Here is a 57671-nt window from a genome sequence, read left to right on the forward strand (position 1 = left end):
GGAATGGCCCAATCGACATTGTCGTCCACGCGGATCTTGAAATGCACCATGGATTGCAGCGCCTGATGGTCTTCCGCACGGAAGGTCATTTCACCTTTGGGGGTGTCCCAGGACATGCCCTCCATTGCGGCGATCAGATCCTCGGTCTCATAGCTCTCTGCGGTTTTCAGTGTTTTCACGACCGCCAGCGCCGCCGCCATCCCACCCGCGGTGAAGAAATCCGGCGGGCCGTCGAAACGTTCCTGGTGGGTCTCGACCAGCCAGTTGTTGATCGGATTATCATACGCCTCGTAATAGTAATAAACCGCGCCTTCCATGCCGGGAAACCGTTTGTAGGTCGGCAGAACCGGCAGGATATGACCGCCCATCGAAATTTCGATACCATAGCGGCTGGGGTCCAGCGCCTGAATCTTGCCCGGTGCGTCACCGCCACCGGCCACATAAACCAGAATGACCTTGCGGCCTTCCTGATCTTTCAGCGCATTGAACATCCGTTCGGTGGCGGCGGTGAAATCGGCGGTGCCCTGCGGCACATATTCCTCGGTCACCACGGTCGCGCCGGAGCCTTCCAATGCGGCCTTGAACGCGGTGATGCCGTCGCGGCCAAAGGCGTAATCTTCGGCCAAAGTGGCAACAAACAGGTTTTCATCCGGGTTCAGCGCCAGCGCCTGGGCCTGCATATCCATCGACGAATTGCGCGAGGTCTTGAACACATAGCGGTTGCTGTCCGGCCCGGTCAGGCTGTCGGCGACGGCCGGTTCCACAATCAGAATCTTTTCATATTCCTCGGCGATGGGCAGCATGCCCTTGGTCACCCCCGACGATGTGGCCCCAACGGCCAACAGCACCTCGTCGTCGCCATAGGCCTCGGCCAGGACGGCGCGGGCAACATCGGGTTTGAATTGGGTGTCCTTGATGATCACCTCGATCGGGCGACCGTCAATTTCATTTGTGCCATCGGTGGCATATTCCAGCCCAAGCTCAAACCCGGTTTGTGCCTGTTTCGAAAAGGCTTCGAAGCTGGACCCGGACAGGCCATGCACCAGGGCGATCTTGATCGAATCCTGTGCCAGGGCCCCGCCGGCAAAAGTGGCTGACGTAGCAAGGGCGGCGGCGAACCGCGCGAATGTCTTCATGATATCCTCCCAGATCGACGGGGGCCGCTGTTGCGCGGCACCTGCCCGTCGTTTACGTGTGGTCACAGCATTCAGCACTGAACGCAGTGGGGCAAGAGCGTGGAAATACGTATCGACGACTGCTACGCCGAGGACCGCTTTGATGCATTGGCCTTTGCCTATGCGCCGGTGGGGCTGGTGGTGACGGAAAACCGGGTGATCCGGGATTGCAATATCGCCTTTGCCGAGATGTTCGGCCATGCCCGCCGCGCCCTGCGGGGGCAATCCTTTGCGATGCTCTATCCAACGGACGCGGAATTCGTGAATATCCGCGACCGCGGTGTCAAACAGCTGCGCGAAACCAACCGGTATTGGGATGAACGCATTATGGCGCGCAAGGATGGCACATTGTTCTGGTGCCGGGTGCGTGGCCATTCCTTTACGCCGGATGATCCTCTGGCGCGGGCGGTCTGGAGCTTTGCCGATCTTTCGGTAGAACGCCCCTATTCCCCACTGACGCGGCGGGAACGTGAAATCCTCAGCCATCTGTCCGACGGGCTGACCAGCAAGGAAATCGCGCTGCGATTGGACATCTCTTATCGCACGGTCGAGGTCTATCGCGCCAAGCTGTTGCGCAAATTCGGGGTCAACAACACCAGCGGGCTGTTCCATTCGCTGGGCGGCATTGACGGCGATCATGTGGTGTCTTCTTCCGGCAAATCCTGACCGCTGGGCCACCGCCGTGTGAGCAAAGTGCAGGGCAGTAAAAAAGTTCAATCTTTTTGCGACGGAAACCGCCGGGCCGTCCGTTTTACCCTTTGGATGATCGGACAGGGACCGGGTGATGGGTAAAATAGCGAGCCTTCTAGGGGCAATTGTGATTTTGGCGGCGGCCTATGCCGTCACCTTTGGCGTGCCAGCCCCATTGGCGGCGATGATTGGCCCGGAACCGGCCAACGAGGCCGAGGCCGCATCCGCCCCCCCGGCAAGAGCGGGCGGCGGACGTGGCCCGGGGGGCCGCAGGGGCGGCGCCACCACCGTGGCGGTGACCGAATTGGAATTTCAGCCTTATGAAAGCATTCTCAGCGCGATTGGCACCGCATCCGCCCTGCGCAGTGTTGATGTGCTTAGCGAAACATCCGGCACGGTGATCGCGGCCAACCTGGCGGCCAATCGTCTGGTGAATGCCGGCGATGTGCTGGTGCAATTTGATGCCCGCACCCAGACCCTGAATCTGGAAATCGCCGAGGCAGAGTTGCAGCAGGCCACCGAAACCGTCGCCCGCTATGAGCGGTTGCGGCAGAACGGCAATTCCACCATCACCGATGTCACCCTGTCCGAAGCGCGGGTCGCCCAACGTCTGGCCGAGGCCGCCGTCGGGTTGGCCGAAGTTGCGCTGGACAAACAGACGGTGCGGGCGCCGATTTCCGGCACATTGGGGCTGAGCGATATCGAAGTTGGCGACACCCTGAGCGTGAACGGATTTGTGGCCAGCATCGACCAGTCGGACAAGCTGGTGATTGAATTCGAAATGCCGGAGCGCGCAATTGGGCTTTTGGCCAAGGCCAAGCAGATCTCGGCCGGAACCTCGACCTTTGCGGGCAAGGTGTTTACCGGCGAAATCATGTCCTTCGACAGCCGGATTGATTCCGTGACCCGCAGTGTCACGGTCAAGGCGCAGATTGACAATTCCGACGGTCTGCTCTGGCCGGGCATGACCTTTGCCGTGCGATTGACCCAGCTCAGCGCACCACTTGCCAAAGTGCCGTCAACCGCGATCACCTGGTCGCGGGAGGGGTCGAGCATCTGGATCAACGCGGGCGGTGCTGCGCAACAGGTGCCGGTGACCATCCTGTTCCGCCAGGACGATCTGTCTGGGTCGATGCGGACCTGAGCGAGGGCGCCATGGTCGTGACCGAAGGCGCGCAGAAACTGCGCAACGGTGCCCAGATCGCCGTCGCAGGGGCGGCACCGGGCGCAGGACCGGGGGGCGCCCGCCCCGGTGAACGTGGCCGCCCGGCCAATGCAAACGGCGTTCCGGCGGTGCAATTGGACCGTGAACCGCAAACCGCGACCCAGGCCCCGTCATGAGCACACAATCAAAACCCAACCGCCGCGCCGGGATGACCGACCTTTTTGTCGCCCGTCCGATTTTCGGCATGGTGATCAACCTGTTGATCCTGATTGCCGGCCTAGCAGCGCTGAGCGCGGTGGATGTGCGCGAAATGCCGGACGTGGATCGCCCGGTCTTGTCCGTGCGAACAAGTTACGAAGGCGCGGTGCCGACCACGGTGGACCGCGAAGTGACCCAGGTTCTGGAAGACGCGCTCAGCGCGCTTGAGGGGCTGTCCTATATTGAATCGACGTCTTCGACCGGGTCCAGCCGGATCACCGTGGACCTGTCGGAAGGCACCGATGTGGATGTGGCCGCCAATGAGGCGCGCGAAATTGTGTCCAACACCTTGCGGCAATTGCCGGATGATATCGACGATGATCCAACCGTCACCAAAAGCGACAGCAATGCCGATGCGATCATCCGCCTCGCGCTGTTGGGCGATGCCAGCCTCGATGAACTGACGGAACTGGCCGAAGGTGCCGTCTATGACCGGTTGTCGGTGATCGACGGAATTGCCGAGGTCACAGTGCGCGGCAATCGGGCGAACGAGTTTCGCGTGACGCTCGACATGCCGGCGCTGCTGAGCCGGGGCATGACGATTTTCGACGTCTCGGATGCCCTGTCGGCGCTGCGCGATGACACGCCGCTGGGATCGCTGGAATCGAATTCACAGACCCTTGCGCTGCGGGTGGGCAATGCCAATGCCACCGTGGATCTGGTGAATCAGGTGCCGATTGATGCCAATACGCGGATATCGGATGTGGCCTTTGTCCGGCTGATCCCCGAAGACGGCGCGGTTCTGACGCGGGTCAATGGCCAAACCGCGGTCGGGCTGGACATTACCCGGCAATCGGTTGGCAACACGCTGTCGATCTCACGCGATGTGGCCGTCGCGGTGGAAGAGTTGAAAACCGCTTTGCCGGACGGGGTCGCGCTTGTCGTCACCTCGGATGATGGCACCTTCATCGAAGGCTCGATCAATGAGGTGGCGAATTCCATCGGGTTGGCAACGGTGATCGTGATCGCGGTGATTTTCGCCTTTCTGCGCTCGCCGCGCGCGACGCTTATCCCGGCGATCACCATCCCGGTGGCGTTGGTCGGCACCATCGCCGCGATCTGGATCACCGGCTTTTCCGTCAATACCATCAGCCTGTTGGCGCTGGTGCTTGCCACCGGCATGGTGGTCGATGATTCCATTGTGGTGATCGAAAACATCGTGCGCAAACGCCAACAGGGCATGGGCGCCTTTGCCGCCGCCGCCGCTGGCACAAACGAAGTGTTCTTTGCGGTCATTTCCACCACCGCCACCCTTGCGGCGGTGTTCATCCCGATTTCATTCCTGCCCGGTCAGGCGGGCGGCGTGTTCAGCGAATTCGGCTTTGTGCTGGCCTTTGCTGTCACCCTGTCGTCGATCACCGCATTGACGCTGGCACCGGTGCTGGCGGCCTTGTTCGATCCCGGCAAATTGCAAGCGGCGCAAACGGGTCCCGCCACGCCCGGATGGGCCATGCGGATTTTTGACACCGTGATGGACCGTGCCATTCGCATGCCCTTGATCGTCTTGGCGGTTGCAGGCGGATTCACCATCGTCGCGGCCGGTGCGGCCGGAACATTGTCGTCCAGCATCACCCCAAGCGAGGATCGCGGGTTCTTCCTCGTCCAGGCGCGGGGGGCGTCGGATACCACAATCGACTATCTCAACAGTCAGGTGGTCCTGATCGAGGAAATTCTGGAACCTTATCTGACCTCTGGCGAGGTTGACGCGGTACAAAGCATTGTCGGCGTCGGCGGGGGCACCAGCGCCTTTATCGTTGTGCGCCTGCCGGATTGGGCCGAACGGGACCGGTCGCAGGCCCAGATCGTCGCCGAAATCAGCACGCAATTGTCACGTGTCCCCGGTGTGCAGGCCAGCGCAAGGTCGACCAACTCGCTCAACATTCGCGGCGCCGGACGCGGGTTGCAATTTGCGGTCACTGGCAAGGATGTGGATGCGATGACCGAAGCGACAAGCGATCTGGTCGCGGCCATGGCCGAGGATGCGATGTTCTCTAACCCGCAATTGTCCAACGACAGCGTGCAAGCCCAATTCGAGGTCCGGGTCGATCGCGACATGGCCAGTGTCTTTGGCCTGACCGAAGCCGAGATCACCAGAACCCTGAGCGCCATGATCCAGGGCGACACGGCCGTAACCGTGTTCAGTGACAACGCCGAAACCGATGTGAATGTGGTGCCCGGTGGGCCACCGATCAATGACCCTTCGGACCTCGATTCCATTCAACTGCGCCTGCCCGGCGGATCATATGTACCGCTGTCGGCGGCGGCGACGCTGGTCCCGGTGGTCAGCCAGGCCAACCTGCAACGACAGGGCGGGACGCTGGCGGTGGCGGGCCAGTCGAACCTGGCCGAAGGCGTCAACCTTGGCACAGCGATGGATCGCTTGTCCGAAATCGCAGCCGAACAATTGCCCGACGATATGGGGCTGATCTTTACCGGCGAGGCCGCGACGCTGAACGACAGCCAGACTGAAATGTACCGGGTCTTTGCGGTGGCGTTTCTGGTGGTTTTCCTTGTGCTTGCCGCCCAGTTTGAAAGCATCGCAAGCGCCGTCGTGATCATGTTGACCGTGCCATTTGGCCTTGCAGCGGCGCTGTTGGCTATTTCGCTCAGCGGCGGGTCGCTGAATTACTATAGCCAGATCGGGTTGGTCATGTTGATCGGCGTCATGGCCAAGAACGGCATTCTGATTGTCGAATTCGCCAATCAATTGCGTGAGGCCGGTCAGGACATCGACAGCGCCATTCGTGACGCGCTGCGGCTGCGGATCAGACCGGTGATGATGACGATGGTCTCGACCGTCTTTGGTGGTCTGCCGCTTGTGCTGACCTCTGGTGCCGGGGCCGAGGCCCGCATCGCCGTCGGTTGGGTCATTGTCGGCGGGCTTGGGTTTGCCACCGTCTTCACGTTGTTCCTGACACCGGTGTTCTATCGCTGGATCGCGGTCTGGGGCGCGGAGCCTGGCGTCGCCTCGAAACGGCTGACACGGGAAAACGCCGCCCAATATCAGCTGCCCGCTGAATAATTCTGGGCCTGCAACGCGTTTGCAGGCCCAACATAGGCATAACCATTTCGCGGTCTTCAGGCAGGGCGCGGTGGTGTTGGAAGGTCCGGATTTAACATAATTCTGCTTATGGGCGGATCGGTTGTACCCGCAAAGTTAAAGTGTCCCACATCTGCAAAGTAGAAGTGTCACACTCTGCCCCGATGAGAACAGGCAGAGAGTGTGGGCATGGGATGGGTTTTGATGAGCGAGCGCGAGCTGAACCGGGTCGAGGTGTTGAGCCAGGTGAGCCAAGGTCGGATGACGGCGACGACTGCGGCGAACGTTTTGGGATTGAGCCGCAGACAGGTTCACCGGCTTCTCAGGAAGTTCCAATCTGACGGTCCGGCGTCAATCCGGCACAAAGCGCGTGGTCGGGTTTCGAACAATCGGATCGATCCGGCGGTTCGCGAGTTCGCGGTGACACTGGTGCGCGAGAACTACGTCGACTTCGGACCGACCTTTGCGGCTGAGAAGCTCGAGGAAGTTCACGGGCTGAAGGTGTCGCGCGAGACGCTGCGCAAGTGGATGCAGGACGCCGGGATTTGGCTTTCTCGCAAGCAACGCAGGACCTTTCACCAATCACGCCTGCGCCGGGAATGCTTTGGCGAGCTGATCCAGATCGACGGCTCGGACCATCACTGGTTTGAGGATCGCGGGCCGTCCTGCACCCTGCTTGTTTTCATCGACGATGCGACCAGTACGTTGATGCATCTGGAGTTCGTGAAGTCCGAGAGCACATTCAGCTACTTTGGCGCTCTGGAGGCCTACCTGCATGCACATGGACGACCTGTGGCGTTCTATTCGGACAAACACACGGTGTTCCGTGTTGCGAGCCAAGGTGCGGAGTCAGGTCACGGGATGACCCGGTTTGGCCGTGCTTTGAACGAGTTGAACATCGAGATTCTCTGCGCCAACAGCTCTCAGGCCAAGGGCCGCGTCGAACGCGCGAACCGGACGCTACAGGATCGACTGGTGAAGGAACTGCGCCTGGCGAGCATCTCGGACATGACAGCGGCCAATGCGTTCCTTCCGGCTTTCATGAACCGCTACAACACGAAGTTCGCCAAGACCCCACGCCGTCCGGATAACCTGCACCGGCCCCTCAATACCGAACCGGATCGGCTGGCGGATGTGCTGTGCTGGCGCGACGAGCGCTATGTCGGCAACCAATTGGCCTTCTCCTACGACCGGCAGCGCATCATCCTGCAAGAGAACGAGATCACGCGCGGCCTGCCCGGCAAGTATGTCGACAGCTATGAGTACCCTGACGGCCGCTTGGAGTTCCGCTGGAAGGGCGTCTCGCTCCCCTACTCCATTTTTGACAAGGAGCAGCGCGTCACCCACGCCGCGATCACCGAGAATAAGCATCTAAGCGCGGTCCTTGAGCACATCAAGGCCGAGCAGGACAAGGCCCCGCCAAAGAAACGCCGCGCAGGCAAACAGCGCTCTCGCTACAAACCGAATGGACGGCGCAACGATGGCTGGAATTCAAAGCTGGCAAGAGCCGCGAAAGAGAAACACAAAGCCAGCCAGGGCTGCGATATCTGAGGTCTCCGCCCTGTCAGGCTTTGCTACCGTCAGCGCACTTGGTGACATTTCTACTTTGCGGAGCGAGGGACATTTCTACTTGGTTGCAACAGCGGTGAAATCTGGAGCACATTCCTTCACCGCTTTGAACAAGGGGGCGTCGCGCGGGCCACCGCCTGGGCGGAACCCAATCCACCACAGGCGACAAAGCCCAGACACCCGTTTCACCCCGGTCGCAGGTCTGATCAGGTCAGCCCGCGATCTCACCGGTTCCAAAACGATCGCGAAGAATGTTCTTTTGCACCTTGCCCATCGTATTGCGCGGCAGCTCTGGACAGATCACCAGCTTGCGGGGGTGTTTGAACCGCGCGAGGCTTTGTTCACATGCGGTCTGGATTGCCGCCAGATCCGGCGTTTGCCCCGGTTCGGGCACGACAATGCCCACCACGCTTTCGCCAAAATCCGCATGTGGCACGCCGATCACTGCGCTTTCCAACACGCCGGGCTGGGCATCCAGCACCAATTCGATTTCCTTGGGATAGATATTGTAGCCGCAGGCGATAATCAGATCCTTGTTGCGCCCGACAATGGTGACATAGCCATCCTGATCGACAATGCCCAAATCGCCGGTGATGAAAAACCCTGTGTCGCGCAGCTCTGCGGCGGTTTTCTCGGGCATTTGCCAATAGCCCTTGAACACATTTGGCCCACGCACCTCTATCTGGCCAACCTCGCCCCGCGGCAGGGCAACGCCGGTTTCGGGATCGGTGACCCGCAATTCAACCCCGGGCAACGGCATGCCCACCGTGCCGGCCCGCCGGTCGCCGTCATAGGGGTTTGAGGTGTTCATATTTGTTTCGGTCATGCCGTACCGTTCCAGAATTCGGTGACCTGTGCGTGCCTCAAACCGTTGATGGGTTTCGGCCAGCAGGGGCGCGCTGCCGGAAATGAACAACCGCATATGCGCGCTGGCCGCCCCGGTGAAGCGCGGATCATCCAGCAACCGGGTATAGAAGGTCGGCACCCCCATCATCGTGGTGGCACGCGGCAATTCGGCCAGCATGACATCAAGATCGAATTTGGGCGCAAAAATCATCTGCCCCCCGGCCAGTGCGGTGATGTTCGACGCCACGAAAAGCCCATGGGTGTGGAAAATTGGCAGGGCATGCAGCAACACATCATCCGCCGTGAACCGCCAGGCCGCGACCAGGGTTTGCGCATTGGACAGCAGATTGCCCTGTGTCAGCATCGCGCCTTTGGACCGGCCGGTTGTGCCCGAAGTATAAAGCAGCCCGGCCAGATCATCTATATCACGGGCGATTGTGTCGAAATCACCGGGCTGGTCGGCGGCCGCGCTTGGCAGGCTGCCGCTGCCATCCCCATTCAGGGACAGGAATTGTGCGCCGGTTTTGGCCGCCAATGGGGCTAGCCCCGCTTCGGCGGCACCATCGCCCACCACCAGCCGCGCGCCGGAATTTTCGATGAAATATCCCAGTTCGCTTTCGGTATAGGCGGTGTTGAGCGGCAAAAACACGATCCCCGCCTGCACACAGGCGGCATAAAGCGCCAGCGCCTCCGGGCTTTTCTGGACCTGGGCCGCAAGCCGATCGCCCGGCACAAGCCCGGCCTTCACCAGAGCATGGGCAAACCGCGCAGCGGTGGTCAAAAAGCGGTCGTAGCTCCAACTCTCGCCGCCCGGCACCGTCAGAAATGGGGATGTCTTGCCTTTGTGGGCACCAAACAAGTGATCATATAGCGGGTTCAATGCAGAGCTTCCTTTTCAACTTTGGGCGTCGCCGCCGCTGCCAGAGTATGCACATCCGGCGTGGCGGCAATGGTGCGCGCGGTCGCAAAACTGTCGTGGTTCTGGGCCACACGCGTCAGATCGTAAAGATAATTGACCATCACCCCCGCCGATTGCCGCAGCCCCTTGTCCGAGGTATCCGCCGCCGCATGCAGCGCACAGATCTGCGCTCCATTGCCAAGATGGAACCGCGCGACCGGATCAATCGGCTGGCCGTCGGGACGCTTTTCCAGGATCAGGTAACGCGCCGCCAATTGCCGCATCTGGTGATCATCATCCGGGTCATGCGGGATGTCCTGCGCCGCAAGCCAGTTTTGAAAGCCGGGCAAGGGCGACAGGGTAACAAAGGTCGCAAGCGTCGGAACCTCCGCCGAAAGGTCGGCGGCCACCTGTTTGATCAGAAAGTTGCCAAAGGAAATCCCCGCCAAGCCGGCCTGACAATTGGAAATCGAATAAAACACCGCCGTGTCGGCCTTGTCAGCCGCCAGAGCTTCGCCCTGGTCCGCCAAAAGTGCCTGGATTAAATCGGGGGTGCCCTGGGTCAAGGCTACCTCGACAAAGATCAGCGGCTCATCCGGCATGGCCGGGTGGAAAAAGGCAAAACAGCGCCGGTCTGCCGGTTTCAATCGGCGGCGCAGGTCATCCCAACTGCCGATGGCGTGCACGGCCTCATAGGCAATGATTTTCTCCAGAACCGCCGCCGGGCTTTGCCAATTGATCGACCGCAGCACAAGGAACCCGCGGTTGAACCAACTGGCAAACAGATGGCGGAAATCCAGATCAAGCGCCATCAGGGCATCATCCCCGGCCCCAAGCCGCAACAGATCGGCCCGCATCTGCACCAAAACCCGCGTCGCCCCCGGCACCTGGTTCAAGCGGCGGATCAATTCCTGGCGTGGCGCTTCGGCCGAGGCAAGAAAACGCCGATATGACGCTTTCCCCGGCTCGGCAACATAGCTGTCCAGCGCGGCCCTGACCGTTTCGGGGTGGATGTCCATATTGGCGGCCAGATGGTGGAAAAAGGCGCGCTTTTCCGCATCTGTCCATCGGCCATAGCGATCCAGCAGGGTATGCGCCATAGCCTGGCCAGACACCTCTCCGGTCGCCCCGATCAGATCTTTGGTCAAATCCTGCATGCTGCGGCCATCCGGCTCTGGTGCACCCATGCGGTGGCGCCGTTCAAACAATGTGGAAAGCAGATCCACCAAAAGGGTCATGTCGCGCACTCCGTCCAGGGTTGGTCCGGGATTGGCCCCCTGCCGACCGCGCATCATTTGCGGAATCGGCGGCCCCACCGGGTTGGAATTGCCGGTAATCAAACATCAACGTTATTCAAAGTCAAACAGATTGTATGCAATTTGGTCGGGATTGCGTTCCACGCCGACATATGCGACTTACAATCCATGGACCGAACCCGCCCCGATGTGATTGCTGCGGCGATCGAACAACTGATATTTGACGGCACCTTTTGCGACGGTGACCGCATGGACGAGGTGCAATTGGCGGACCGGTTTCTGGTCTCGCGCACGCCGATCCGCGAGGCGTTGAACCGATTGGCGCATTCTGGATTGGTGGAACATGTGCCGCGCCGTGGGGTTTTCGTGCGCCAGCCGGGCCCGGTGGAACTGATGGAAATGTTCGAAGTCATGGCCGAGCTGGAGGCGATCTGCGCCCGCTATGCCGCAAGCCGAATGACCGACGCGGCGCTGGCGGATCTGCGCGAGGCCAATCAGCGCTGCACAAAGGCGGCCCAGGCCAATGATCCAGACGCCTATTACGGCCACAATGAAGCATTTCATCAGTTGATTTATGCAGCTTCGTGCAATGGTTTTCTGGAGGGCGAGGCGCGCAAGCTCCAGCGGCGCTTGCAGCCATTTCGGCGGCTGCAATTGTCACTGCGTGGCCGTATGGCGCAATCTTTGTCTGAACATGATGCGGTGCTTGACGCCCTCAGCCGGGGCGACGCGGCAGAGGCAGGCCGCGCATTGCACAGCCATGTCGCGATCCAGGGTGAAAAATTTCACCATCTCAAGGCCATTCTGAGCGACAAGCGCCCGCCGCGCTCCGGTACAGATCCACAGCGTGGCTAATCCCGGCGGATCTTAACCTCGGACAGCAAGTCCAGGGATCAAAAGATCCGCCGCTGGGTTATGTCCCATCCGGCGCACCATCCAGGGCCCGGTCCAGATGCGTGTAACCGCCATCGACAAACACCCATTGCCCGGTGGTGTGCCCCGCGCGGGGCGACAACAGGAACACAACCTGATCCGCCAATTCCGCCGGCAGGGTCATCCGATGGCCCAACGGAATCCGCCGGGTGATTTCCGCCAGCTGCGCCTGCGGCTCGTCAAAGGTTTTGATCCATCGCTCATATAGCGGCGTCATGCTTTCGGCCGGGATGACCGCGTTCACCCGAACGCCCTCTGCCGCCAGCGCCGCCGCCCATTCCCGCGTCAGGGCCAGCTGCGCGCCTTTGGCCGCTGCATAGGCCGAGGTATTGCCCTGCCCGGTGATCGCGGTCTTTGACGACACGTTGACAATCGCGCCCTGCGTTTTGCGCAGATGCGGCACACAGAGATGCGCCATGGTGTAGTAATGCGTCAGGTTGTTGTCGATAGAGGCGCGAAACGCCTCTGGGCCCGCGTCCAGACCGATACTGTCGTTGGCGCCGGCGTTATTGACCAGACCATCAATCCGGCCAAATTCGGCCAGCACCTGATCCACCGCCCGGCGGCATTGGGCATCCTCGGTCAATTCGGTCAGGATGATCATCGCCCTTGGGCTTTTGGCCCGGATCTCTTTGACAAAATCCGGGTCAGCGGCGCTGCGGCACAGGATGACGGGGATTGCCCCCTCCTGTGCCAGTGAGGACGAAATCGCTGCACCAATGCCCGATGCGCCGCCGGTGACCAAAACCACCCTGCCCTGCAATCCCAGATCCATTCAAACGTTCCCTTTGAACGTATATTCCGCCAGCGACGCCGCCTTCATTTCGATCGAAAAGCCCGGCATTTCCGGCGGCATATAGGCCGCGTTCTGAATTGTGCAGGGATCAAGGAAGTGTTCGTGCAGATGGTCGACAAATTCGATCACCCGGCCCTCACGCGTGCCGGAAATGCAGAGATAGTCGATCATCGACATATGCTGCACATATTCACAAAGCCCGACGCCCCCGGCATGGGGACAGACCTTCAGATCGTATTTCGCCGCCATCAACATGACCGCCAGAACCTCGTTCAGACCGCCCATGCGGCAGCTGTCGATCTGCACCACGTCAATGGCACCACGCATGATCAACTGTTTGAAAATAATGCGGTTCTGGCACATTTCGCCCGTGGCGACCTGTACCGGGGCGATGGCTTCGCGGATCTTGCGGTGGCCTTCGATATCATCCGGGCTGGTGGGTTCTTCGATGAACCACGGATTGACGAAAGACAATTTCCTGACCCAGTCAATGGCTTGATCGACTTCCCACACCTGATTGGCGTCGATCATCAGGTTGACGTCCGGCCCGCATTCATCACGCGCGATGGTCAGGCGGCGAATATCATCTTCCAGATCGCGACCGACCTTCATTTTCACATGTTTGAACCCGGCATCCACCGCCTCGCGGCAGAGACGGCGCAGCTTGGCATCGTCATAGCCCAGCCACCCGGCAGAGGTGGTATAACAGGGGTATCCCTCGGCTTTGAGCGTGGCGACGCGATCGGCCTTGGTCGCGGCCTGTTTTGTCAGGAACTCCAACGCCCATTCCGGGGTGATGCAATCGGTCAGATACCGGAAATCAATGCAGCGCACCAATTCCTCGGGCGTCATGTCCGCGACCAGTTGCCAAACCGGCTTGCCCGCCTCTTTGGCCCAGAGATCCCAGGCCGCGTTGACCACCGCGCCGGTGGCAAGATGGATCGCGCCCTTATCCGGGCCGATCCAGCGCAGCTGGCTGTCAGAGGTAACATGCCGCCAGAACCGCCCCATATCGGCGGCGATCCAATCGGTCTCCAACCCCACAACCAAGGGACGCAGCGCCGCAATCGCGGCGGTACAGATTTCGTTGCCGCGCCCAATGGTAAAGGTCAGCCCGTGACCTTCGTGGGCGCCGTCGGTTTCCAACACCACATAGGCGGCGGAATAATCCGGGTCGGGGTTCATCGCATCAGAACCATCCAGCGATTCTGACGTCGGAAACCGCACGTCAATCGTGCGCAGACCGGTGATCGTGCTCATGACATCGCCCCGCGCACATTCTGTCGTTGTGTGCCCAGCTTTTCGATGCCCAGCTCCATCACTTCGCCGCCCTTCAGATACACAGGCGGTGTTTGCCCCATGCCAACGCCGGGCGGTGTGCCGGTCGAAATCACATCACCGGGCTGCAACGACATGAAGCGCGAGCAATAGGAAATCAGGAACGGCACCTTGTAGACCATCGTCGCGGTGGTGCCGTTTTGATAGCGTTCGCCATCGACATCGCACCACATGGCCAGATTGTCGAAATCGCCAACCTCGTCCGGGGTCACCAACCATGGCCCGGTCGGCCCAAAGGTGTCACAGCCCTTGCCCTTGTCCCAGGTGCCTTCGCGTTCGATCTGAAATTCGCGTTCGGACACGTCATTGACGACACAGAACCCGGCCACATGGCTCAGCGCGTCAGCCTCGTCGATATAGCTGCCGGCCTTGCCGATCACGACGCCCAGTTCGACCTCCCAATCGGTCTTGACCGATCCGCGCGGGATTTGCACATCGTCGTCCGGGCCAACAACCGCCGAGGTCCATTTGTTGAAAATCACCGGCTCTTTTGGAATGGCCAATCCGGTTTCGGCGGCGTGGTCCGCGAAGTTCAGGCCAATGCAGATGAATTTTCCAATGCCCGCCACACAGGGCCCAAGCCGCAGATCCTGTTGCGGCACGCCGGTCACAACCGGCAAGGCCTGAATGTCCATCGCCGAAATCTCGGCCAGTTTTTCCGGCAACAGCGCCGCCCCGGCGAGATCGGGCAGAATGCCGCTCAGGTCGCGCACCGCACCGTCAGCGTCCAACAGGCCGGGTTTTTCTTGCCCTTTGGGGCCATAGCGTAAAAATTTCATCGGGCCTCGCGCTCCATCTGGGGGAAATCATAGAAAATGGGCGGCCACCGACCGGCCGCCGCCCTTGGTGTGTCTTGATCAATCGTAAAGGACGGCCGCGATTTCCGGGTCGTCGATATTGCTGGCGTCGTAGTAATAGAAACCAGTGTCGATGGTTGCCGGGACGGTTTCGCCCTTGGTCGCCATAAGCGCGGCCTTGACGGTTTCATACCCAATGCCCACCGGGTTCTGGGTGATCGCGCCCGCCATCAGACCAGAGCGGATCGCATCCTTTTGCGCCGCGCCGCTGTCGTAACCAATGATGGTGATGCCCTCGGCGCCGCTTTCGCGCACGCCATTGACCACGCCAATCGCCGAACCTTCGTTGGTGCCAAACATGCCTTTGAGATCGGGATTTGCGATCAGAATGGATTTGGCGATTTCGGTCGATTGAAGCTGATCCCCCGCGCCGTATTGAACGGTCACGATCTCGATGTCGGGATAGGCTTCTTCGATCCGGTTGACGAACCCATCGCGACGGTCGATGCCGGTGCGGCTGGTCTGGTCATGGGCGATGACGGCAACCTTGCCCGCGCCGCCGATGAATTCGGCCATTTTGTCCGCCGCAAGTCCGGCCGCCGCAATGTTGTCGGTGGTGGCTGTGGCCACCGGAATGTCGCTGTCGACACCGCTGTCAAAGGCAACAATCGGAATGCCGGCATTCTGGGCCTGACGCAACAGCGGGATTGCCGCCTGGCTGTCGAGCGCGGCAAAGCCGATGGCAGCCGGATTCTTGGCCAACGCGGCGGCCAGCATGTCGATCTGGCGATCAACCTGGGCTTCTGTATCCGGGCCTTCGAAGGTGACTTCGATGCCGAATTCCTCGGCTGCCTGATCGGCACCGGCCTTTACCGCCTGCCAGAATTGGTGCTGGAACCCTTTGGAAATCAGCGGGATATAGACCGTGTCCTGGGCCTGGGCCAGGCCCGTGGTCAGCACCAGCGCAGTGGCACTCAGCGTGCCCATCAATGTGCGTCTGTTCAGCATGTTGTTTCCTCCAATGAAATGTTGTCGTCTGTGTGATCGCGGGCGTTCATCGCCGTTCTTGTTTTTGATTAAGCGGATTTGTTGCGTCGGACCTGGTCGGCATAGACCGCCAGAATGATGATCGCGCCGGTCACCACGGTCTGCCATTCCTGTGCCACCGACAGGATGCGCAACCCGTTGGTCAACACCGCCATGATCAGCGCGCCGATCAGGGTGCCAAGGATGGTGCCGCGCCCGCCCGCCAGAGATGTGCCACCAATCACCACGGCGGCAATCGCCTCTAGCTCATAGCCAAGCCCCAGGGCAGGCTGCGCAGAATTCAACCGCGAGGCAATCAACAGGCCGCCAATGCCGACAATCGCGCCGGACAGGCTGTAGATCGCGATTTTCCACCAATCTGTGTTGACGCCCGAAAGCCGCACGGATTCCTCGTTGCTGCCAAGCGCAAAGCAATAACGCCCCAGAACCGTCCTGCTCAGGACATAGGCCGCCGCCCCTGCCACCACGAACAGGATCAGCACGCCGTTGGGAATGGGCAAGCCGGGAAACACCGCGCCAATCAATGACCCGCGCGAGATCAGATCAAACCCCGGTGTGTCGTTGAAATAGATTGGCCGCGTGCCGGAAATCACCAGGCTCAACCCCTTGAGGATCAGCATCATGCCAAGCGTGGCAATGAAGGGCGGGATTTTCATCTTGGCCACAAAGGTGCCCGAACAAAATCCACAGAAGGCCCCGGCGCCAATCGCCGTCACAACCCCAAGCGGCAGCGGCATTCCCAATTTGGTCAACACCACCCCGGTCATCACCGCGGTAAAGGTCATCAATGTGCCAACCGACAGATCAATGCCGCCGGTGATGATCACCAATGTCGCCGCCACCGCCAACACGCCGTTGACCGAAGTCGCCTGCAAAATCGCAATGATATTGGCGGTTTGCATGAAATTGGGTGAGGCCAGGCTGAACCCCAGAAGCAGGATCAGCAGGCTGGCAAAGGCCAGCAGTTTTTGATGCGCGCCGGATGCGGCAAGTTTGGCAAATGCGCCTTTTGGTGCGTCTGTATCGGTTGCGGTCATTGGACAGCCTCCCCTGTTGCGGATGGGTCTCGCATGGTTTGCGTCGCCAATTTCATGATGCTTTCCTGGGTCGCCTCGGACCGGTCGAGAATGCCGGTCAGCGTGCCTTCGCACATGACAGCAATCCGGTGGCTGAGGCGCAGAACCTCAGGTAGCTCGGATGAAATCACGATGATGGCGCGGCCCTGCGCCGCCAGATCCAGCAAAAGTTTGTAGATCTCCGCCTTGGCGCCGACATCAATGCCACGCGTCGGTTCGTCAAAGATCAACACATCGCAATCGCGCAGCAGCCATTTGGCAATCACCACCTTTTGCTGATTGCCCCCTGACAACAGCCGCACTTCCTGACGATCGGACGGCGTGCGAATGCCCAATTGGGCGATGTAATCATTGGCGGTCGTGCGCATCGCCGCTTCGTCCAGCACCCCAACACGCGAGGTAAAGCGATCCAGACTGGCCATGGCCACATTGGCGCGCACATCCATGCCGGTCGCCAGACCAAAATGTTTCCGGTCCTCGGACAGATAGCCAATGCCGGCGGCAACAGCGTCTGCCGGGCTTTTGATATCAACCCGATGGCCGTGCACCTTGATCGTGCCCGCGACCCGGGGATCAGCGCCAAAGATGACCCGCGCCACTTCCGTGCGGCCCGCGCCCATCAACCCGGCGAACCCCAGGATCTCGCCTTTGTGGACCTTGAACGACACATCCTTGACCACCCGGCCACGGGTCAGGCCGGTGACCTCCAGCGCGATGTCGTTTTGATCGACCTGCGGAAGGTCAAGCGCGCCATCGCCCAGCTCACGCCCCACCATCATCGAAATGATTTCGGAAATCGGGGTTGTGGCGGCCTCGACCGTGCCAACCGTTTCGCCGTCGCGCATCACCGTCACCCGGTCGGCAATCTGCTTCAGCTCGTCCATCTTGTGGCTGATATAGATGATGCCCACGCCTTCGCTGCGCAGCTTGCGGATGATGGTGAACAGATCGGCAATCTCGGCATCGTTCAACGCGGCGGTCGGTTCGTCCATCACCAGAATATGAGAGCGATAGCTCAGCGCCTTGGCGATCTCGACCATTTGCTGCATTGCAACGGTCATCTGATGGATCGGCGTGCGCGGATCGAGCGCGAGGTTCATTTGCGAAAAGATTTCAGCGGCTTGTGCGTTCAACGCCGCCTCGTCCAGCCGCCCGAACCGCAAACGCGGCTCGCGACCGATAAAGATGTTTTGCGCTGCAGTCAGGTCGTTCATCAGGCTCAGTTCCTGATGAATGATCCCGACGCCGGCGTCCTGTGCCGCCCGTGGCCCATCGAATTCCACCAGCTTGCCGTCAACCTCGACCGTGCCGCCGTTGCGGGAATAGACCCCGGACAGAATTTTCATCAGCGTTGATTTGCCGGCGCCGTTTTCGCCCATCAACGCATGCACCTCGCCCGCGCGCAGATCGAAACGCACGTTTTTCAAGGCATGCACGCCGGGAAAGCGTTTTTCGATGCCTTCCATGGCTACAAGAGTTTTCATTTTGCGTATCCCCTCCCCGGTGCGCGATCAGATCGTGACACCACCGTCGACAAGAAAGGCCTGCCCGGTGACAAACTTGCTGGCATCCGACAGCAGATAGGTGATCATCGGTGTCAGATCGTCGACAGTCGCCAAGCGGCCCATTGGCTGGCGGGCGATGAAATCTTTTTCCGCCTGCACCGGGTCTGCGGCACTGTCGATACGTCCCCGCAGCGACGGCGTGTCGACCGTACCGGGGCAAAGCGCATTACAGCGAATGCCCTGGGTGACGAAATCCGCGGCGATGGATTTGGTCAAACCGATCACAGCGGCCTTGGTCGCGCCGTAGGTGGCGCGATTGGGGAAGCCTTTGATCGACGATGCCATCGACGCCATGTTGAGGATAGATGTCGATCCGGTGACCTTCGCCCGCTCAATCAGACCCGGCAAAAACGCGCGGCTCATCCGCAGCGCCGATGTCACATTCACATCCAGACACAGCGCCCAGTCTTCGTCGGTCACATCCAGAATGGTCCCGTTCTGCACAATCCCGGCGCAATTGAACAAGCCGTCAATCGGGCCGACCCGCCCTGCCAGCTCCGCGATCGCCTGACCGTCACAGACATCCAGAACCTGGGTTTCGATTTCGGGATGGTGCTGGGCCAGATCGCGCAGGGCATCGGCATTGATGTCAGTGGCAATCACCTTGGCGCCAAGGGCCGAACAGGCAATCGCGCTGGCGCGCCCCATGCCCTGACCGGCGGCTGTCAGCAGAATGGTTTTGTCTTTCATCGTGGTTCCTCCCAAATCCTCGCATTCATATCTAAACCAGCTATTCATATTTGGTCAAACACAAATTGCGGCGCGTTGACTTTTGACCGGGATTGGCCCAATTCATTCGAAATCCAGGAAGATGAGGGCGCGGTGGCCGAAGACGCAAAAGACCAGAGATACAGGGCCCCTGCCCTTGATAAGGGTTTGGACATTCTTGAACTTCTGGCGTTGGAGCCGGGGGGAATGACGCGATCCGAGATCGTCAAGGCAATGGGCAAGAGCCCAAGCGAGATCTACCGCATGGTGGAACGGCTGGTGGCGCGGAACTATGTCACCCGCTCATTCGAAGGCGACCGATATGCGTTGAGCATCAAGCTGTTTCAGCTGGGGTCGGCCTATCCTCCGCTGCGGCGGATGGTGACGCATGTCCAACCATTGATGGATAATTTCTCTGCCCAATGCCTGCAATCGGTCCATTTGGCGGTGCCGGAAATGGGTCAGGCGCATGTGGTCGCTCAGGCCTCCAGCCGCTCGCCTTGGGAATTTCGGCTGCGGGTCGGGGCCGTTCTGGATCTTTTGACCACCAGTTCCGGTCTGACGTTGCTGGCGTTTCAGAACGCAGACGAAATGGCGCAGATGCTGACCACGGCCGAGGGTGACACCCCCGAAGTGACGCCACAAGTCGCCAAGGAGCTGGCAGAAATCCGCAACACCGGCTACCGCATCGGGCCCAGCCAACAGCTTGTCGGGGTGACCGATATTTCCGTGCCGATCCGCACGGCAAACCAGCGGGTCATCGCGGTTTTGACCTGTCCGTTCCTGCCACACGCCGAAGCGGGCGGCCGGGACAACATGGCGCAGAACCTTGAAACTGCGCGGGATCTTCTGGTCGAGGCGGCAGAACGCGCCTCGACCACCTAGGGCCATCAGACGGGAATTTAGCCCAGAATGTCGTCAATGGCCGCTTTGGTCACCGCAACCACCTGATCCGCCTCGTCGCGGCCCAGACAGAAGGGCGGCGCAAAGCCGATGATGTCACCCTGCGGCATGGCGCGGGCAATCACGCCTTTGTCCAGCATTTTGGCCACGATCTGCGGTGCAATCTTCTGCGACGCATCAAAGAACTGGTGATCGTCGCGGTCCTTGACCAGCTCCACCGCGCAGAGCATGCCCTCGCCGCGAATATCGCCGATGTTTTTATGGTCGCCCAAGGCCGCGGCCATGCTGGCATTCAGATATGCGCCCACTTCGCCCGCGTTTGACACCAGATCAAGACTGTCGAGCAATTTCAGGTTCGCCACACCGGCGGCGGCCCCGATGGGATGCGCGGAATAGGTCCAGCCGTGGCCGATCGGGCCGAATTCATCCGTGCCACGTTCCAGCACTTCCCACATCCGATCAGACACAATCGAACCGGACAGCGGCGCATAGGCCGATGTCAGACCCTTGGCGATGGTGATCAGATCGGGTTTCAACCCATAATGATCAGATCCCATCATCGTGCCCAGACGGCCAAACCCGGTCACAACCTCATCGGCGATCAGCAGGATATCGTGCTTTTTCAGAACCTTCTGGATCGCCTCCCAATAGCCGGCGGGGGGCGGCACGATACCGCCGGTGCCCAGAACCGGTTCGCCGATGAATGCGGCGATGGTGTCGGGGCCTTCGGCCTCGATCAGCGCCTCCAGCTTTGCGGCGCAATCGGCAGAGAACGCAGCCTCGGACATCGACCGGTCTTCGCGGCGGAAATAATACGGCGCTTCGGTATGGATCACCTGGCTCAGCGGCAGATCGAATTTCTTGTGAAACAGCTCCAGCCCGGTCAGCGATCCGGTCATCAACCCGGACCCATGATAGCCGCGCCAGCGCGAGATGATCTTTTTCTTTTGCGGCAGGCCCAACACGTTGTTGTAATACCAGACCAGTTTGATGTTGGTCTCATTCGCGTCAGAGCCGGACATGCCGTAATAAACGTGGTTCATGCCCTCCGGCGCGCGGTCCGCCACCATTTTGGACAGGGTGATCGACGCCTCGGTGCCATGCCCGACATAGGAATGGTAATAGGCCAGCTCCTTGGCCTGATCGGCAATCGCCTCGGCAATCTCGGGGCGGCCATATCCGACGTTGACGCAATACAACCCGGCAAAAGCATCCAGAGATTTGCGACCCTCGCGGTCGGTGATATGCACCCCGCTGGCGGTTTGGATGATGCGGTTTCCCATTTCCTGGCGGGCAAATTGGCCCAGGTGCGTGGACGGATGGAAAAAGTGATCGTGATCCCATTGCGTCAATTGATCATTGGTCAGTTGTTTGTTCATCACGTTCTCCTAGCGTTGCGCGCGGCTTGGGGCCAAGCGGGATCTATATATTTGATTTTGCTTGCGGTCTCCAGTGCTGGGCGGGATTGTTTCGCGCAGCGAACGGGTTTGGCATGCGGGCACTGGCCTTCTGGTCGACACCGATGCAACATGCAGCCCTGCGGCTATCAGGGGGTCATCACATGACGACGTTTGAAAAGAATTTCACCACCGAAGAATACCGGCGCCGCATCACCAAGACCCGGCACGCAATGTCCGCCGCCGGGATCGAGGTTCTGGTGATCTGCGATCCGTCGAACATGTCCTGGCTGACCGGATATGACGGGTGGTCGTTTTATGTCTATCAGGCCGCGATCCTGACGCTGGACGGCGATCCGGTCTGGTGGGGGCGGGCCATGGATGCCCAGGGCGCACAGCGCACGGTCTTCATGGAACAAGACGACCATATTCGCGGCTATGACGACACCTTTGTCCAGAACCCCGACAAACATCCGATGCAGGAGCTTGGCAAACTGCTGGCCGAACTGGGCCAAGACAGCGCGCATATCGGGGTCGAAATGGACAATTACTATTACTCCGCCCGCGCCCATGACCGCCTGACCACGGCGCTGCCAAATGCGACGTTCAAGGACGCCACCGGGCTGGTGAACTGGCAACGGGCGGTGAAATCGGAACGCGAGATCGAATATATGCGCCGCGCCGCGCGTATTGTCGAAGAAATGCACGCCCGCATTTACGAATTGGCCGAACCCGGCATGCGCAAGAATGACCTGATCGCCGAAATCTATGCCACCGGGATTCGCGGCGCAGATGGATTTTGGGGGGATTACCCGGCGATTGTGCCGATGGCCCCATCGGGGCTGGACGCGACCGCGCCACATCTGACATGGGATGACCGGCCAATGGCATTGGGGGAATGACGTTTTTCGAAATCGCCGGCGCGCACCGGCGGTATCAATGCCCACAATCGCGCACGCTGTTCCTTGGGGAGGTGCCGCAGAAGTTTCGCGATGCCGAGGCCGCCGTACTTGAGGCGACAGAAGCCGGATTGGCACAGGCGAAGCCCGGAAATCAGGCGCAGGATATTGCCAATGCATTCAACGCCACGCTGAACAAAGCCGGGTTCGAAAAGGACAGCCGCTGTGGCTATGCAATTGGCATCAGCTATCCGCCCGATTGGGGCGAGCGCACGATTTCGTTTCGCCGGGGGGATACAACCGTGCTGGAACCCGGCATGACCTTTCATTTCATGCCGGCGCTGTGGCTGGACGATGGCGGTCTTGAAATCACGGAACCGATCCTGATCACCGAAGACGGCTTTGAATGCCTGTGCTCCACTGCCCGCGAACTCTGGGTGAAAGAATGACCGAAAACCCGATTTCACCCACCATTCCGCTGGACGCCGACGGCGTGCACCATGGATTTCTGAAATTGCCGCACAGCCGCGATGACAGCGCATGGGGGTCGGTGATGATCCCGATCACGGTGATTGCCAATGCCGATGGGCCCACGGCGCTTTTGACCGGGGCCAATCATGGCGACGAATACGAAGGCCCCATTGCGCTACAGGATCTGGCCATGTCGCTGAAGCCGGACGACATCCGCGGGCGGGTGATCATCCTGCCGATGATGAACACGCCCGCCTTTGCCGCGGGGCGGCGCTGTTCGCCGGTGGATGGGCTGAACATGAACCGCAGCTTTCCGGGCAGGCCGATGGCACGGTGACGCAAAAGATCTGCCACTACATTGTCACCGAACTGGTGCCGCAATCCGATATTGTGCTGGACTTCCATTCCGGGGGCCGGACGTTGGATTTCCTGCCGTTTGCTGCCGCGCATATTCTGGACGCCAAGACCCAGGAATCCGCCTGTATGGCCGCAATGCAGGCCTTCAACGCGCCGTATTCGGTGCGGATGCTGGAAATCGACAATGTGGGCATGTTCGACACCGAGGTCGAGGCGCAGGGCAAGGTGTTTGTCACCACCGAACTGGGCGGGGCGGCACGGCCACGGCGCGCAGTGTCGCCATTGCCCGCAAGGGTATTCGCAACCTGTTGATCCATGCCAATATTCTATCGGGTGACATCGAAATTGACGAAACGGTTCAATTGGACATGCCCGATGAAACCTGTTTCGTCTTTGCCGAAAGGGCCGGTTTGATCGAATATCTGGTCGATCTGGGGGATGCGGTCACGCAGGGGCAAACCATTGCCCGTATTTGGCCCAGCGACCGCACCGGCGAAGCGCCCGCATCCTGCAAAGCGGCCCGCAACGGCATCTTCACCGCCCGCCATATTCCGGGTCTGGTCAAGGTCGGCGATTTCGTCGGCCTGGTGGCCGTTCCGGTTTAAAACCATGGGCGCGCCGCCGGGGGCGCGCCCAAATTCCATCACGCTGCGCGCGACAGCTCTGGTTTGCGTTCTTCGATCATCTCGCCATGCAGCGCCTTGATCGCCGGTTTCAGCGCATCACGGTCAACCACGAATTGCACATCGACATTGCGCGGCCCCTGACAAGCGCCAATCACATCCAGACCCTGATCGGACAGGGCACGCAACCCGCGCGCCAATACCGAAAGCCCGGACAGATCGCGACCAATCACAGACACCATGCCCAAAGTGCGGGTGGTGATCACCGCGCTTGGATATGCACGGGCCAAATCGTCCTCGACCCGGCGCATCGTCTTGAGCGAGGTATCAAGGTAATGGGTGATTGTGTTGGCGTTCGACACCTTGGACACGATCCAGACCTTGTGACGTTTCAGCACCTCAAGGATCGTGGCATCATAACCTTTGACCCCCACCATGTCCTGTTCGAAGACTTCCAGCGTAACCACATTCTGGCCGGTCACAATCTCGGCGGCTGGGGTATCGGCGGGGCGATCGTCGATCAGCGTGCCGGGATCACCGGGATCAAAGGCATTGGTCACCCGCAACGGCACATCCGCCTGACGCAGCATTTTCGCGGCCTTGGGGTGGATCGCCTCCATCCCCATGTTGGACAGCTGATCCGCCACATCGAAATTGGTACGGCCCAGTTTTCTGACCGCATCTTCACCCACCAGCTTTGGATCACAGGACGACAGATGGAATTCCTTGTGAATGATCGCTTCGCGCGCGCCGGTCAGCGCGGCCAGACGCGAAAATGTCACTTCGGAATATCCCCGGTCATATTCCCCCATCAGCCCCTCGGCGCATTGGGCATAACCGGTGATGATCGGCATTTCCGTGGCCGGATCAACGCCATCCAGCGCCTGAGTAATCCGTTCGTCCAGAGTGACATTACCTTCGTCACGCCAGCCGGAAAGATCGACAAAACGCGCATTCACCCCGGCGCGGCACAGCATCAATGTGGTGACAAAGGCGGAATGCGCCTCGCCCAGACCGGACAGCAATTCGCGCGTTTGCGACATGTGTTCATTCAGCCGGAAGTGGCCATAGGTACACAGCCGCTGCAAATCGACCAGACAATTGCGCGCGCCGTGCAGGCGTTCCTCGACAAAGGAATCTGCCTGTTGAATATCTGCCTGATGCTCCAGAACCTCAGCATGGGCGGCCTTCATCGCGATGGCAACACCGTCCAGCTTGTCATGCCAGCCATGATTGGTGTCATCATTGGAAAACAGGGCAAAAACCCCCGGCTCACCCGACTTTTTATGTTCGAGCAACAGGTTGGTGATGCCGCCAAAAGCCGACACCACAAAGAAGCGACCATAAAGATCCGCGCCGGTATTTTCGCCGATAAACAGCGTTTCGCGCAGCTCTTTGAGGCGGGACATGGATGTCCCACCGATTTTTTCCACAGTATGGCTCATCTCAGGCATCCTCGGTCACAAGCGCATATGACCCATCTTCGCGGTGCACCTCTGTGCCGGTCACCGGCGGGTTGAACACGCAGGCCATGACCAATTCTTCTTCGGCCCGCAGGATGTGGCGGTCATGTTCGTTCAAGGCATACATCACGCCGGGCACGATTTCATGGGTTTCCCCGGTCGCCAGATCGGTGATCGATCCTTTGCCCTTCATGCAATAGACGCTTTCGAAATGGTTCTTGTATTCAAACGTATGTTCCGACCCTTCCTCAAGAAAGGTGATATGGAACGAGAACCCCATGCCATCATCCGCCAGCAACATCCGCACCGAGGTCCAATTGGCATCGGCCACGACACGGTCGCGTTGGTCTTTGACGATCTTGTTGAAATCTCTGACAATCATATCGGTTACTCCGCCGCGAATTTTGTGGGTTGGTTGATCACGTCCCGCGCCGCATCCAAAAGGATGTCAAAGCCTTTGCGGAAGACGTCGACCGGCGTGGTCAGCGGGGCCAGAACCTTGACCACCTGATCCTCATTGCCGGAGGTTTCGATGATCAACCCGTTTTCATAGGCCCGTGCACAGATTGCCGAGGCCAATGCGCCGCTGCCGACGTCGACACCCTGCATCAATCCCCGGCCTTTCATGCGGGACCCGGGCACCATGGCCGCCAGATCGCTGAGGGCAATGTGCACCAATGTGGTTTTTTCAACCAGCTCGGCCTGAAACGCGTCATCCGCCCAGAATTTTTCAATCGCCACGCGCGCAGTGACAAAGGCATGGGTGTTGCCGCGGAAGGTGCCGTTGTGTTCCGCCGGGCCGAACACATCATATTCGGGACGCACCAGAAGCATCGCCATCGGCAGGCCGAAACCGGACAGCGATTTCGCCATGGTGATGATATCGGGGGTCACGCCCATGTCCTCGAACGAGAAGAACGTGCCGCAGCGGCCACAGCCCGCCTGAATGTCATCAATGATCAGCAAGGCGCCATGTTTCTTGGCAATCGCGGCGATGGATTTGACCCATTCCGGGCGGGCGGCGTTCAATCCCCCCTCGCCCTGCACAGTTTCCAGCATGATCGCGGCCTGCGCATCCACACCGCCGGATTTGTCCGACAGCATCTGGTCAAGCTGGGCGGTCGTATCGGTATCGGCACCGAAATAGCCGTCATAGGGCATCCGCGTCACGCCATTGGTCGCCATCCCGGCCCCACCGCGATGATAGCCATTGCCGGTCGCGGCCAGCGCGCCCATGGTCACCCCGTGAAAGCCATTGGTGAAGGCGATGATATTGGTGCGGCCTGTGACCTTGCGGGCGATCTTCATCGCGGCTTCGACCGCATTGGCGCCGGTCGGCCCGGTGAACATCACCCGGTGATCCATGTCGCGCGGCGTCAGGATATGGTCTTCGAAAGCCGACAAGAAGGCCGCCTTGGTCCCGGTGTGCAGGTCCAGACCATGGGCAATGCCATCCCCGGCAATATGGTCGATCAATGCCGATTTCATATCCGGGTCGTTATGACCATAGTTCAGCGACGAGCAGCCGGCCAGAAAGTCGATCCAGCTGCGCCCTTCGGCATCGGTCATCTCGGATCCGCTGGCGCGGTCAAACACCGCAGGCATGCCACGGCAATAGGACCGGGCGGCGCTTTCGCGGCGTTCAAAAATACGACGGGTTTCGTTCATGTCTTGTGTCATGAAACGTCCTTTCAGAATAAATTTTGGATTTGGATTTACGCAGCGCGCACCAGTGTTCTGGGCTCGGCCAACGCAATCGTCACCATGTGTTCCGTGTCATGGTGGCCATCGAAATGCGCATCCCGTTCGAAATGCGGCTTATCCGCCAAAGCACCGCCAATCGCGCGGGCAAAGCCGCGAAACAGCGCCCAGGAGGCGTCATTGTCTTTAGTAATCGTGGTTTTCAGCTTGGTGGCATCATCGCAAGCGTCACGCTCGATCAACTCAAGCAGCATCTTGCGGCCAAGACCCATGCCGCGTGCGGCGGGGCTGACCGCCACCTGCCAGACAAACAGCTCGTTCTTGCCGGGGACCATATGCCCGGAAATCCAGCCGACAATCGCCCCGTCCAATTCAGCCACCACACAGGTGTCGCGGAAATGATCCGCCTGAATCAGGTTGCAATACATCGAATTCTCGTCGAGCGGCTTGCAGCTTTTTACAAGCGCCCAGATGGCCGCCCCATCCGTCGCAGAAGGTTTGCGCAGACGGGGCAAAGGTTTTCGAGGGGTGTCGCTGTCTTTCGGCATGTGTTCCAACCTCATAGTTCATTTGATTAGCTAAGTAGTCGAATGATGCGAAAACTTCAACTACCAAAGCAAAATAAGCTAAAACCGCGTGATTTCGGCGATTTATCGCCTTATTTCACGGGGAATGGCGACATAATTAATTTGAATCACGAACCATTTGCCACAACTGCGCGGCAAATTTCACCGCTCAAATGCTTCATAGATTGAAACACCGGGCCATTTCGTGCAAAACTACGCCATGACAACACGCGCCAATGACCGTACCGATGACAGCCTGATTGCCCTGCGCCGCATCTTGCGCGCGACGGAATTGTTTGCGCGGGATCTTGCCCATGCGGTTGGTCTGACGCCAACGCAGCTGCGTGTTTTGCAAATTGTCGCGGAAAAAAGCAGCACCACCCCAAAGACGCTGGCCAATCAGATGGGGGTCAGCCAGGCGACCGTGACGGCGCTGGTCGACAAGCTGGTGCAAAGGGCGCTGGTGGAACGCATTCCATCAGAGCAGGATCGCCGCCAGATCAATGTCGTGGCGACGGCCCAGGGGCATGAACGTTTGGCCGATGCGCCCGACGCCCTGCAACAACGCTATGTTCAGGCGTTTTCCCGGCTTGCGGATTGGGAACAGGCGCAATTGGTGTCATCGCTGGAACGCGTGGCCGATATGCTGGACGCGCAGGATCTGGATGCGTCCCCGGTACTGACGGTGGGCGATATCAGCACCGGGAAAAGCCTGGCCAAAAAGTAGTTAACCGCCGAATCCGGCCCGACCGCCACCGGCCTTGCCAAAGCCACCGCGTGACGCGGCAGTGGCGCGGGTCATTGGCGGCTTACCGGCGGTCGCGGCGGGGCGGTTGAACTGTGACGTGTTCATTTTTGCCGAACCTTTGTTCGACGAAAAATTGCTGGTGCCGGCCGCATTGGTGAAACCGCCACCCTTTTTGTTATAGAGCGGCTGTGCGGCTGCGGTGCCGGACCGTCCCCCCAGCATATTGCCGATCAGGTAACCCGCCAGCAACGGCATGAAGATACTGCCGGACCCGCCCTGGGTTGCGGCCGCTTCGGAGCCACAGGCGCCTTCGCCGTGCTGTTCTTCGCAAACCGCCTGGCTATCATAGCGCGGTGCGGCTTCGACATGCAGCGTCTCTGCGGCGGCAAAAGAGGTTTCGCAATCTTCGGGGGTAAAGCTTGAATCCGTAAACGCTGCATCCTTGCAGCTTTGCAGATCGGGAAAGGCGTTGGCGTCCACCGTTTCCTCTTCGCAGCCCGCCAGCGTAAACGCGGCGGCCCCAAGGATCGCGATGGCAACTCGTTTTGAGCGTTTGGTCATGAGTGTCCTGCCTTTAGTCAAATCGGAACGTCCGGGTTTCGAATGTTATACGCTGATATAATGCGGTTTGAACCGTGACAAATCCTGGGTGATGCGGGATCGGTCCTCGCGGACACCAATGCCGACACAAGTGTCCCCCACCACCCAGGCACCGATCACGGGGCGGAAACCGTCGAACCGGGGCAGCGGAACATAGGCCTGAATGATGCGCGGGTGTTCGTCATAGTCGGTATTTTGGGCCGCTTCGATCACCTCGCCGGATTTGATGATCTCGACCGATGCCCCTTCTCGCGACAGGATCGGTTTGCGCACATGCCCCGCCGCCAGTTGCGCCGCGGCCCGGTCAAAGGCCTCTGCCACATCCGGCGCAGCCGCCCCCTGCCCTGCCAATGCGTCGCCGATGTCGGCCTCGAAAAATGCCGGCAAAAGATTGGGATGACCTTCGAACATTTGCCAGAGCACCGGCAAGAGCCCCTTGTTCGACAACAATGCCTTCCACGCGGGCTCCAGAAACAGGCACCCGGACCCGGCAATATGCGCGGCATAATCGTCGCGCAGCAGATCCTCCCATGGGTAGAGTTTGAACAACACCGCCATCACCCGGTCCTGATCGTCGAGGAATTGCCCCTCCTCGCTGATCGCTATCTTGTCGAGATCGCAATAATGCGCGCCAAGCCCGGCCTCGCGCGCGGCCCAGCCCATCGCTTCGACCGTGCCGTAATCTTCGGGATTGCCGCCGACGGCCGTAAAATGCAGGTCGCTGCCGCCCTCGAACACCGCGCCAAACCGCGCGACCAGCGCCTCGTGAATGCCATTGAACTGGTCACAGCCTTCGGCCAACACGCCGGCGGCCAGCTGATCCTCCAGCCATTGCCATTGAAACGCCGCGCTTTCATAGAGCGACGTCGGCGTATCGGCATTATATTCCAGCAGCTTCGCCGGGGTCTTGCCGTCATAGGCAAAATCAAACCGGCCATATATTTCCGGGTCCGCGCGCCGCCAGCTTTCTGCGACCAGATCACGATGCGCTTCTGGAATTGCCAAACGCTCCATCAGCGCCTCGCTGTCGATGATCCTGGCAACGGCCTCGCGGCACATGGCGTGCAATTCGGTTGCCGGATCTTCCAGATCATTTTCGATCTGTTCCAGCGTAAAGGCATAGGCCGAGGTTTCATCCCAATAGGGTTCGCCGTGCATGTCCGCAAAGGTAAAACCGACCTCCTCGGCATGGGCGCGCCAATTGGGCCGTTCCGGCAAAGTGACCTTCTGCATCTGACGCTCCCTGCTTGTCTGCGGCCAAAATCCAGTCAACTTGGCCGTCCAGTACCCTGCCCCGCCCATTTAGGCGCTATTGAACAGGCTTACCAGACGTGCCCGATCCAGCGGACAGAACACAAGCCGATTCCATTGGAATCATTTGGCAATTTCGCGGCCTGCTTTGTGGTTTTGGCGGGACAACGCGGAAAATCCCGCGCCCTGTGGATAAATCTTGTATAACCCAAGGTGCCGGGGTTTTGGGCAGTTCGGCATTCTAACCAGTTGAAATACATCAATTTAACAGCATGACGCCCGCCCATCACCCAAACCGGCCACCACCCGCATTCGTCCATCTCGTCAGCTTTTTGTAGACTTACGGGTGTTTGCTGATGTAGTCGTAAGAAAAACAATAACCGATGAGGACGGTGCAGATGAGAGAGCTTCTAGGCTCGGCGACGCTTGGCAACTTCAGCGAAGCGTTGGACGAAGCCCTGCGTCAGCAGGCCAGCAGGCTACATGCGCCCGATTCGCGCAAATCTGACAAGGGTTTGCGCCGATTCACCATCCGCGAAATGGCCGATATTGCCTTTCGTATGAACTATAATACCCTGCGCCATCATCTCAAGGCCATCGAAGGTTTGCCAGAGGGCGAAATGGAATCCGGCAATCGCCGGACCTTCTCGCTTGAAGAGATCCACGAAATCCAACAGCGGCTTTATGAAGCCGGCAAGATTTCCAATGACATGTACCCCGGTAAACACGAGGGCGACGAAACCACCAAGATCCTGTGTTACAACCTGAAAGGTGGGGTCTCCAAGACCACATGCTCGGCCAATCTGGCGCAATTTCTGGCCATGCGTGGCTTCAAGGTTCTGATTGTCGATCTCGACCCGCAGGCAAGCTGCTCTGACTTGTTTGATATTCAGGCCGACCTCGACAATATCGCGTCGATTTATGATGTGCTGCGCTATGAAGAGCAAAGCAGCGGTGACGCGCGTGTGCCAATCGCAGATGCGATTCAAGCCACCTATTTCCCCAATATCGACATCATTCCCGGTTCGATCTCTTTGACCGAATTCGAATATGAAACCGCCACCGCCGCCGCCCAGGGCATCCCGTTTTACTCGCGGATTTCCGATGCGCTGAGCGTCGTCGAAGACGCCTATGACGTGGTGATTTTTGACACGCCACCCCATATGTCGTTCTGCGTGATTGCCGCGCTTTATGCCTCAAACGCGATGCTGATCCCGCTTTCGGCCGGCATGCTGGATGTGGTCAGTCTGGTGAAATTTCTGGATCTTGCATCAAGCACCCTGGAAAGCATCGAAGGTGTCGACCCGGACAAACGGTTTGATTTTGTCCGGCTGTTGTTGACCCGGTATTCGCCCAATGATCCGGCGCAATTACAGCTCAGCTCGTTCCTGCGCAATACGCTGGGCAATTCGATGCTGAACACCGATTTCCTGAACTCGACCGCGATAGCCGACGCGGGCAATACGATGAATCCCTGCTCGAGGTCGATCCGTCAAGCTTCACCCGCAAGACTTATGACCGCATTCTGGAAAGCCTGCATGGCATTGCCATGGAGATTGAGCGGGAAATCATGATTGGCCGCAACCGGATCGACGAGAATGAGGAGACCGCATAATGGCCCGTTCCGTTTTTGAAACCGGCCCCGGCCCGGCAAAGCCAGATGAGGCCGCGCCGGACCGCCCGGCGCGGCCCAAACGCAAACCGATCATCAAGGGCGGCGCCGCCAGCGACAAATACATCCGTGCCGCCACCCAGGGCGGTGCCGACCGCACCTATCAGGAAATTGATGTCGACCAGATTCAGGACAGTCGCATTCGCGACCGGATCGACGTCAACGAAGATCTGGACAGCCTGGTCGAAAGCATCGAGGCCAATGGTCAACAGATCCCGATCCTTGTGCGCGTCGCCCAGGGCGGCGACAAAGCCTATGAGATTGTGGTTGGCCGTCGGCGGCTTGCCGCGACCCGGCGTCTGGGACGCACCCGGATCAAGGCCTTTGTCTCCAAGATGGATGACCGCGAGGCTTTTGTTGCGCAGGGGATCGAAAACTCTGCCCGGTTGGAAACCAGTTACATCGAACGCGCCCGCGCCGCGGCGCAGGGGATTGATGCCGGGTATGAGCAAAAAGACATTGCCGAATTCCTGAGCATTTCGCGCACGCTGATCAACTTCATGGTCAAAAGCTATCAGGCCATCGGCGAGGATCTGGTGCTGGCCATTGGCCCGGCGCGGGGCGTTGGACGACGCAATTGGGACAAGCTGATCAGCGAAATGAGCCGCGCCGGGATCTCTCGCAAGGCGGCGCTGAAACTGGTGGACCGATCGCTGGACGACAGCGTCGACCGGTTCCATGCGGTGCTGAAGGCGGTGCAATCCGGTGGCAAGCGCCCTGCCCCACCGCCCGCCGCAGCCCAGCATGATTTTCTAAATGGACGCGTGTCCATCAGTCAGAAATCGCGGCAATTGGTGATCAAGACCCGCAAAGACGCCCCACCAGAGATGTTGGAGCAAATCAGAGACCAAATCGAACAGGTCATCCGAAACTTTGAAGGTAAAGAGGAGGAGTAAAGCGTAAGCAACTGTAAAAAAACAACAAAACTGATTTACCCCGGTAAATCGCACAGGCATTAGCCAAATCAGGCAAGAACACAAAAAGGAGCAGGCACCCGCAAAAAAATAAAAGCCCCCCCGAAAACCAGTTCCGGGAGAGCTCATATAGGTCTTGTAGCAAAGCCTTCGTAGCTGTTTTCCCAACACTTTTCAACATCGGTTTTCGGTGAACGGGTAGATTTTGCCGTCTGACAACTGAATGAACACAATACTGCCCGCGGCATCGCCGCGTCGGCAAACGGTCGAGGTTTGCCAAAACTCCGGGTCCACTGCAAAATGCGTGGACCGCTGGGAACTGCTGTCACTTGTCACGGGCCTGCGCAAAGAGCTGGGCCTGGCGGACAGAGATGTGATGGTGTTGCGCGCCCATCTGTCGGTCATGCCGCATGGCCCGCTTGACCCGGCGGGTCTGAACATTTCCTTCATGAGCATCACCAACATCCTGGAACGCGCCTGCGGCATGGATGAACGGCGCTTTCGCCGCGGTGAAACCCGTTTGGAGCAAGCCGGATTGATCCGGCGTCAGCTGAGCGGCAATGGACGGCGTTTCCCGGAGCGCGACAAATCCGGGCGCGTTGTCAACGCCTATGGGATTGACCTTGCACCGCTGCTGGCCAGCTACGACGATCTGTTGGCGATGGCCGACTGGCGAGCGGAACAGGACCGCGTTGCACGCACCCGCAGAAACAGCATCAGCGCCCGCCTCAGTGCCGCTGTGCGCGCTGTCATCGCCAGCAACGGCGCCCTGCCCAATTGGGTTGACGCCCTGCGCGACCGCCTTCGCAAAGCTGTTCGCCGAAAATCAACCGTGGTTCAGGAATTTGACGCAATCGAGAATGAGATTGCGCGACTGGAGGCTCTCACATCCGTGAATGCGAAGGCACAAATTTACCCCGGCGAAAGGGAACCAAGCGAGGTCGTGCCGGACAAATGCCCCGGGGATGACGGTCAAACTGTCCGGCACATAGAGTTCGAAACCTAAAGATATAAAAAAAACCAACCCACATCGGTTTGATAAAAATCTATTGGCATCTCTCTGGGCGGACACAAAGACGCTGCAACAATTCTACCCCGAATGCCCGCGACAGGAGCAAACAATGATAAACGCGATAATCGACTTTTGTTCCTTCATGGCTTTGGAGCGGGATATCGTAATCCGAACGTTGTCTGTTCTCGGCTGGGAAAAGGCAATCGTCACCCTCGATTACCTTGCAGAGAAACTTCCATCGCTCAATCGACCGCATGGTTATTTGCTGTCAATGATTGAACGCTACGAAAAGGGCCAGGCCATCGCGGGTGGTCAGGTCACAGCAGACCAAAGGCCATTGATTTTTGCATAATGGTCCAATGCCGGTTTCACCAACGGACAAAGGAATGCAGGGTTTTGGAGCCTCTGGGGCAGGGCGGTTTACCCCGGTAAATCCTGCGCGGATCAAACCACCGGAAGGCTTAAACAGGTGCCTGAAGTTTACCGCGGTAAACCGGATGAATGGACCAAAGAAAAGGAGGTTCTCAACCAACAGTATGGCACCGCACATCAGGGAGAATGTTAGGTATTATCGGACGTACCAGCCCTCGAAAGGGCAGGGCGCTTATTGAATAAAAATCAAATGAAAAGCGCCGCCGCTGGAATGCTCACATTGTCATTCCCAAGGTCCAAGCCGCTCACAACAACCCTATCCGATCCGACACCAAAGGTCACCTGACCTTTTCGCAATCTCCCCAGAACTATGGGCATTTTCCCACATGTCGTGCAGCATTTTCCAGGGCACGGCCAATTCAGCTGACAATCACCTCGTAAACCAGCTTTAGCGACACCGCCGCAAGGGCCAGTTCGACAAGGATAAAGAAAACCTTTTGCGGCAGGACACGTGCGATCCTTGCACCGCTCCATGCGCCAAGAAGCGTGCAGGGCGCAAGCCACATGGCATCCGGCAGGCTTTCCCAGGTGATTTGCCCTGCGATGATATAGGGCGGAAGCTTCATCAGGTTGACGACGGCAAAGAATATCGTCGTTGTGCCCAGATACACCATTTTGTCCAGCTTCTGCGGCAGAACATAGGCTTGAAACGGCGGGCCGCCAGCGTGAGAAATATAGCTGGTGAAACCCGCCAACGTGCCCCAGAAAAGCCCCGGTCGCACACCGGCCTGTTTGGGCTGGCGTTCAACGCCAGACATGCGATTGCGCACTGAATTGATCAGGTAGTAAAATCCGATACCGGCCACCAGAAGCTTGATCGCATCGCCGGGCACAACCGAGACCGAGAAGAAGGCCACCAGAACGCCGACCACCGCACCGGGCAACATGATCTTCAAATTTTTGACCGAGAACGCCTTGCGGAAAAGATAGATCGCATAGGTATCCGCCAGGATATAAAGCGGCAACAGCAATCCCGCCGCCATTGTCGGCGCCATGAAGATCGACATGAAGGGCACCGAAAGCATGGCGAGCATCGGCACGCCGCCCTTGGAAAGACCCAACATAAAGGCCGCCAGCCCGGCAACGATCCAGAATTCCATAGGCCTATCCCTGCTGTGATCCAGCCCGAGACGCCGCTGGTTGCCCTGCCATATCAAGCTGGGGGCGAAACGAAAATAGCTGTCAGCCCCGGCAAGGCCAAGATGCGCCGCTGGTCGCCGCGCATCTCAATATTAGTAGCGTGCGGATAGGCTCATAGCCGCTCCAGGGCGATGGCAATACCCTGACCGACACCGATGCACATGGTAGACAGGCTCTTTTCGCCGGGTTTCAGATCGTGCAGAACCGTACCGGTGATGCGTGCGCCGGACATGCCCAGCGGATGGCCCAGCGCAATTGCGCCGCCATTGGGGTTCACCCGTGGGTCATCGTCGGCAATGCCAAGGTCGCGCAGGGTCGCGAGGCCCTGACTTGCAAAAGCCTCGTTCAATTCGATGACGGCAAAATCATCCACCGTCAGCCCATAACGCTGCATCAGCTTTCTGGACGCAGGCGCAGGGCCAAAGCCCATGATGCGCGGCGCGACACCCGCCGTGGCACCGCCCACGACCCGGGCCAGCGGCGTAAGACCATGTCGCTTCGCCGCCTCAGCTGAGGCAAGGACAAGCGCCGCCGCGCCGTCGTTCACCCCGGATGCATTGCCCGCCGTCACGCTGCCGCCGCTTCGAAACGGTGTGCGCAGAGCGGCGAGTTTGTCCAATGTCGTCGCGCGGGGATGTTCATCGGTGTCAACGACACGTGGATCGCCCTTGCGTTGGGGGATCGTGACCGGGGTGATTTCCCGCGATAGCCGCCCCGAGGATATCGCCGCCGCCGCCCTGGTCTGACTGCGCAGGGCAAAGGCATCCTGATCCTCGCGCGAGATACTGAAATCCTCAGCGACATTTTCGGCGGTTTCCGGCATCGAGTTCGACACCATATTGCGCCTCCATCAACGGATTGATGAACCGCCACCCGATTGTGGTGTCATGAATGGCATTGGCGCGGGAAAAGGCGGTTTCGGCCTTGGGCATGACAAACGGCGCGCGGCTCATGCTTTCGACGCCCCCGGCAATCGCAAGGTCGATTTCCCCGGCACGAATGGCGCGGGCGGCGGTGATCACCGCATCCATGCCCGACCCGCACAGACGGTTCAGCGTGGTGCCGGGAACGGAATCCGGCAGACCAGCCAAAAGCGCCGACATGCGCGCGACATTCCGGTTGTCTTCGCCAGGCCTGATTGGCGCAGCCGTAAAACACTTCGTCCACCGCCGCCCAATCCATGTCATTGCGCGCCATCAGGGCGCGGATCGGCACCGCGCCAAGATCGTCGGCGCGCACCGTGGCAAGGCTGCCGCCAAAGCGGCCGATCGGCGTGCGGATGTAGTCGCAGATATAAACCTCGGTCATGCCAGATCCTCCGGGCAGATCAGATCCTTGACCGGGCCGTCGTCGTGCAGCGGCGCGCCGGTCAGGGCCTGTAGGGTGTCGCGTGAAATCGCCGGGATCTTTTCGCGCAGGACAAAACGGCCTGCGTCGATGTCAATCACCGCAAGCGAGGTGTAGACCCGCGTGACACACTTGACCCCGGTCAGTGGCAGGCTGCATTTTTCGACCAGCTTCGGCGCGCCCTTTTTGGTGACATGATCTGTCAGAACCGCGATGCGCTTGGCGCTTTGCACCAGATCCATCGCCCCGCCAACCGCCGGAACACCGCCGCGCCCGGTGGACCAATTTGCCAGATCACCGTTCTGCGCCACTTCATAGGCACCCAGGATGGCCACATCCAGATGGCCGCCGCGCACCATGGCGAAACTGTCGGCGTGATGGAAAAATGCCGTTCCCGGTTTTAGCGTGATGGCCTTTTTGCCGGCATTGATCAGGTCCCAATCCTCTTGCCCTTTTTCAGGGGCCTCCCCAAAATTCAACACGCCGTTTTCAGTGTGAAAAATCGCCTGCCGCCCCTTGGGCTGGAAACCGGCAACCATTTCCGGAAAGCCGATGCCAAGGTTGACATAGGCCCCATCTTCGATGTCCTGCGCCGCGCGCCAAGCGATTTGGGCGTTCGACAGTTTGATTTCGGAAAGATCGGTCATGGGTATACAGCCTCCTGGCGGTTCAGGTCTTCTTCCTGGGCCGGGTTGGGCACATGGACGATGTGATTGACAAAAATGCCGGGGGTGATGACGTGATCCGGGTCGATCGCGCCCAAGGGCACGATATGTGATGTCTGAACCAATGTGGTTGTCGCGGCAGTTGCCATGATCGGGTTGAAATTGCGCGCCGCGCGCCGATAGGTCAGATTGCCGTGTGGATCGGCGCATTCCGCTTTGATCAGGGCAAAATCGGCTTTGAGCCATCGCTCGCGCACATAGTGGCGACCGTCGAATTCTTCGATCTGCTTGCCCTCGGCCAGAGTGGTGCCAAAACCCGTTGGCGTGTAAAACGCGGGAATGCCGGCGCCGCCTGCGCGAATGCGTTCGGCGAGCGTGCCCTGGGGCACGATGTCCAGCGTGATCCGGCCATCCAGATAGCGTTCCGTGAACACACGCGGGTCCGCCGAACGTGGGAAAGAACAGATCAGCCTGTCAACCTGACCCTGTTCGATCAGCGCGGCCAGCCCGACATGGCCATTTCCGGCATTGTTGTTGATCACCGTCAGATGTTTCGCGCCGTGATCGATCAATACGTGGATCAATTCGACCGGCGCACCCGATCCACCGAACCCGCCAATCATGATCGTGGCACCATCGGGAATCTTTGCGACCGCCTGATGAAGCGTGGCAATGGTCTTGTCCATATCTGTGCCCTCCAAAGAACTGGGGATCAGATAGACCGGGGCAGGGGACCGGGCCAGAGAATTTGTTCATAGCTTGACATTTGTTCACTCAATGCACAGCCTTGTGCGCATGACGAACAAATCCACAGATTTCATCGCCTCCTTTGCCAAGGGGCTTCGGGTGATTGAATGTTTTGGCGCGGAAACGCCCCGGCTTACCATTTCGGATGTGGCGGTGCGGACCGGGCTGGACCGGGCGACGGCGCGACGATGTCTGTTGACGCTGCACCAACTGGACTATGCGGATTATGACGGCAAATTCTTTACCGCCACGCCAAAAATCCTGCGGTTGGGCATGTCGGCACTGGCGGCTTTGCCGCTGCCACAATTGGTGCAGCCCTGGTTGGATCAATTGTCGGAACAGATCGGGCAATCGACATCGGTGTCGATTCTGGACGGGACCGAAATTGTCTATCTTGCCCGCGCGGTGCAGCGGCGGGTGATGTCGATTGGCCTGATGCCGGGGTCGCGTTTGCCTGCGCATTGCACGTCGATGGGGCGCGTTTTATTGGCCGCTTTGCCCGAAGAAGAGGTGCGCGCCATTTTGGATCACGCCGACCTTGTGCCGCGCACGGTCCACAGCCTGACCGAACCGGACGATATCATCGCGGAATTGGAAATGGTGCGCGCACGCGGCTATGCCATCATTGATCAAGAGGTCGAAATTGGCCTGCGGTCGATTGCCGTGCCTTTGCGCAACATCCGGGGCGATGTGGTGGCCGCGCTGAACACCGGCGTCGCCGCCAACCAAAGCGCCGCGACAGAGCTGGAAACGCTGTTCCTGCCGGATCTGATCAGAACGCAAACCGGATTGAAGCGGGTGCTGGGATCGTATTGATCACAGCCGCGCTTGGCGTGATGGTGGGGAACGCCGCCGCGTTGGCGGACACCCTGAAATGTCTTGTCGGACAAGATCGCCACATACCAAACCGGGCAGGGGGTTTACCTTGCCTCGGTCCCATCTTTGCCGCCCGCGGCAATCAGCAATTTTGCGGTCTTGTCATCGGTGACCAGCGTATCGACAAAGCCACGACGACAGGCGGCGCGGATGATATCAACCTTGTGTGGTCCGGCGGCTGCCATGATTTTTTCCGGCACGCCCAGCACCTGATCCAACGGCATGCCGACGGTGCGATTGTCGACCTCTTGTGACACCGAATGGCCGTTCCGGTCGAGAAACTGGCCAAGCACGTCGCCAATTGCGCCGTTCTGGATCAGGGATTGCGGGCTCATCCCATGTGGCAGACCGTTTTCGACAAGAAAGGATTTCTCTGACACGTTGGAGCAGGTCAGCAGGACCGCATCCAGCGACTGAAATTTGTCAAAATGCTCTTTGAGCGCGTATTGCGACAAGAACAGATCGCGGTCGATGCCTTCGGACAGATAGATTGGGGCGGTCAAAACCGAATATTGCGCCCCAAGCGCATTTGCGAACCCCGATGCAATGCCAAATGAATTCAGGGTCGACCCCTTGGCCGTCCCGCCCAGGATGGACACAACCTCCAGCTCCGGGTGCGATTGGCGCGACAGTTTCTTGATCGTCGCATCCAGTGTCAGCCCCCAGGACACCCCAAACGACCTCCAGTCGCCGGTTGCCAACCGTTCGGTCATCAACGCCGCCAGCGCCGCACCAACCGATTTGTGGTAGTCATATTGCGTTTCATTGGCCGGGCTGATGACGGCGCGCCGCAGTCCCAAAGATGTCTTGAGGGTCTCTTGCAGTTCGACCCGGGGCAAAAACGGCGATTCAATCTGAATTTTCACAAAGCCAAGTGATTTTGCCCGTTGGATTGCCTGATTGACCCGCAATCGCGTCACGTTGAGCTGACGGGCGATTTCCGCCTGCGTCATCTCGTTCACGTAATAATGCCAGCAAACTTCGGTGACGAAGGCGTGGCTGTCTTCAATCTGTTCCCGTGCCAAATCGTTTTCCTCCCTGACGTGCCGCCACGATTCAAAAATTAGGCACAATGCGCCCAAGATCGCACCGTTACAAATGCTTTGCAATCCATACATATGAAAATTTACAGTTGCATAGATACGATTACAAATGCATCATCTGGCCGAGAGGTGGCGCGAATCGCAGGAAGAAACCGGCGATGCCGCGCAAAAAGCCTCTGGGAAAATTGGGAGGAAAGCCGTGAAATCTGTATTCAAACTGGGCGCATCTGCGCTTGCTCTGACGGTCGCCGGGACATCGGCCTGGGCCGAAATTGATAACGCATGGTGGAAAGAAGCCGCCGCACCCTATCAGGGGGTGACCATTCGCGGCGTCACTGAATCCTCGCCGCCGTCGCTGTATATCCGCGAAGTGCTCGCGCCTGAATTCGAGGCTCTGACCGGCATTCGGGTCGATGTCGAAACCACATCCTGGGACCAGATGTTTGACAAGGCGATCAAGGATATGGAGGCCGGCACCGGCATCTATGACATGGCCTATATCGAGCAGGACATTATCTATTCCTACCTCGCGCGGGATTTTCTGACCGATCTGACCACATTTCTGGGCGACAATCCCGGTCTGAAGGCCGCGACCTATGACGAGGCGAATTTCACCACCTTCGCCGATTACTTCAAGGATGATGGCGGCCATCTTTATGGTGTGCCGATGGAGGCCTTTCTGAAGGTCTATCTCTACCGCACGGATCTGTTCAACGATCCCGAATTCAGGCCGCCTTCAAGGCAGAGACAGGCCGCGATCTGGCGCCCGCAACAACCCATGACGAATATGCGGAAATCGCCCGCTTCTTTACCGCTTATGGCGAAGAAAACGATATGGATCTCTGGGGAACCACGGCGCAGGCGCACACCGGGCATGTGGCATCCTGGTATGAATATTTTAAATCCGTGGCACCCACTTTTGGGGTCTACAACTGGGGGATCGACGCCGGGAACAATTACGCCGCTTCGGTTGCCAATGGCGGCGAAATGAACAGCCCGGATGCGGTCGAGGCATTGACCTGGTGGCTGAGCATGCGCGACATCGCCCCGCCTGAATCCCCGGCGTCGACATGGACCGAGGTTGGCACAACCTTTGGCGCGGGGCGCGCGGCACAGGGGCTGGTCTATGGCGAAAACGCGGCTGGATCGCGGCGGATGACACCAAATCCCTGGTGGTTGGCAACGTCGGTGTGGCCCTGCCACCGCTCAAGGCGGGTGTGTTGGACGAAGTCGAAGGCGGCACAGGCTATATCGGTTATTATGACGGTGGGGCTTTTGGCATGCCGCATTCGTCCAAAAACAAAGAGGCCACCGCCCTGTTCCTGCAATATATCGGCCAGAACGAAGTTCAACCGGATTGGGCCGTCGCCGCGCCACGTGTGACCAACACCGCCACCTATGACGACCCCAAGGTGCAGGATATGAACGACCGGCTCAGCGGGTATTATGACCTGATCAAGGACAAGGGCTATCTCTTTGCCGGTGCTCCGGCCTATCCGTTCCACGCCCAGGTGCGCGAAGCGACGGCGCCGATCTTCTATCAGATCCTGACAGGGGATCTGACGCCCCAGGATGGTCTCGACCAGATGGCGGCCACTGCGGAAACAACGCTGAGCGAGCTTGGCTACCGCAAGTAACCGGTACTCCCTGTCGGTTACAAACGGGCCGCCGCATCTGTCGGCGGCCCACTTCCGAAAAAAATCTTATCCCGAACATGACGCAGTTACAGTGCCCGGACACGGGTTCTGAACAATGGGGAGGTGCAAAATGCAATCCAAGAACTCGGCTGGTTCCTGCTGGCGCCGACGTTAACAATCCTGTTCTTTTTCGGTGTCTTACCGTTTTTCTACGTTGTCTATGTATCGTTTCACTCCTGGAACCCCTTTGCGGTTGATCCGAACATGGTGTTCAACGGTGCGGACAACTTCCGCAAGATTGTGTTCGACCCTGCCTTTCTGAATTCGGTGAGTGTGACGGTTCTGTTTGTGCTGTTTGCCGTAATCTCGGAATTGATTGTCGGCTATCTTCTGGCACAGGCCTTCATGCGGGATTTTCCCGGCAAGGCGATTTTCCGCACCATTCACACGCTGCCGCTGATCATGGCGCCGATCATTGTCGGCTCTGTCTGGAAGCTGATGACCACGCCATCAATCGGGATCATCCCGCATTATTTGGACGAATGGTTTGGCATCACCATGAACATCGGCACCTCCGCCCCGGCGGCATTTGCCACCATCGTAATCATGGACATCTGGCATTGGACCCCGCTGGTCACACTGACGCTGATTGCCGCGCTGGTGTCATTGCCGCCGGATCCGTTTGAACAGGCCCAGATTGACGGGGCGAACAAGCGCCAGATCTTTTGGCATATCACCCTGCCGATGATTGCGCCCGCCGTTGTTGCAACCGTCTTTATCCGCCTGATGGATGCATTGCGGACGGTGGACGAGGTCTGGATGCTGACCGGCGGCGGCCCCGGATCGGCCACGCGGTTTGTCGGTGTCCATATCTTCAAGGAGGTATTTCCAAAGACGAATTATGGTTATGGATCAACCATTTCCGTGATCGTTCTCTACCTCACGATTGTGGTCTGCTGGTTGCTTTATGTGACCATGCTTGCCCCGCGCAGCAAGAAGGATTGAGACCATGAAAAAGCAAAACCCGATCATTGGCATTGTGTTCTGGACCCTGGTCAGTTTCCTGACATTGTTCCCGATTTACTGGCTGTTCGTGATTTCGGTGAAACCGGCGGTACAGCTGTTTTCCACCCCGGAATTGATCCTGTCCGATCCCTATTGGGGCAATTACGCCAAGGTCTGGGGCGACCGGTTGCTGCGCAGTTACATGTTGAATTCGGTCATCATCTCGACCGGCAACGCGGTGTTGTGCACGGTCCTGGGCTTTTTCGCCTGTTACGCGCTGTCGCGCTTCAACATGAGCGGCAAAGAGTCGATCTTTTTCTGGACCATCACAAACCGCATGGCGCCGCTGGCCGTCTTTCTGCTGCCATTGTTCCTGTTGATGACTCAGGTCTATTCAGTGGGGGAATGGCGGTTGCTGGACACACGGATCGGCATGATCCTGGTCTATTGCACCTTCAATCTGCCCTTTGCGATCTGGACGTTGCGCCCGACCGTGGATGGCATCCCGAAAGAGCTGGACGAAGCGGCCTATGTCGATGGCGCAAGCTCCTGGAAGGTGATCACCGAGGTTGTCTTTCCCCTCTGCCGTCCCGGTCTGGCGGTGACCCTGATCCTGACATGGGTCTTTGCCTGGAATGAATACCTGTTGGCGGCGACGCTGACCAATTTCAATGCGCGCACCTTGACCACGGGCCTGAGCGAATATGTGACCACAACCGGCACCGAATGGGGCGTGATGGCGACGATCTCTGTGTTCACGCTGATCCCGGCGCTGATCGTTTTTGGCCTGGTACAGAAACATATTGTGGCCGGTCTGACCTTTGGCGCGGTGAAAGGATAACAAGATGGTTGATCAAAACGATGCCCCCCTCGCGGCGGCGCATTTCGAAGAGGAAGGCGCACCGCCAATTGCCCAGAAGAAGGCCGGGTTCCTGCCGATTGAAACCAATTGGTTTGACCGTGTCTTCATCTCGGTGGTGATCTGGATTGCGCTGTCGCTGCTGTGGTTTCGGGTCTTTGAACCGCTGGGCCTGTCGATCTGGATTTCAAATGCAATCGCCATCGCCTTGGCCGTGTTCATCGTAAGGAAAGGGTGAAACATGAAATCTCTGGTGCTTGAAAAGAAAGATGAAATCAATCTGCGGGACTTCCCGGCGATTGATCGTGAGGAAGAGGTTCTGGGTCCGCGTGATCTGCGTATCAAATTGCACACGGTGGGGATCTGCGGCTCTGATGTCCATTATTACACCCATGGCCGTATCGGGCCGTTTGTGGTGAACGAACCGATGATCCTCGGGCACGAGGCCGCGGGCACGGTGATCGAAACCGGCAGCGCCGTCACCACATTGAAGGTTGGCGACCGGGTTTGCATGGAGCCGGGCATTCCCGACCCCAACAGCCGCGCAACCCAGCTTGGCATGTATAATATTGACCCGGCCGTCCGGTTTTGGGCGACCCCGCCGGTGCATGGCATCCTGCGCCCCACCTGTGTGCATCCAGAGGCCTTTACCTTCAAACTGCCCGACAACGTCAGCTTTGGCGAGGCGGCGATGGTCGAACCCCTTGCGGTGGGGGTGCATGCGGCCACCAAGGCGCGGGTAAAACCGGGGGACAATGCGGTTGTCATGGGGGCCGGGCCGATTGGGCTTGTCACCGCGCTGGCCGCTTTGGCGGCGGGATGCGCGCGGGTCTATGTGACCGATCTGGCCGAACAAAAACTTGAAATCGCCAGATCCCTCAGCCCGGCGATCACCCCGGTGCATGTCACATCGGAAAACCTCGTCGATGTGGTCAGCCGCGACACCGATGGGTGGGGGGTGGATATCGTATTCGAGGCCACCGGCAGCCCCCATGCCGCCAGAACGGTTTTCGAACCGCTTTGCCCTGGCGGCTGTGTGGTGATGATCGGCGGCCAGCCCGATCCCATCCAATATGACGCCGGGGCCGCGATGATCCGCGAAGCCCGGGTCGAGAACATCTTTCGCTATGCGCATGTGTTCCCGCGATGTGTCGGCATGCTCAGCACCGGGGCGATCGACGTCAAACCCCTGATCACCAGAACATTTGAATTCAAAGACAGCGTGCATGCGTTCGACATCGCCGCCTCTGCCCCCCGGCAGACGTGAAAATACAGATCGAACTGCCGCAATAAGGAAACAGCGAAATGGCCAACGTAACAATCGACAATGTGATCAAACGCTATGGCTCTGTGCAGGTGATGCACGGCGTCAGCGTTGACATTGAAGACGGCGAATTTGTCGTGCTGGTCGGCCCGTCGGGCTGTGGGAAATCCACGCTGCTGCGCATGTTGGCAGGGCTGGAGGAAATCAGCGACGGCACGATTTCCATTGGCGACCGGGTGGTGAATGACGTACCGCCAAAAGAGCGCGACATCGCGATGGTGTTCCAGAGCTACGCGCTTTACCCGCACAAGACGGTGTATGACAACATCGGGTTTCCGTTGAAAATGGCCAAGCGTCCAAAAGCGGAAATTGACGAACAGGTGACAAAAGCGGCCGGCATTCTCGACCTGACCAAATATCTGAAACGCTACCCCAAGGAACTGTCGGGCGGGCAACGTCAACGGGTGGCCATGGGGCGGGCCATCGTGCGCGATCCGCAGGTCTTTTTGTTTGATGAACCGTTGTCCAATCTTGACGCAAAGCTGCGGGTGACGATGCGGATCGAAATCAAGGAGTTGCACCAGCGTCTGGGCACGACCATCGTCTATGTCACCCACGATCAGATCGAAGCGATGACCATGGCCGACAAGATTGTGGTGATGCGCGACGGCAAGGTCGAACAGATCGGTAGCCCGCTGGATCTCTATGACAATCCCAACAACACCTTTGTTGCCAGCTTCATCGGCTCGCCGTCGATGAATTTTGTCCATGGCAAGATCGCGACAGAGGCCGGACAGAAGATTTTCCTGTCCGACAGCGGCATGAAACTGCCGTTGCCCCCGACCGAGGCCCAGGAAGGCCGGGCCGTAACCTATGGTGTGCGCCCGGAGCATATCCAGATTGGTGACAGCGGCGTTCCGATGGAGGTGGTTGTGGTCGAACCCACCGGATCGGAAACCCAGATCTTTGCCAAATCCGGCAAGGATGTGATCGACGCATTGGTCAAGGAACGGATCAGCGCCCGGCCGCAATCGACGTTGGGGTTTGTGATCAATCCGGATGATGTGCACCTGTTTGATCGCGCCAGTGAACAGCGCATTTGATCAACCGCTGCTGTGCGTGAAGTGCCGGGGAAAGGATGTCGCATGTCGCCAATCAAGGCTGTAATTTTTGATCTCGACGGCTGCCTTGTCGATAGCGAACCCTTGTCGCTGGCGGCAATTGCCGCCGAAATGCGCCAGATTGGCATTGCCGATGCCACAGCGCAGGAGATCGGCGACCGCTTTCTGGGCGTCGCCATGCCGGTCATTTCCGATTACGTGACCCGGCGGCTAGGCCGGGCGATCCCGGCGGATTTCGCCCTGCGGGTCGAGCGGCGGTTGCTGGCCGCATATGTCACCGATTTGCGGCAAATCGACGGGGCTGCCGCCCTGTTGGCGGATTTGCAGCAACTGGGGCTTGGCATGGCCATTGCCACCGGCGGATCGCTGCGGCGCATGTCGGCGACACTGGAGATTGCCGGTCTGGCGGATTGGTTTACCGGCACGGCGTCCAGCGCCGAAGAGGTCCGCAATGGCAAGCCTGCGCCGGACTTGTTCCAACTGGGCTTGGATCGGCTGCAACTGGCCCCGTCTGACTGTCTTGTGCTCGAAGATTCGCCGCATGGGATCAGGGGCGCCTGTGCGGCGGGTATTCCGGCCATCGGCTTTGTCGGCGGCAGTCACCTTGTTGATCGCAAGGCAGAGCACGCCGCGATCCTGCGGGATGCCGGCGCGGTGGATGTGTTTGAAACCCTTGCGGAGGTTGGGCAATTTGTCCGGTCGGCGGGATAAGGGTAGGGGCAGGGACGTGCGCCAGATCGACGGTGATCCCGCGCACACCCCAGGGTATGCCGCGCCGTTTCCGGCCCGGCTGACAGAAATCGACCAGACCGGCGCGCATGGGATGCAGCGCCACTATGTGAAGGGGATTTGAATGACGTTTCTTGGCATCGACCTTGGGACTTCTGGCCTGCGCGTCCTGCTTGTGGATGAAAACGGCGCATCATTGGGATCGGTGGAACGCCATTATCAGGCGGCACATCCCCATCCCGGTTGGTCGGAACAGGACCCGGCGGATTGGATTGCCGCGCTGGAGGCTGCCATCGCAGAGCTGCGTGCCGGCTGTCCCGGTTTTGCAGAATTGCGCGGCATCGGCGTGGCCGGCCAGATGCACGGCGCGACGCTTCTGGACGACAGCGGGGCGGTTCTGCGGCCCTGTATTCTGTGGAATGACCAACGGTCCCATAGCGAAGCGGCGGTGCTGGATGCCACCGACGGCGTGCGCGCGATATCGGGAAACATCGTGTTCCCCGGATTTACCGCGCCAAAACTGGAATGGGTGCGCAGACATGAACCTGCGATCTTTGCCAAAACGGCCAAGGTTCTGCTGCCGGCGGCCTATCTGAATTACTATCTGACGGGGGAATACGTCGGGGATATGTCGGACAGCGCCGGCACCTCCTGGCTGGATGTTCAGGAACGGCAATGGTCGGACCGTCTGTTGGAGGCAAGCCATATGCGCCGGGATCAGATGCCCCGGTTGGTCGAAGGCTCTGGTGCGGCCGGGCAATTGCGGCAGGCGCTCTCGGCGCAATGGGGGCTGTCCCAGCCGGTCACCGTCGCTGGCGGTGCGGCGGACAATGCGGCGGCGGCCTGTGGGATTGGCGCGCTGGACGAGGGGCAGGGATTTGTGTCGCTTGGCACCTCCGGGGTGCTGTTGGCGGCGCGCGACGGCTATCGTCCTGCGCCCGAAACTGCGGTGCATACCTTTTGCCACGCGGTGCCGGGGCGGTGGTATCAAATGGGCGTCATGTTGTCGGCCACGGACAGCATGAACTGGCTGGCGCGGATCGTTGGGCAAAATCCGTCTGATTTGACAGCGGCGCTTGGCGATACATTGGCCGGGCCGGGAAATGTGCGGTTTTTGCCCTATCTCTCGGGCGAACGCACACCCCATAATGACGCGGAAATTCGTGGCGGTCTGACCGGTCTGGCGACCTCGACCACGCGCAGCGATTTGGTGCGGGCGGTGCTTGAGGGGGTGGCCTTTGGCCTGCGCGACATTTTCGATGCCCTGGCGGCGACGGATGTTCGGATGGACCGGATCATTGCCATTGGTGGCGGCAGCGCGTCACGTTACTGGCTGAAACTGATCGCGACGGTGTTGAACGTGCCCTTGCAATTGCCGGGATCCGGCGAATTTGGCGCGGCGCTGGGGGCGGCCCGGCTGGGGATGATTGCCGCGACCGGGGGCACGCCGGAACAGATCATCACCCCGCCAGACATCCATGTCGAAATCCCGCCCGATCCGTCGCTTCAGGCGCAGTTTGAAGAGGCGTATCAGGCATTTCGCGCGGCGTATCCCGGACTGAAGGCGATCCAGTGATCTGCGGGCTTCGGCCCTGAAGGTCAGCCAAGCTGGCGCAGGATGTCATTGGTGTGCGGCATCAGCGCCAGGCTGGCCTCTATCCGGGTGCGCCAACGCGGCCCCCGGGATTGGGCATCTTGCCAGGCGGCGGCCAGATCGTCGGGCCGGTCCTCTGCCAGAATGGCAATCAAAAACGCCGCCTGACCGCGATCCTTGCGCGCCTTCATCTGATCGGGGCCGCCCCGGCGACGATCTGCGACAATCAACTTGTGAATGGCAAATCGTTCGGGGCGGGGGATCTGGACCAATACGCCGGACCGATACAGCGCGACCGCATGGATCGGATCGGCGATCAGATAGTTGAGATAGTTCAACGCCTGTGCGCTGACCCCAAGGGCGGGCAGGGGTTTCACCCGTTCGTCGCCAAAGGCCGGTGTCAGAAATTCCACCATGGCCGTGCCGTGGTTTTGTCGCCATTTCCAGATCTGGCGATCCTGAAGCCCCGGCACCGGATCAAATTTGAGGCTTTGCAGAATGTCGCCCGGCGTCTCTTCGACCTGATCGCCAAGCGCGACAGAAAGCCGTTCGAAACTGGCAAAATCCATGTCGCCGGTCTGGGCCAGCTCGTCTGAGCCGAACCGCACCCCCAATTCCCCCTGATACAATGCATATGCCCCGGTGCCGACCAGCGTCCCGCCCAACCGGAACAGGCCGGACCGGGCAAAGGCCAACAGCATCGACCCTGTGTCGCGGTCGGTTGCAATAAACCCCTCTGCACGCAACAGCCGCGCCAAACGTGCCATCTCGGCCCGGCGTTCTGCCGCCTCGGCCTTTAGGGCCGTCGCGCGGGCAAGGCGCTGGCGCAGGGCAGGGGTGCCTTCGCCCAGATAGCGGCTTTTCATCTCTGTGCCGATGCGGAACTTATCATAAAGGTAGCTGCGCCCGTTGCGTTGGCGTTCCTCTATGCTGCCAATAAGATCCGACGCCATGGCATCAAGATGCATCCGCAGCAGATCGTGATAGGCCACCTGGGCAATGCGGGAATGGGATTGGGCGGGCATGGGGCCTCTGACGTTTGTGTGCCGCGACCGTGTGCAGCGAATGTGTGCAGCAATTATATCTTTGCTGCACACACGCTGCAATGTGCAGCAAACATTTTTTTGCTGCACATACCTGAGCGGTGTCAACTTATCATTCCCCTTGCATCATCGGACCCACCCCATAGAGTTCCCCCATAAAAAGGGAGGACTAAAAAATGAAAATTCTGGGAATCACCGCACTTCTGGCCGCGATGGCGGCCACGCCGGTTCTGGCACAGACACAGATCTCTGTGGCGACGGGCGGCACCGGCGGCGTTTACTATCCGATGGGTGGCGGCATTGCCGAAATCATCAACAAACATGTCGAAGGCTACGCCGCAACCGCCGAAGTGACCGGCGCATCGGTGGAAAACATGGGGCTGATTGCCACTGGCGACGCCGATCTGGCCATTGGTCTGGCCGACACGGTTCAGCAGGGATACTCCGGCACGGGCCGGTTCGATGGCCAGCAATTGCCAATGATCCGCGCGGTTGGATCGCTTTATGCCAACATGATTCAGATCGCCACCATGGCCGATTCCGACATCATGTCGATTGACGATCTCAAGGGCAAACGCGTGTCGGTCGGTGCACCGGGTTCGGGCACCGAGGTCAACGTGCGCACCCTGCTGGAGGCCAATGGCATCTCGTTTGATGATTTCGACGCACAGCGCCTGAACTTCAACGAAACTGCGGATGCGCTGGCCAATGGCGACATCGACGTCGGGTTCTGGAGCGTTGGCGCGCCGACCTCGTCGATCCTGAACCTTGCCACCACCAATGACATCCGCATGATCGGATTGACCGCGGAACAGGCCGAAGCCGCAGATGCCGCAGACCCGACATTCGCGCCAACCGTTCTGGCCGGTGGTCTGTACCAAGGTGTGGCCGAAGATGTCGCGACGCTTGGTATCCCCAATGTGCTGGTCGTATCGTCGGAAATGGACGAAGACGCGGTGTATGAGATCACCAAGGCGATCTTTGAAAACATCGCCGAATTGCGCGCGGTGCATCCGGCGGCCAATGAAACCACCATCGAATTCACCCTGGCTGCGACACCTGTGCCGCTGCATCCCGGTGCAATTCGTTACTACGAAGAAACCGGCGCAACCATTTCGGACGATCTGCGGCCGTGACATCAAGGATCAGAGGGGGGCTTTTTGCCCTCCTCTTTCTTATGGCGTCGGCTCAGGCCGTTGTTCTAGCCGCTGTTCTGGCCAGTGTTCTACAGGCCAGCGAAGTACGGGCCAGCGACCTTCGGGCCGACGTGTCCCAGACCCGCGTGCTGACGGCAACGATTGCCGAGGATGGCACCGAAATCGCCCGCTTGCCGGTGGCCGACGGGGCAGGATGGTGCGTGCTTTGGCGTCATTCGGTGCAGGGATTCGAAGTTGCCGATTGCTATGAAAACCGCGGCGGCCACATGGTGCTTGTCCGCTCGCATCAGCCGGATTTTGCCGCCGGTCTTGGCCATTTGATTGGCCGGGGGCGGCAGCTGTCCGATGGCGAAGGCGGCTATTGGATCGAAGATCTGGACGAACCCGTGCCCGGTGACAGCTATATCCTGCGCCCCGGCGGCCCGGCGGTGGATCATCGCCTGCGCACCGATGATGCCGAAATATCCCTGTCTGCAGTTGCGGCGCGAAAACGTGTCCGGGTGGCACTGGAAAAAGGACCCCAGGAATGAGCGAACCAAACCTCGGTACAGCCGAAATCACGCCCAAACCGCAACAACCGGCGCTTGTCTTGCGGGTGATCACCGTGGTTGGCATCGCCCTGTCATTGTTTCAGCTTTATGCGGCCGGGCTACAGCCGCTGGGTCTGTTCTTTCAGCGCCCCATTCACCTTGGGTTCATTTTGGTGCTCTGTTTCCTGATCTATCCGGTGACCGGTGCAAAGCCGCGTGGGGTGTTGGGCTGGGCGATTGACGGCCCGCTGATCCTTTGCGGTATTTTGGTCGGCTATTGGGTGCCCGCCAATATCGACGCCATCGCCAACGCCATTGTGCCGCGCAGCCAGGATGTGACGGTTGGCATTATCACAACGCTGGTGGTGCTCGAGGCCGCCCGCCGCGCGATTGGCATGCCGATGACCATCATTGGCGCGGTGTTCATTGCATATGCTTTCGCGGGGGGGCGCGGGGAATTGCCCTGGCTGGCGGATCTGATGCCCGGCATTCTGAACCATCGCGGCTATTCTCTCGACCGGCTGGCCAGCCAGTTGACCCTGGGGGCCGAAGGCATCTTTGGTCTGCCATTGGGTGTCGCGGCGACATTCATCTATGTCTTTGTGCTGTTCGGTGCCTTTCTAGAGGTCACCGGCGCGGGAAAATTCTTTATTGATCTGGCCTATGCCGCCACGGGGCGCCAACGCGGCGGCCCGGCCAAGGCGGCGGTGCTGGCCTCGGCGGGTATGGGCTCGATCTCGGGCAGTGCCATTGCGAATGTGGTGACCACCGGGGCATTTACCATTCCGCTGATGAAACGGCTGGGCTATCGCCCGGCCCAGGCTGGCGGGATCGAGGCTGCGGCCTCGACCGGTGGTCAGATCATGCCGCCCCTGATGGGGGCTGGCGCGTTCTTGATGAGCGAATTCACCCGCGTGCCATATATCGACATTGTTCTGGTCTCGATTTTCCCGGCCTTCCTCTATTTCGGCGCGGTCTATCTTCTGGTGCATATCGCGGCCTTGAAGCAGGGGCTTCAGGGTCTGCCGGCCTCTGATCTGCCACGGGTGCGGGACGTGTTGAAAGAGGGCTGGCATTTTCTGTTACCGCTGGTGGCCTTGGTCTGGCTTCTGGTTGCGGGCTATTCACCGATGCGCGTCGGATATTACGCCATCCTGACGGTGATCGCGGCGGCGGTGCTGCGCGGTTTGCTAAAGTATTTCGCCGAAGACCGCAGCATCGAAGGTCTGATCGCCCTTGCAAAGGCCGGTGTGTCGAAAACGCTGGAGGCGTTGGAACTGGGCGCGCGCAATGCGGTGGCGGTGTCGATGGCCTGTGCGGTCGCCGGGATCATCGTGGGCGTTGTCGGCCTGACCGGGCTGGGGCTGAAATTCTCGGCGATGATGCTGGCCTTTTCCGGCGGGAACCTGTTCCTGGCGCTGATCCTTGTGGTGATTGCCAGCCTGATTGTTGGCATGGGCCTGCCGGTCACGGCGGCCTATATCGTGCTGATCATCCTTGTGGGGCAGGCCTTGCAGGAACAATTCGGCGTGCCGCTTCTGGTCGCGCATTTGGTGGTCTTCTGGTGGAGCCAGGATTCAAATGTCACGCCGCCCGTGGCGCTGGCCGGGTTTGCCGGGGCGGCAATTGCCGGGTCCAAACCGATGGAAACCTCTGTTCAGGCGTGGAAATACGCCAAGGGTCTCTACCTGATCCCGCTGTTCATGGTTTACAATGAATCGATCATCCTTGGCGGGCCGTTGCCATTGGTTCTGTGGAACGGCGCAATCGCGATACTGGTGATCGTCGCATTCGCCGCCCTGCTTGAGGGGTATCTCTTTGCCGAGATCCCGGTCTGGCAGCGGCTGGTCGGTGTTCCGGCGATTGTTGCTGTGTTCTGGCCGTCTTTCCCGGTCGAAGTGGTCGGTGCAGCCGTCCTCTTTGGGCTTTTGGCGTTGAACTGGCGCGCGTCAAAAGAACAGGGGGCACCGGCCTAGTTCGGGGAACCATGGCGGGTGATGCGCGCGGATCGAAAATGCGAAAATTCCGGCGGCGGTTCACTGGTAATCCTATGGTGAAATGCGCCGCGCTGCGCTAGACTTCGGGGATGAAAGCCAAGACCCCGCAGAATGGCGAAGCCGAATTCACCGGACATCAGGTGCCGTCCTGGGCGCGCGCCTCGCGTGATAGCGTGCCAGAGGATCTGGCGTTTCTGTCGGGTGCGGCGCTGGCCAGTTTGCATTTGCAATTGGCCAATGCTGCGGTGCCGCAGGCGCTGTTGCGCGACCGTCTGGCGCTGCGCGCAGCCGAGGCGGGTGTGGCTTTTGCCGGACGCCCGGAAACCGTGGCGGCGCTGCGGGATGCGCTGCATTTGATGCGTCCCGGCGATTTGCCAGGCCCGGCGGGGGACATCTATTTGCAATGGAAACGGGCAACGGGCGGCCTGCCACGTTACGCCATCTGTGCCGGGCTTTGCCGCATCATTCCCCCGACCAGATCGGGATCTGGTTGAAATCGGGTCAGGGCGCGCCGATCCCACGGGCCGCCAAGGTGATCGAAACCGTCATCGCCGAGGCCCCGCGCGCCGAAACCACTGCCTTGATCCTTGGCGATGCGGTGCTGGCAGATGGTTTGGGCTGGGATCACGTGATCCCGCTGCTGGCCACGGGGCTGACGCGACGGGCGCTTGGGGCAACCGGGGCAGAGTTGCGCGACGCCTGTCACCGCGCGATCCTGCGATCCGCGCCTGACACATTGGGGCTGGCCGCTGATCTGGCGCGCCGCGCCGCGCGGCTGCGCGCAGTGACGCCAAAATTGCGGGCAAAACCGGCGGCGGCGGCGGTGGCGCTGTTTCTCACACGTGACGCCATTGCGCCTTTGGCGCTGTCGACCCCGCCGGATGGGGTGGGGCTTTCGGATCGTGCGGCGCGGCGGTTCTGTGATCGTTTGGTCGATCTCGGTGTGGTGCGTGAATTGACCGGCCGCGACAGCTTTCGCCTGTATGGGGTGTGACGATGGCCAAATCAGCATCAGAGCCCGACCTCGACCGAGAGCTGAATGATCTGCCGCCGGAGCTGCGCTGGCGGGAATGGATGCGCCGCATCGAGGCGGTTTTGTTTGCCTCTGCCACATCGGTCCCGCGCGAAGATCTGGCGCGGGTGGTTGGGGCCGGCGCCTCGGTCGATCTGCTGGTTGACGATCTGGCCGCCGATCTGGAAGGGCGGGCCTTCGAGGTGGCCAAGGCTGGCGCCGGTTGGGTTCTGCGCACCCGGCGCGCCTATGCCGCCACAATCCGGGCGGCGGCGGATGTCGGCGGGCAGTTGCTTGATCTCAATGCCTTTGACATCGCGGTTCTGGCGGCGATTGCCTATAATCAGCCGGTGACGCGCGACGGGCTGAAAGACATCTTTGGCAAGGACATCAGCCGCGATCTGATCGGCCGACTTCAGGACCGCAAGCTGATTGCCATGGGGCCGCGCAGCCCACGACGCGGCGCGCCATATACCTTTGTCACCACGGATCAATTCCTGATTGCCTTTGGGCTGGAAACCCTGCGCGATCTGCCGGATCGGGAACAATTGCAGGATGCCGGTTTGACCGGATAGGGCCGGGGGGCCGCCGCCGATAATCCACTCGACACCGCGTGTTCTATCCCTATCCTGTGCCCAAAGCGCCGGTCATCGGCCCAATGAATAGAAAGGTGTCAGATGCAAAAACGCCCCCTCGGGTCCTCTGGGCTGATGGTGACCCCCCTGTGTTACGGCACATCTTCCTTGTCTGACATGCCCGACACCTATGGCTATTCGGTGTCCGAGGATCGCGCGCGCGCCACGCTGGAGGCGATTTTCGCCGGTCCGGTGAATTTCCTCGACACCTCGCGCAATTACGGCATGGGGCGATCGGAACAGCGCATCGGCGATGCCATCCGCGCGAACGGCGGCCTGCCAGAGGGGTTTGTCCTGTCGTCGAAATTGGATCGTGACATGGAAACGGGCCGGTTTGATGCCGCCCGCGTGCGCGAAAGCATCGCCGAAAGCATGGAAGCGCTTGGGCTGGATCATATTCCCTTGCTGCATTTGCACGACCCGGAACATGCCCGTGATCTGAGCGAAATCACCGGCGATGGCGGCGCGCTGGATGAATTGTTCAAGCTGAAGGAAGAAGGCATTGCCGGGGCGGTGGGGCTGGCGATGGGCCGGTTGGATGTGATGGATCCGATCCTGCGCGCCTATCCGTTTGATGCCTTGATCAGCCACAACCGGTATACGCTGCTGAACCGGTCGGCGTCGGACATGTTCGACTATGCCGTGGATCAGGGCATGGCGGTGCTGAATGCCGCGCCTTATGCCGGGGGTGTCTTGGCCAAGGGCAGCGCGGTGATGCCGCGCGTCACCTATCAGGAGGCTGATGATGCCGCCCTGGCACCGGTGCGCCAGATCGAGGCGCTTTGCGCCGAACATGGTATTGCCCCCGGCGCCGCCGCGCTGCAATTTTCTCTGCAAGATCCGCGGATAACCTCGACAATCATCGGCGTGTCAAAGCCAGAGCGGCTTGCACAAACGCTGGATTGGGCCAATGCCCCGATCCCGGCAGAGGTCGCAACGGCGCTGGCCGCCGTGCCCTATTCTAGCGAAGATCCAGAGGCCAATCGCGTCTACAAACCCGGCTGATCCTCGGCGTCAGAAATCTTCGGCCAGTAACTTGTCAATTGCGGTGTTCAACCCGGTCAGATCCTCCGCCAGGAGGGTCTCCAGCCGTGTCTGATATTCGCTGGCGATCCGCTTCAATTCAATCATCAGATCCCGTCCGGCATCGGTCAGCATCAGCACCACCAACCGGCGATCGTCGGTGTTTGTTTCCTTGGTGACAAGCCCGCGCGCCTCAAGCTTGCTTGCGGCGCGACTGGCTTTGGATTTCTCCAGATGCACTTCACGTTCAATGTCGCGCACCGACACGGCGCCGCGATCGGCCACATTGACCAACACCCGCCATTCGGCAATCGAAATGTCGTAATCGGCGCGATATCGCCGCGACATGCCAAGGCTCAGATGCTCTGCCACCACCGCCAGACGATAGGGCAGAAACTCTGCCAATTGAAAATCCAAACTGCTGTTGTCCATGTCGCGACTTTAGGAGAATTCATTTCATTTGCAATGAATAATGACCGCAAAAGACGATTTCATGGCCCAATACCGGATGCATTTGCGCGTCCCCAGTCCCCCAAACACAGGACACCACCCTCATATGACACCGTTAGGCGTGCCAACGCGGGGCTTCTTCTGTTTAAAAATATCCCGGGGGGGCCAAAGGCCGGGGGCAGAGCCCCCTCTGACCCCTCAACGCACCCTATCGCGCGCGTCCGTCAAGGGGCGGGCGCTATTCCGGGTTATGGTCGGTCAGACATTCGGAATGGTCGCGCAGGACTTCCAGCACCCGACAATCCGCGACCGATCCGCCCTCGCATTGCCGCACCATGCGGTCCAATTCAACTTTCAGCGCCTCCAACCGGGCAATCCGGCGCTCCACCTCACGCAGATGCCGTTGGGCAATGCTGTCCACCGCAGCGCAATCCTGATGCGGGCGATCCGTCAGATCCAGCAGCCCACGGATCATGTCCAGTGGAAACCCCAGCTGGCGGCCATGGCGAATAAAGGCCAGCCGGTCCAGCGTCGCGGTGTCATAGCGCCGTTGCCCGCGGCGCTGCGCGCGGGTTCTGGCAACAGGCCGATTTCCTCGTAATACCGGATGGTCTGCACCTTGGTGCCGGTGCGTTTTGCCAATGTGCCGATTGCCAGCATGGTGCCGCCTTTCCCATCTGCCGCCGGATCCACGGCACTGGCACCAACTCTGTCGCGATCCATCCACAGTTTCAAGGGCCGGACCAACAGCGAAGGATCAGGCGTTGACGTCGACGACCACCCGGCCCTTGACCTGCCCCTTCAGAATATCCCGCCCCAATTGCGGCAACTCGGCCAGCGTTGCCGGTTGCACCATGGCGTCCAGCTTGGCCATCGGCAGATCGCGGGCAATCCGCGCCCAGGCCCGTTGCCGGTTTTCAAAGGGCTGCATCACGCTATCAATCCCAAGAAGGTTCACCCCCCGCAGGATAAACGGCGTGATCAATGCACCATCAATCGCTGCCCCACCGGCCAGGCCAATCGCCGCAACCGACGATCCGTATTGCATTTGTTTCAGCACCCGGCCCAGCATGACACCGGCCACCGCATCCACACAGCCGCCCCAGACCTCGGCCTCCAGCGGTTTGCGGCTGGTTTCGGCGTATTCGTCGCGCGCCACAATCTGGCTGGCGCCCAGCGATTTCAGGTAATCTTCCTGCTCCGGTCGGCCGGTCACGGCGGCCACCTGATGCCCAAGATTTGCAAGGATCGCGGTCGCAACCGACCCCACACCGCCCGCCGCACCGGTGACCAGAACCGGCCCATCGGTGATGCCCTGATCTTCCAGCGCCATCACCGCCAGCATTGCGGTCAACCCGGCGGTCCCAACCGCCATCGCCTGATGCGTGGTCAGACCTTCGGGCAGGGGCACCAGCATATCGGCTTTGACCCGCGCTTTCTGGGCGTAGCCGCCCCAGCGGTTTTCACCGACGCGCCAGCCGGTCAGCACAACCTTGTCACCGGGTTTGTAGCGGGCATCGTCCGAGGTTTCGACCGTGCCGGCAAAATCAATGCCGGGCACATGGGGATAATTGCGCACCAGACCGCCACCGGGGCCGATGCACAGCCCGTCTTTGTAATTCACCGTGGAA

Annotated in this window: 51 protein-coding genes and 6 pseudogenes (2 of these 57 only partly in view); 31 read left to right on the forward strand and 26 right to left on the reverse strand. The window is 59.7% G+C overall.

The window, feature by feature from the left end; genetic code table 11:
- Positions 1–1136 carry the 5' portion of a substrate-binding domain-containing protein gene (locus AC0L4F_RS19595; RefSeq protein ID WP_244691069.1) on the reverse strand. The gene continues 67 nt to the left of window position 1, outside the view, so the window shows 1136 of its 1203 coding nt (coding positions 1–1136); its start codon is at positions 1134–1136; its stop codon lies off the left edge, out of view.
- Between the two features lie 99 nt (positions 1137–1235).
- Here AC0L4F_RS19595 and AC0L4F_RS19600 point away from each other — a divergent pair, with 99 nt between their 5' ends.
- The 5 genes from AC0L4F_RS19600 to AC0L4F_RS19620 all read left to right on the forward strand — a co-directional run bounded on the left by AC0L4F_RS19600 (position 1236) and on the right by AC0L4F_RS19620 (position 7879).
- Positions 1236–1841, forward strand: coding sequence for a helix-turn-helix transcriptional regulator (locus AC0L4F_RS19600; RefSeq protein ID WP_244691070.1), 606 nt, complete (start codon positions 1236–1238; stop codon positions 1839–1841).
- Positions 1842–1959: 118 nt separating this feature from the next.
- Positions 1960–3009 carry an efflux RND transporter periplasmic adaptor subunit gene (locus tag AC0L4F_RS19605; RefSeq protein WP_244691071.1) on the forward strand — a complete coding sequence of 350 codons (1050 nt, stop codon included), beginning with the start codon at positions 1960–1962 and terminating at the stop codon, positions 3007–3009.
- An 11-nt stretch (positions 3010–3020) separates the two neighbouring features.
- Positions 3021–3206, forward strand: a complete 186-nt coding sequence (locus AC0L4F_RS19610; protein WP_244691072.1) for a hypothetical protein — start codon at positions 3021–3023, stop codon at positions 3204–3206.
- Entirely contained in the window at positions 3203–6310 is a 3108-nt protein-coding gene (locus AC0L4F_RS19615) for an efflux RND transporter permease subunit (RefSeq protein WP_244691073.1), read from the forward strand. Before AC0L4F_RS19610 ends, AC0L4F_RS19615 begins: the two co-directional genes overlap by 4 nt.
- Positions 6311–6517: 207 nt before the next feature.
- Positions 6518–7879 carry an ISNCY family transposase gene (locus AC0L4F_RS19620; protein WP_244691074.1) on the forward strand — a complete coding sequence of 454 codons (1362 nt, stop codon included), beginning with the start codon at positions 6518–6520 and terminating at the stop codon, positions 7877–7879.
- A gap of 229 nt (positions 7880–8108) precedes the next feature.
- On the opposite strand, the gene AC0L4F_RS19625 is transcribed toward AC0L4F_RS19620, so the two are convergent.
- Positions 8109–9623, reverse strand: coding sequence for a malonate--CoA ligase (locus AC0L4F_RS19625; RefSeq protein ID WP_244691075.1), 1515 nt, complete (start codon positions 9621–9623; stop codon positions 8109–8111).
- The gene (locus AC0L4F_RS19630; protein ID WP_244691076.1) at positions 9620–10879 is read right to left on the reverse strand and encodes a malonyl-CoA decarboxylase; all 1260 of its coding nucleotides are present in this window, start codon (positions 10877–10879) and stop codon (positions 9620–9622) included. The genes AC0L4F_RS19625 and AC0L4F_RS19630 overlap by 4 nt, the downstream gene beginning before the upstream one ends.
- Positions 10880–11065: 186 nt before the next feature.
- On the opposite strand from AC0L4F_RS19630, the gene AC0L4F_RS19635 reads away from it, so the two are divergent.
- On the forward strand, positions 11066–11752 hold the full coding sequence (locus AC0L4F_RS19635; protein ID WP_244691077.1) for a GntR family transcriptional regulator: 687 nt from the start codon (positions 11066–11068) through the stop codon (positions 11750–11752).
- A gap of 58 nt (positions 11753–11810) precedes the next feature.
- On the opposite strand, the gene AC0L4F_RS19640 is transcribed toward AC0L4F_RS19635, so the two are convergent.
- The 7 genes from AC0L4F_RS19640 to AC0L4F_RS19670 all read right to left on the reverse strand — a co-directional run bounded on the left by AC0L4F_RS19640 (position 11811) and on the right by AC0L4F_RS19670 (position 19139).
- The gene (locus AC0L4F_RS19640; protein WP_244691078.1) at positions 11811–12605 is read right to left on the reverse strand and encodes an L-fucose dehydrogenase; all 795 of its coding nucleotides are present in this window, start codon (positions 12603–12605) and stop codon (positions 11811–11813) included.
- The gene (locus AC0L4F_RS19645; protein ID WP_244691079.1) at positions 12606–13886 is read right to left on the reverse strand and encodes an L-fuconate dehydratase; all 1281 of its coding nucleotides are present in this window, start codon (positions 13884–13886) and stop codon (positions 12606–12608) included.
- Entirely contained in the window at positions 13883–14743 is an 861-nt protein-coding gene (locus tag AC0L4F_RS19650; protein ID WP_244691080.1) for a fumarylacetoacetate hydrolase family protein, read from the reverse strand. Before AC0L4F_RS19650 ends, AC0L4F_RS19645 begins: the two co-directional genes overlap by 4 nt.
- 78 nt (positions 14744–14821) lie before the next feature.
- The gene (locus tag AC0L4F_RS19655) at positions 14822–15769 is read right to left on the reverse strand and encodes an ABC transporter substrate-binding protein (protein ID WP_244691081.1); all 948 of its coding nucleotides are present in this window, start codon (positions 15767–15769) and stop codon (positions 14822–14824) included.
- A gap of 68 nt (positions 15770–15837) precedes the next feature.
- Positions 15838–16845 carry an ABC transporter permease gene (locus AC0L4F_RS19660; RefSeq protein ID WP_244691082.1) on the reverse strand — a complete coding sequence of 336 codons (1008 nt, stop codon included), beginning with the start codon at positions 16843–16845 and terminating at the stop codon, positions 15838–15840.
- Positions 16842–18368 carry a sugar ABC transporter ATP-binding protein gene (locus AC0L4F_RS19665; RefSeq protein ID WP_244691083.1) on the reverse strand — a complete coding sequence of 509 codons (1527 nt, stop codon included), beginning with the start codon at positions 18366–18368 and terminating at the stop codon, positions 16842–16844. Before AC0L4F_RS19665 ends, AC0L4F_RS19660 begins: the two co-directional genes overlap by 4 nt.
- Positions 18369–18395: 27 nt before the next feature.
- Positions 18396–19139 (reverse strand): SDR family oxidoreductase, encoded by a 744-nt coding sequence (locus AC0L4F_RS19670; protein ID WP_244691084.1) that lies wholly within the window; start codon positions 19137–19139, stop codon positions 18396–18398.
- A gap of 132 nt (positions 19140–19271) precedes the next feature.
- Here AC0L4F_RS19670 and AC0L4F_RS19675 point away from each other — a divergent pair, with 132 nt between their 5' ends.
- Positions 19272–20042, forward strand: coding sequence for an IclR family transcriptional regulator (locus AC0L4F_RS19675; protein ID WP_348524135.1), 771 nt, complete (start codon positions 19272–19274; stop codon positions 20040–20042).
- 17 nt (positions 20043–20059) lie between these two features.
- Here AC0L4F_RS19675 and AC0L4F_RS19680 read toward each other — a convergent pair whose 3' ends face one another.
- Positions 20060–21439: an aspartate aminotransferase family protein gene (locus AC0L4F_RS19680; protein WP_244691086.1), complete on the reverse strand. Its 1380-nt coding sequence runs from the start codon at positions 21437–21439 to the stop codon at positions 20060–20062.
- Between the two features lie 182 nt (positions 21440–21621).
- Here AC0L4F_RS19680 and doeA point away from each other — a divergent pair.
- Positions 21622–22805, forward strand: a pseudogene (doeA, locus tag AC0L4F_RS19685) (ectoine hydrolase DoeA).
- Positions 22802–23789 (forward strand): annotated as a pseudogene (gene doeB, locus AC0L4F_RS19690) (N(2)-acetyl-L-2,4-diaminobutanoate deacetylase DoeB). The pseudogenes doeA and doeB overlap by 4 nt, the downstream one beginning before the upstream one ends.
- A 38-nt stretch (positions 23790–23827) precedes the next feature.
- Here the strand turns inward: doeB and AC0L4F_RS19695 are convergent.
- Genes AC0L4F_RS19695 through ectA form a run of 4 tightly spaced genes read right to left on the reverse strand, consistent with a single transcriptional unit; the run spans position 23828 to position 27519 of the window.
- The gene (locus AC0L4F_RS19695; RefSeq protein WP_244691087.1) at positions 23828–25252 is read right to left on the reverse strand and encodes an aspartate kinase; all 1425 of its coding nucleotides are present in this window, start codon (positions 25250–25252) and stop codon (positions 23828–23830) included.
- A gap of 1 nt (position 25253) precedes the next feature.
- Complete coding sequence (locus AC0L4F_RS19700; protein ID WP_244691088.1) at positions 25254–25652, reverse strand: ectoine synthase; 399 nt, start codon at positions 25650–25652, stop codon at positions 25254–25256.
- A gap of 5 nt (positions 25653–25657) precedes the next feature.
- Positions 25658–26950 carry a diaminobutyrate--2-oxoglutarate transaminase gene (ectB, locus tag AC0L4F_RS19705; protein WP_244691089.1) on the reverse strand — a complete coding sequence of 431 codons (1293 nt, stop codon included), beginning with the start codon at positions 26948–26950 and terminating at the stop codon, positions 25658–25660.
- 35 nt (positions 26951–26985) lie between these two features.
- Positions 26986–27519: a diaminobutyrate acetyltransferase gene (ectA, locus tag AC0L4F_RS19710; RefSeq protein WP_244691090.1), complete on the reverse strand. Its 534-nt coding sequence runs from the start codon at positions 27517–27519 to the stop codon at positions 26986–26988.
- Between the two features lie 238 nt (positions 27520–27757).
- On the opposite strand from ectA, the gene AC0L4F_RS19715 reads away from it, so the two are divergent.
- Positions 27758–28264 carry a MarR family winged helix-turn-helix transcriptional regulator gene (locus AC0L4F_RS19715; RefSeq protein WP_244691091.1) on the forward strand — a complete coding sequence of 169 codons (507 nt, stop codon included), beginning with the start codon at positions 27758–27760 and terminating at the stop codon, positions 28262–28264.
- On the opposite strand, the gene AC0L4F_RS19720 is transcribed toward AC0L4F_RS19715, so the two are convergent.
- Both AC0L4F_RS19720 and AC0L4F_RS19725 read right to left on the reverse strand, forming a co-directional pair.
- Positions 28265–28846: a DUF1190 domain-containing protein gene (locus AC0L4F_RS19720; protein ID WP_244691092.1), complete on the reverse strand. Its 582-nt coding sequence runs from the start codon at positions 28844–28846 to the stop codon at positions 28265–28267.
- Positions 28847–28891: 45 nt separating this feature from the next.
- On the reverse strand, positions 28892–30118 hold the full coding sequence (locus tag AC0L4F_RS19725) for a glutathionylspermidine synthase family protein (RefSeq protein ID WP_244691093.1): 1227 nt from the start codon (positions 30116–30118) through the stop codon (positions 28892–28894).
- Positions 30119–30534: 416 nt separating this feature from the next.
- On the opposite strand from AC0L4F_RS19725, the gene AC0L4F_RS19730 reads away from it, so the two are divergent.
- From AC0L4F_RS19730 to AC0L4F_RS19745, 4 genes are all read left to right on the forward strand, one after another.
- On the forward strand, positions 30535–31710 hold the full coding sequence (locus AC0L4F_RS19730; RefSeq protein WP_244691094.1) for an AAA family ATPase: 1176 nt from the start codon (positions 30535–30537) through the stop codon (positions 31708–31710).
- A gap of 40 nt (positions 31711–31750) precedes the next feature.
- Positions 31751–32704: a plasmid partitioning protein RepB gene (gene repB, locus AC0L4F_RS19735; RefSeq protein WP_244691095.1), complete on the forward strand. Its 954-nt coding sequence runs from the start codon at positions 31751–31753 to the stop codon at positions 32702–32704.
- Between the two features lie 241 nt (positions 32705–32945).
- A complete protein-coding gene (locus AC0L4F_RS19740; protein ID WP_280520691.1) occupies positions 32946–33728 on the forward strand; it encodes a helix-turn-helix domain-containing protein in 783 nt (260 codons plus the stop codon).
- A 115-nt stretch (positions 33729–33843) separates the two neighbouring features.
- Complete coding sequence (locus tag AC0L4F_RS19745) at positions 33844–34086, forward strand: hypothetical protein (protein WP_244691097.1); 243 nt, start codon at positions 33844–33846, stop codon at positions 34084–34086.
- A gap of 439 nt (positions 34087–34525) precedes the next feature.
- Here AC0L4F_RS19745 and AC0L4F_RS19750 read toward each other — a convergent pair whose 3' ends face one another.
- The 4 genes and pseudogenes from AC0L4F_RS19750 to AC0L4F_RS19765 all read right to left on the reverse strand — a co-directional run bounded on the left by AC0L4F_RS19750 (position 34526) and on the right by AC0L4F_RS19765 (position 38004).
- A complete protein-coding gene (locus tag AC0L4F_RS19750) occupies positions 34526–35266 on the reverse strand; it encodes a sulfite exporter TauE/SafE family protein (protein WP_244691098.1) in 741 nt (246 codons plus the stop codon).
- A gap of 152 nt (positions 35267–35418) precedes the next feature.
- Positions 35419–36614: pseudogene (pcaF, locus tag AC0L4F_RS19755) on the reverse strand (3-oxoadipyl-CoA thiolase).
- Positions 36611–37300 carry a 3-oxoacid CoA-transferase subunit B gene (locus AC0L4F_RS19760; RefSeq protein ID WP_244691099.1) on the reverse strand — a complete coding sequence of 230 codons (690 nt, stop codon included), beginning with the start codon at positions 37298–37300 and terminating at the stop codon, positions 36611–36613. The pseudogene pcaF and the gene AC0L4F_RS19760 overlap by 4 nt, the downstream one beginning before the upstream one ends.
- Positions 37297–38004: a 3-oxoacid CoA-transferase subunit A gene (locus tag AC0L4F_RS19765; RefSeq protein ID WP_244691100.1), complete on the reverse strand. Its 708-nt coding sequence runs from the start codon at positions 38002–38004 to the stop codon at positions 37297–37299. Before AC0L4F_RS19765 ends, AC0L4F_RS19760 begins: the two co-directional genes overlap by 4 nt.
- 109 nt (positions 38005–38113) lie before the next feature.
- On the opposite strand from AC0L4F_RS19765, the gene AC0L4F_RS19770 reads away from it, so the two are divergent.
- Positions 38114–38881, forward strand: coding sequence for an IclR family transcriptional regulator domain-containing protein (locus tag AC0L4F_RS19770; protein WP_244691101.1), 768 nt, complete (start codon positions 38114–38116; stop codon positions 38879–38881).
- Positions 38882–38985: 104 nt separating this feature from the next.
- Here the strand turns inward: AC0L4F_RS19770 and AC0L4F_RS19775 are convergent, their stop codons facing one another.
- Entirely contained in the window at positions 38986–39966 is a 981-nt protein-coding gene (locus AC0L4F_RS19775) for a sugar-binding transcriptional regulator (RefSeq protein WP_244691102.1), read from the reverse strand.
- Between the two features lie 217 nt (positions 39967–40183).
- Between AC0L4F_RS19775 and AC0L4F_RS19780 the strand changes: the two genes are divergently transcribed.
- The 10 genes and pseudogenes from AC0L4F_RS19780 (at position 40184) to xylB (ending at position 48175) form a co-directional block, all read left to right on the forward strand.
- Complete coding sequence (locus AC0L4F_RS19780) at positions 40184–40975, forward strand: ABC transporter substrate-binding protein (protein WP_244691103.1); 792 nt, start codon at positions 40184–40186, stop codon at positions 40973–40975.
- A 79-nt stretch (positions 40976–41054) separates the two neighbouring features.
- Entirely contained in the window at positions 41055–41621 is a 567-nt protein-coding gene (locus tag AC0L4F_RS19785; RefSeq protein ID WP_244691104.1) for a type 2 periplasmic-binding domain-containing protein, read from the forward strand.
- 123 nt (positions 41622–41744) lie between these two features.
- A complete protein-coding gene (locus tag AC0L4F_RS19790; RefSeq protein ID WP_244691105.1) occupies positions 41745–42626 on the forward strand; it encodes a carbohydrate ABC transporter permease in 882 nt (293 codons plus the stop codon).
- 4 nt (positions 42627–42630) lie between these two features.
- Positions 42631–43467, forward strand: a complete 837-nt coding sequence (locus tag AC0L4F_RS19795; protein WP_244691106.1) for a carbohydrate ABC transporter permease — start codon at positions 42631–42633, stop codon at positions 43465–43467.
- Positions 43468–43471: 4 nt separating this feature from the next.
- Positions 43472–43723 carry a DUF2160 family membrane protein gene (locus tag AC0L4F_RS19800; RefSeq protein ID WP_244691107.1) on the forward strand — a complete coding sequence of 84 codons (252 nt, stop codon included), beginning with the start codon at positions 43472–43474 and terminating at the stop codon, positions 43721–43723.
- A gap of 3 nt (positions 43724–43726) precedes the next feature.
- Positions 43727–44778 (forward strand): annotated as a pseudogene (locus tag AC0L4F_RS19805) (NAD(P)-dependent alcohol dehydrogenase).
- A 12-nt stretch (positions 44779–44790) separates the two neighbouring features.
- Complete coding sequence (locus tag AC0L4F_RS19810) at positions 44791–45852, forward strand: ABC transporter ATP-binding protein (RefSeq protein WP_244691108.1); 1062 nt, start codon at positions 44791–44793, stop codon at positions 45850–45852.
- Between the two features lie 42 nt (positions 45853–45894).
- Positions 45895–46581, forward strand: a complete 687-nt coding sequence (locus AC0L4F_RS19815; protein WP_244691109.1) for an HAD family hydrolase — start codon at positions 45895–45897, stop codon at positions 46579–46581.
- A gap of 16 nt (positions 46582–46597) precedes the next feature.
- A complete protein-coding gene (locus AC0L4F_RS19820) occupies positions 46598–46723 on the forward strand; it encodes a hypothetical protein (RefSeq protein WP_280520693.1) in 126 nt (41 codons plus the stop codon).
- A complete protein-coding gene (xylB, locus tag AC0L4F_RS19825) occupies positions 46724–48175 on the forward strand; it encodes a xylulokinase (protein WP_244691110.1) in 1452 nt (483 codons plus the stop codon).
- A 23-nt stretch (positions 48176–48198) separates the two neighbouring features.
- Here the strand turns inward: xylB and AC0L4F_RS19830 are convergent, their stop codons facing one another.
- A complete protein-coding gene (locus tag AC0L4F_RS19830) occupies positions 48199–49218 on the reverse strand; it encodes a nucleotidyltransferase family protein (protein ID WP_244691111.1) in 1020 nt (339 codons plus the stop codon).
- 194 nt (positions 49219–49412) lie between these two features.
- Here AC0L4F_RS19830 and AC0L4F_RS19835 point away from each other — a divergent pair, with 194 nt between their 5' ends.
- The 6 genes and pseudogenes from AC0L4F_RS19835 (at position 49413) to AC0L4F_RS19860 (ending at position 55572) form a co-directional block, all read left to right on the forward strand.
- Positions 49413–50372 (forward strand): TAXI family TRAP transporter solute-binding subunit, encoded by a 960-nt coding sequence (locus AC0L4F_RS19835; RefSeq protein ID WP_244691112.1) that lies wholly within the window; start codon positions 49413–49415, stop codon positions 50370–50372.
- Complete coding sequence (locus AC0L4F_RS19840) at positions 50369–50923, forward strand: DUF1850 domain-containing protein (RefSeq protein WP_244691113.1); 555 nt, start codon at positions 50369–50371, stop codon at positions 50921–50923. The genes AC0L4F_RS19835 and AC0L4F_RS19840 overlap by 4 nt, the downstream gene beginning before the upstream one ends.
- Complete coding sequence (locus AC0L4F_RS19845; protein WP_244691114.1) at positions 50920–52899, forward strand: TRAP transporter permease; 1980 nt, start codon at positions 50920–50922, stop codon at positions 52897–52899. Before AC0L4F_RS19840 ends, AC0L4F_RS19845 begins: the two co-directional genes overlap by 4 nt.
- A gap of 110 nt (positions 52900–53009) precedes the next feature.
- Positions 53010–53914 (forward strand): annotated as a pseudogene (locus tag AC0L4F_RS19850) (DUF1403 family protein).
- Between the two features lie 2 nt (positions 53915–53916).
- The gene (gene scpB, locus AC0L4F_RS19855) at positions 53917–54507 is read left to right on the forward strand and encodes an SMC-Scp complex subunit ScpB (protein ID WP_244691115.1); all 591 of its coding nucleotides are present in this window, start codon (positions 53917–53919) and stop codon (positions 54505–54507) included.
- 102 nt (positions 54508–54609) lie between these two features.
- Entirely contained in the window at positions 54610–55572 is a 963-nt protein-coding gene (locus AC0L4F_RS19860) for an aldo/keto reductase (RefSeq protein WP_244691116.1), read from the forward strand.
- 9 nt (positions 55573–55581) lie between these two features.
- Here AC0L4F_RS19860 and AC0L4F_RS19865 read toward each other — a convergent pair whose 3' ends face one another.
- The 3 genes and pseudogenes from AC0L4F_RS19865 to AC0L4F_RS19875 form a co-directional block, all read right to left on the reverse strand.
- Entirely contained in the window at positions 55582–56022 is a 441-nt protein-coding gene (locus AC0L4F_RS19865) for a MarR family winged helix-turn-helix transcriptional regulator (protein WP_244691117.1), read from the reverse strand.
- A 256-nt stretch (positions 56023–56278) separates the two neighbouring features.
- Positions 56279–56700, reverse strand: a pseudogene (locus AC0L4F_RS19870) (MerR family transcriptional regulator).
- Between the two features lie 97 nt (positions 56701–56797).
- A protein-coding gene (locus AC0L4F_RS19875) for an oxidoreductase (protein WP_244691118.1) crosses the window boundary here: on the reverse strand, positions 56798–57671 show its 3' portion. Its footprint extends 113 nt past the window's final position; only the last 874 of its 987 coding nucleotides appear in the window; its start codon lies off the right edge, out of view; its stop codon occupies positions 56798–56800.

Source organism: Marinovum sp. J2-8 (genome assembly GCF_055808435.1).

What these genes read in the sequence shown, in the direction of transcription:
- AC0L4F_RS19605 (WP_244691071.1), top strand. Translation starts at nt 1,960, where the DNA reads ATGGGTAAAATAGCGAGCCTTCTAGGGGCAATTGTGATTTTGGCGGCG.
- AC0L4F_RS19610 (WP_244691072.1), top strand. Translation starts at nt 3,021, where the DNA reads ATGGTCGTGACCGAAGGCGCGCAGAAACTGCGCAACGGTGCCCAGATC.
- AC0L4F_RS19615 (WP_244691073.1), top strand. Translation starts at nt 3,203, where the DNA reads ATGAGCACACAATCAAAACCCAACCGCCGCGCCGGGATGACCGACCTT.
- AC0L4F_RS19620 (WP_244691074.1), top strand. Translation starts at nt 6,518, where the DNA reads ATGGGATGGGTTTTGATGAGCGAGCGCGAGCTGAACCGGGTCGAGGTG.
- AC0L4F_RS19630 (WP_244691076.1), bottom strand. Translation starts at nt 10,879, where the DNA reads ATGACCCTTTTGGTGGATCTGCTTTCCACATTGTTTGAACGGCGCCAC.
- AC0L4F_RS19635 (WP_244691077.1), top strand. Translation starts at nt 11,066, where the DNA reads ATGGACCGAACCCGCCCCGATGTGATTGCTGCGGCGATCGAACAACTG.
- AC0L4F_RS19640 (WP_244691078.1), bottom strand. Translation starts at nt 12,605, where the DNA reads ATGGATCTGGGATTGCAGGGCAGGGTGGTTTTGGTCACCGGCGGCGCA.
- AC0L4F_RS19645 (WP_244691079.1), bottom strand. Translation starts at nt 13,886, where the DNA reads ATGAGCACGATCACCGGTCTGCGCACGATTGACGTGCGGTTTCCGACG.
- AC0L4F_RS19650 (WP_244691080.1), bottom strand. Translation starts at nt 14,743, where the DNA reads ATGAAATTTTTACGCTATGGCCCCAAAGGGCAAGAAAAACCCGGCCTG.
- AC0L4F_RS19655 (WP_244691081.1), bottom strand. Translation starts at nt 15,769, where the DNA reads ATGCTGAACAGACGCACATTGATGGGCACGCTGAGTGCCACTGCGCTG.
- AC0L4F_RS19660 (WP_244691082.1), bottom strand. Translation starts at nt 16,845, where the DNA reads ATGACCGCAACCGATACAGACGCACCAAAAGGCGCATTTGCCAAACTT.
- AC0L4F_RS19665 (WP_244691083.1), bottom strand. Translation starts at nt 18,368, where the DNA reads ATGAAAACTCTTGTAGCCATGGAAGGCATCGAAAAACGCTTTCCCGGC.
- AC0L4F_RS19670 (WP_244691084.1), bottom strand. Translation starts at nt 19,139, where the DNA reads ATGAAAGACAAAACCATTCTGCTGACAGCCGCCGGTCAGGGCATGGGG.
- AC0L4F_RS19680 (WP_244691086.1), bottom strand. Translation starts at nt 21,439, where the DNA reads ATGAACAAACAACTGACCAATGATCAATTGACGCAATGGGATCACGAT.
- AC0L4F_RS19695 (WP_244691087.1), bottom strand. Translation starts at nt 25,252, where the DNA reads ATGAGCCATACTGTGGAAAAAATCGGTGGGACATCCATGTCCCGCCTC.
- AC0L4F_RS19700 (WP_244691088.1), bottom strand. Translation starts at nt 25,652, where the DNA reads ATGATTGTCAGAGATTTCAACAAGATCGTCAAAGACCAACGCGACCGT.
- ectB (WP_244691089.1), bottom strand. Translation starts at nt 26,950, where the DNA reads ATGACACAAGACATGAACGAAACCCGTCGTATTTTTGAACGCCGCGAA.
- ectA (WP_244691090.1), bottom strand. Translation starts at nt 27,519, where the DNA reads ATGCCGAAAGACAGCGACACCCCTCGAAAACCTTTGCCCCGTCTGCGC.
- AC0L4F_RS19715 (WP_244691091.1), top strand. Translation starts at nt 27,758, where the DNA reads ATGACAACACGCGCCAATGACCGTACCGATGACAGCCTGATTGCCCTG.
- AC0L4F_RS19720 (WP_244691092.1), bottom strand. Translation starts at nt 28,846, where the DNA reads ATGACCAAACGCTCAAAACGAGTTGCCATCGCGATCCTTGGGGCCGCC.
- AC0L4F_RS19725 (WP_244691093.1), bottom strand. Translation starts at nt 30,118, where the DNA reads ATGCAGAAGGTCACTTTGCCGGAACGGCCCAATTGGCGCGCCCATGCC.
- AC0L4F_RS19730 (WP_244691094.1), top strand. Translation starts at nt 30,535, where the DNA reads ATGAGAGAGCTTCTAGGCTCGGCGACGCTTGGCAACTTCAGCGAAGCG.
- repB (WP_244691095.1), top strand. Translation starts at nt 31,751, where the DNA reads ATGGCCCGTTCCGTTTTTGAAACCGGCCCCGGCCCGGCAAAGCCAGAT.
- AC0L4F_RS19740 (WP_280520691.1), top strand. Translation starts at nt 32,946, where the DNA reads ATGAACACAATACTGCCCGCGGCATCGCCGCGTCGGCAAACGGTCGAG.
- AC0L4F_RS19745 (WP_244691097.1), top strand. Translation starts at nt 33,844, where the DNA reads ATGATAAACGCGATAATCGACTTTTGTTCCTTCATGGCTTTGGAGCGG.
- AC0L4F_RS19750 (WP_244691098.1), bottom strand. Translation starts at nt 35,266, where the DNA reads ATGGAATTCTGGATCGTTGCCGGGCTGGCGGCCTTTATGTTGGGTCTT.
- AC0L4F_RS19760 (WP_244691099.1), bottom strand. Translation starts at nt 37,300, where the DNA reads ATGACCGATCTTTCCGAAATCAAACTGTCGAACGCCCAAATCGCTTGG.
- AC0L4F_RS19765 (WP_244691100.1), bottom strand. Translation starts at nt 38,004, where the DNA reads ATGGACAAGACCATTGCCACGCTTCATCAGGCGGTCGCAAAGATTCCC.
- AC0L4F_RS19770 (WP_244691101.1), top strand. Translation starts at nt 38,114, where the DNA reads ATGACGAACAAATCCACAGATTTCATCGCCTCCTTTGCCAAGGGGCTT.
- AC0L4F_RS19785 (WP_244691104.1), top strand. Translation starts at nt 41,055, where the DNA reads ATGGACCGAGGTTGGCACAACCTTTGGCGCGGGGCGCGCGGCACAGGG.
- AC0L4F_RS19795 (WP_244691106.1), top strand. Translation starts at nt 42,631, where the DNA reads ATGAAAAAGCAAAACCCGATCATTGGCATTGTGTTCTGGACCCTGGTC.
- AC0L4F_RS19800 (WP_244691107.1), top strand. Translation starts at nt 43,472, where the DNA reads ATGGTTGATCAAAACGATGCCCCCCTCGCGGCGGCGCATTTCGAAGAG.
- AC0L4F_RS19810 (WP_244691108.1), top strand. Translation starts at nt 44,791, where the DNA reads ATGGCCAACGTAACAATCGACAATGTGATCAAACGCTATGGCTCTGTG.
- AC0L4F_RS19815 (WP_244691109.1), top strand. Translation starts at nt 45,895, where the DNA reads ATGTCGCCAATCAAGGCTGTAATTTTTGATCTCGACGGCTGCCTTGTC.
- xylB (WP_244691110.1), top strand. Translation starts at nt 46,724, where the DNA reads ATGACGTTTCTTGGCATCGACCTTGGGACTTCTGGCCTGCGCGTCCTG.
- AC0L4F_RS19830 (WP_244691111.1), bottom strand. Translation starts at nt 49,218, where the DNA reads ATGCCCGCCCAATCCCATTCCCGCATTGCCCAGGTGGCCTATCACGAT.
- AC0L4F_RS19835 (WP_244691112.1), top strand. Translation starts at nt 49,413, where the DNA reads ATGAAAATTCTGGGAATCACCGCACTTCTGGCCGCGATGGCGGCCACG.
- AC0L4F_RS19845 (WP_244691114.1), top strand. Translation starts at nt 50,920, where the DNA reads ATGAGCGAACCAAACCTCGGTACAGCCGAAATCACGCCCAAACCGCAA.
- scpB (WP_244691115.1), top strand. Translation starts at nt 53,917, where the DNA reads ATGGCCAAATCAGCATCAGAGCCCGACCTCGACCGAGAGCTGAATGAT.
- AC0L4F_RS19860 (WP_244691116.1), top strand. Translation starts at nt 54,610, where the DNA reads ATGCAAAAACGCCCCCTCGGGTCCTCTGGGCTGATGGTGACCCCCCTG.
- AC0L4F_RS19865 (WP_244691117.1), bottom strand. Translation starts at nt 56,022, where the DNA reads ATGGACAACAGCAGTTTGGATTTTCAATTGGCAGAGTTTCTGCCCTAT.